At 69.5% G+C, this 54,658-nt stretch carries 59 protein-coding genes and 2 tRNA genes; 47 read left to right on the top strand and 14 right to left on the bottom strand.

What is annotated here, in order from left to right:
• The first annotated feature begins 246 nt into the window (after positions 1 to 246).
• The gene (locus AB0I38_RS36005; RefSeq protein WP_358492105.1) at positions 247 to 462 is read left to right on the top strand and encodes a hypothetical protein; all 216 of its coding nucleotides are present in this window, start codon (positions 247 to 249) and stop codon (positions 460 to 462) included.
• Positions 463 to 509: 47 nt separating this feature from the next.
• Here the strand turns inward: AB0I38_RS36005 and AB0I38_RS36000 are convergent, their stop codons facing one another.
• Entirely contained in the window at positions 510 to 1,313 is an 804-nt protein-coding gene (locus tag AB0I38_RS36000; RefSeq protein ID WP_358492101.1) for a helix-turn-helix transcriptional regulator, read from the bottom strand.
• 110 nt (positions 1,314 to 1,423) lie between these two features.
• Between AB0I38_RS36000 and AB0I38_RS35995 the strand changes: the two genes are divergently transcribed.
• The 6 genes from AB0I38_RS35995 to AB0I38_RS35970 all read left to right on the top strand — a co-directional run bounded on the left by AB0I38_RS35995 (position 1,424) and on the right by AB0I38_RS35970 (position 6,208).
• Positions 1,424 to 2,434, top strand: a complete 1,011-nt coding sequence (locus tag AB0I38_RS35995; RefSeq protein ID WP_358492095.1) for an ABC transporter substrate-binding protein — start codon at positions 1,424 to 1,426, stop codon at positions 2,432 to 2,434.
• The gene (locus AB0I38_RS35990; RefSeq protein WP_358492089.1) at positions 2,431 to 3,261 is read left to right on the top strand and encodes a siderophore-interacting protein; all 831 of its coding nucleotides are present in this window, start codon (positions 2,431 to 2,433) and stop codon (positions 3,259 to 3,261) included. Before AB0I38_RS35995 ends, AB0I38_RS35990 begins: the two co-directional genes overlap by 4 nt.
• The gene (locus AB0I38_RS35985; RefSeq protein WP_358492086.1) at positions 3,251 to 4,240 is read left to right on the top strand and encodes a FecCD family ABC transporter permease; all 990 of its coding nucleotides are present in this window, start codon (positions 3,251 to 3,253) and stop codon (positions 4,238 to 4,240) included. The genes AB0I38_RS35990 and AB0I38_RS35985 overlap by 11 nt, the downstream gene beginning before the upstream one ends.
• Positions 4,237 to 5,256, top strand: coding sequence for a FecCD family ABC transporter permease (locus AB0I38_RS35980; RefSeq protein ID WP_358492081.1), 1,020 nt, complete (start codon positions 4,237 to 4,239; stop codon positions 5,254 to 5,256). The genes AB0I38_RS35985 and AB0I38_RS35980 overlap by 4 nt, the downstream gene beginning before the upstream one ends.
• On the top strand, positions 5,253 to 6,077 hold the full coding sequence (locus tag AB0I38_RS35975) for an ABC transporter ATP-binding protein (protein WP_358492076.1): 825 nt from the start codon (positions 5,253 to 5,255) through the stop codon (positions 6,075 to 6,077). The genes AB0I38_RS35980 and AB0I38_RS35975 overlap by 4 nt, the downstream gene beginning before the upstream one ends.
• A 54-nt stretch (positions 6,078 to 6,131) precedes the next feature.
• Positions 6,132 to 6,208: transfer RNA gene (locus AB0I38_RS35970), tRNA-Met, on the top strand.
• Between the two features lie 110 nt (positions 6,209 to 6,318).
• On the opposite strand, the gene AB0I38_RS35965 is transcribed toward AB0I38_RS35970, so the two are convergent.
• Together AB0I38_RS35965 and AB0I38_RS35960 are read right to left on the bottom strand one after the other, a co-directional pair.
• Positions 6,319 to 6,969 carry a hypothetical protein gene (locus AB0I38_RS35965; protein WP_358492073.1) on the bottom strand — a complete coding sequence of 217 codons (651 nt, stop codon included), beginning with the start codon at positions 6,967 to 6,969 and terminating at the stop codon, positions 6,319 to 6,321.
• A gap of 133 nt (positions 6,970 to 7,102) precedes the next feature.
• On the bottom strand, positions 7,103 to 7,858 hold the full coding sequence (locus tag AB0I38_RS35960) for a class I SAM-dependent methyltransferase (protein ID WP_358492068.1): 756 nt from the start codon (positions 7,856 to 7,858) through the stop codon (positions 7,103 to 7,105).
• A gap of 72 nt (positions 7,859 to 7,930) precedes the next feature.
• Here AB0I38_RS35960 and AB0I38_RS35955 point away from each other — a divergent pair, with 72 nt between their 5' ends.
• Positions 7,931 to 8,497 carry a CGNR zinc finger domain-containing protein gene (locus tag AB0I38_RS35955; RefSeq protein ID WP_358492062.1) on the top strand — a complete coding sequence of 189 codons (567 nt, stop codon included), beginning with the start codon at positions 7,931 to 7,933 and terminating at the stop codon, positions 8,495 to 8,497.
• Between the two features lie 321 nt (positions 8,498 to 8,818).
• Here the strand turns inward: AB0I38_RS35955 and AB0I38_RS35950 are convergent, their stop codons facing one another.
• Positions 8,819 to 9,178, bottom strand: coding sequence for a hypothetical protein (locus tag AB0I38_RS35950; protein WP_358492058.1), 360 nt, complete (start codon positions 9,176 to 9,178; stop codon positions 8,819 to 8,821).
• Between the two features lie 325 nt (positions 9,179 to 9,503).
• Here AB0I38_RS35950 and AB0I38_RS35945 point away from each other — a divergent pair, with 325 nt between their 5' ends.
• From AB0I38_RS35945 to AB0I38_RS35930, 4 genes are all read left to right on the top strand, one after another.
• Positions 9,504 to 11,330, top strand: coding sequence for a glycosyltransferase family 2 protein (locus tag AB0I38_RS35945; protein ID WP_358492055.1), 1,827 nt, complete (start codon positions 9,504 to 9,506; stop codon positions 11,328 to 11,330).
• 74 nt (positions 11,331 to 11,404) lie between these two features.
• The gene (locus AB0I38_RS35940) at positions 11,405 to 12,409 is read left to right on the top strand and encodes an energy-coupling factor ABC transporter permease (protein ID WP_358492049.1); all 1,005 of its coding nucleotides are present in this window, start codon (positions 11,405 to 11,407) and stop codon (positions 12,407 to 12,409) included.
• A gap of 22 nt (positions 12,410 to 12,431) precedes the next feature.
• On the top strand, positions 12,432 to 13,190 hold the full coding sequence (gene cbiQ / locus AB0I38_RS35935) for a cobalt ECF transporter T component CbiQ (RefSeq protein WP_358492041.1): 759 nt from the start codon (positions 12,432 to 12,434) through the stop codon (positions 13,188 to 13,190).
• The gene (locus tag AB0I38_RS35930; protein WP_358492037.1) at positions 13,187 to 13,930 is read left to right on the top strand and encodes an energy-coupling factor ABC transporter ATP-binding protein; all 744 of its coding nucleotides are present in this window, start codon (positions 13,187 to 13,189) and stop codon (positions 13,928 to 13,930) included. Before cbiQ ends, AB0I38_RS35930 begins: the two co-directional genes overlap by 4 nt.
• Here the strand turns inward: AB0I38_RS35930 and AB0I38_RS35925 are convergent.
• Positions 13,905 to 14,924, bottom strand: coding sequence for a potassium channel family protein (locus AB0I38_RS35925; protein ID WP_358492032.1), 1,020 nt, complete (start codon positions 14,922 to 14,924; stop codon positions 13,905 to 13,907). The genes AB0I38_RS35930 and AB0I38_RS35925 overlap by 26 nt on opposite strands.
• Positions 14,925 to 14,996: 72 nt before the next feature.
• Between AB0I38_RS35925 and AB0I38_RS35920 the strand changes: the two genes are divergently transcribed.
• The 4 genes from AB0I38_RS35920 to AB0I38_RS35905 all read left to right on the top strand — a co-directional run bounded on the left by AB0I38_RS35920 (position 14,997) and on the right by AB0I38_RS35905 (position 17,659).
• Entirely contained in the window at positions 14,997 to 15,335 is a 339-nt protein-coding gene (locus AB0I38_RS35920; RefSeq protein WP_090946873.1) for an STAS domain-containing protein, read from the top strand.
• A gap of 48 nt (positions 15,336 to 15,383) precedes the next feature.
• Entirely contained in the window at positions 15,384 to 16,157 is a 774-nt protein-coding gene (locus AB0I38_RS35915) for an SDR family NAD(P)-dependent oxidoreductase (RefSeq protein ID WP_358492025.1), read from the top strand.
• Positions 16,158 to 16,163: 6 nt separating this feature from the next.
• Positions 16,164 to 16,928, top strand: a complete 765-nt coding sequence (locus AB0I38_RS35910; protein WP_358492022.1) for a crotonase/enoyl-CoA hydratase family protein — start codon at positions 16,164 to 16,166, stop codon at positions 16,926 to 16,928.
• A 101-nt stretch (positions 16,929 to 17,029) separates the two neighbouring features.
• Positions 17,030 to 17,659 carry a rhomboid family intramembrane serine protease gene (locus AB0I38_RS35905; RefSeq protein ID WP_358492019.1) on the top strand — a complete coding sequence of 210 codons (630 nt, stop codon included), beginning with the start codon at positions 17,030 to 17,032 and terminating at the stop codon, positions 17,657 to 17,659.
• A gap of 171 nt (positions 17,660 to 17,830) precedes the next feature.
• Here AB0I38_RS35905 and serC read toward each other — a convergent pair whose 3' ends face one another.
• Positions 17,831 to 18,940, bottom strand: a complete 1,110-nt coding sequence (serC, locus tag AB0I38_RS35900) for a phosphoserine transaminase (RefSeq protein ID WP_358492013.1) — start codon at positions 18,938 to 18,940, stop codon at positions 17,831 to 17,833.
• 195 nt (positions 18,941 to 19,135) lie between these two features.
• Positions 19,136 to 20,242, bottom strand: a complete 1,107-nt coding sequence (locus AB0I38_RS35895; RefSeq protein WP_358492008.1) for a citrate synthase 2 — start codon at positions 20,240 to 20,242, stop codon at positions 19,136 to 19,138.
• Between the two features lie 176 nt (positions 20,243 to 20,418).
• On the opposite strand from AB0I38_RS35895, the gene pdxH reads away from it, so the two are divergent.
• From pdxH to AB0I38_RS35870, 5 genes are all read left to right on the top strand, one after another.
• Positions 20,419 to 21,072, top strand: a complete 654-nt coding sequence (pdxH, locus tag AB0I38_RS35890; RefSeq protein WP_358492004.1) for a pyridoxamine 5'-phosphate oxidase — start codon at positions 20,419 to 20,421, stop codon at positions 21,070 to 21,072.
• Between the two features lie 9 nt (positions 21,073 to 21,081).
• Positions 21,082 to 22,317: an MFS transporter gene (locus AB0I38_RS35885; protein ID WP_358491999.1), complete on the top strand. Its 1,236-nt coding sequence runs from the start codon at positions 21,082 to 21,084 to the stop codon at positions 22,315 to 22,317.
• Positions 22,318 to 22,471: 154 nt separating this feature from the next.
• Positions 22,472 to 23,176 carry a metal-dependent transcriptional regulator gene (locus AB0I38_RS35880; RefSeq protein ID WP_358491992.1) on the top strand — a complete coding sequence of 235 codons (705 nt, stop codon included), beginning with the start codon at positions 22,472 to 22,474 and terminating at the stop codon, positions 23,174 to 23,176.
• Between the two features lie 123 nt (positions 23,177 to 23,299).
• A complete protein-coding gene (locus tag AB0I38_RS35875) occupies positions 23,300 to 25,522 on the top strand; it encodes an ATP-binding SpoIIE family protein phosphatase (protein ID WP_358491989.1) in 2,223 nt (740 codons plus the stop codon).
• A 16-nt stretch (positions 25,523 to 25,538) separates the two neighbouring features.
• The gene (locus AB0I38_RS35870) at positions 25,539 to 26,315 is read left to right on the top strand and encodes an alpha/beta fold hydrolase (protein WP_358491985.1); all 777 of its coding nucleotides are present in this window, start codon (positions 25,539 to 25,541) and stop codon (positions 26,313 to 26,315) included.
• Positions 26,316 to 26,327: 12 nt separating this feature from the next.
• On the opposite strand, the gene AB0I38_RS35865 is transcribed toward AB0I38_RS35870, so the two are convergent.
• Both AB0I38_RS35865 and AB0I38_RS35860 read right to left on the bottom strand, forming a co-directional pair.
• Positions 26,328 to 26,489, bottom strand: coding sequence for a hypothetical protein (locus AB0I38_RS35865; protein ID WP_358491981.1), 162 nt, complete (start codon positions 26,487 to 26,489; stop codon positions 26,328 to 26,330).
• Between the two features lie 39 nt (positions 26,490 to 26,528).
• A complete protein-coding gene (locus tag AB0I38_RS35860; protein ID WP_358491977.1) occupies positions 26,529 to 27,674 on the bottom strand; it encodes an acyl-CoA dehydrogenase family protein in 1,146 nt (381 codons plus the stop codon).
• A gap of 184 nt (positions 27,675 to 27,858) precedes the next feature.
• Here AB0I38_RS35860 and AB0I38_RS35855 point away from each other — a divergent pair, with 184 nt between their 5' ends.
• Complete coding sequence (locus AB0I38_RS35855) at positions 27,859 to 29,238, top strand: hypothetical protein (RefSeq protein WP_358491972.1); 1,380 nt, start codon at positions 27,859 to 27,861, stop codon at positions 29,236 to 29,238.
• Positions 29,235 to 30,023, top strand: coding sequence for a class F sortase (locus AB0I38_RS35850; protein WP_358491968.1), 789 nt, complete (start codon positions 29,235 to 29,237; stop codon positions 30,021 to 30,023). The genes AB0I38_RS35855 and AB0I38_RS35850 overlap by 4 nt, the downstream gene beginning before the upstream one ends.
• 259 nt (positions 30,024 to 30,282) lie before the next feature.
• Here the strand turns inward: AB0I38_RS35850 and AB0I38_RS35845 are convergent, their stop codons facing one another.
• Positions 30,283 to 30,936 carry a hypothetical protein gene (locus AB0I38_RS35845; protein WP_358491963.1) on the bottom strand — a complete coding sequence of 218 codons (654 nt, stop codon included), beginning with the start codon at positions 30,934 to 30,936 and terminating at the stop codon, positions 30,283 to 30,285.
• A 151-nt stretch (positions 30,937 to 31,087) separates the two neighbouring features.
• On the opposite strand from AB0I38_RS35845, the gene AB0I38_RS35840 reads away from it, so the two are divergent.
• The 3 genes from AB0I38_RS35840 (at position 31,088) to AB0I38_RS35830 (ending at position 33,749) form a co-directional block, all read left to right on the top strand.
• A complete protein-coding gene (locus AB0I38_RS35840; protein WP_358492219.1) occupies positions 31,088 to 31,831 on the top strand; it encodes a class F sortase in 744 nt (247 codons plus the stop codon).
• A 28-nt stretch (positions 31,832 to 31,859) separates the two neighbouring features.
• Positions 31,860 to 32,531, top strand: a complete 672-nt coding sequence (locus tag AB0I38_RS35835) for a hypothetical protein (RefSeq protein ID WP_358491960.1) — start codon at positions 31,860 to 31,862, stop codon at positions 32,529 to 32,531.
• A 72-nt stretch (positions 32,532 to 32,603) separates the two neighbouring features.
• A complete protein-coding gene (locus tag AB0I38_RS35830) occupies positions 32,604 to 33,749 on the top strand; it encodes an acetyl-CoA C-acetyltransferase (protein ID WP_358491956.1) in 1,146 nt (381 codons plus the stop codon).
• A gap of 283 nt (positions 33,750 to 34,032) precedes the next feature.
• Here AB0I38_RS35830 and AB0I38_RS35825 read toward each other — a convergent pair whose 3' ends face one another.
• A complete protein-coding gene (locus tag AB0I38_RS35825) occupies positions 34,033 to 34,173 on the bottom strand; it encodes a hypothetical protein (protein WP_358491951.1) in 141 nt (46 codons plus the stop codon).
• Positions 34,174 to 34,431: 258 nt separating this feature from the next.
• On the opposite strand from AB0I38_RS35825, the gene AB0I38_RS35820 reads away from it, so the two are divergent.
• From AB0I38_RS35820 to AB0I38_RS35805, 4 genes are all read left to right on the top strand, one after another.
• A complete protein-coding gene (locus AB0I38_RS35820) occupies positions 34,432 to 36,294 on the top strand; it encodes an acyl-CoA dehydrogenase family protein (protein WP_358491948.1) in 1,863 nt (620 codons plus the stop codon).
• 209 nt (positions 36,295 to 36,503) lie between these two features.
• On the top strand, positions 36,504 to 37,772 hold the full coding sequence (locus tag AB0I38_RS35815) for an extracellular solute-binding protein (RefSeq protein WP_358491944.1): 1,269 nt from the start codon (positions 36,504 to 36,506) through the stop codon (positions 37,770 to 37,772).
• Between the two features lie 73 nt (positions 37,773 to 37,845).
• Positions 37,846 to 38,730 carry a carbohydrate ABC transporter permease gene (locus tag AB0I38_RS35810; protein ID WP_358491939.1) on the top strand — a complete coding sequence of 295 codons (885 nt, stop codon included), beginning with the start codon at positions 37,846 to 37,848 and terminating at the stop codon, positions 38,728 to 38,730.
• Complete coding sequence (locus tag AB0I38_RS35805) at positions 38,730 to 39,617, top strand: carbohydrate ABC transporter permease (RefSeq protein WP_358491935.1); 888 nt, start codon at positions 38,730 to 38,732, stop codon at positions 39,615 to 39,617. The genes AB0I38_RS35810 and AB0I38_RS35805 overlap by 1 nt, the downstream gene beginning before the upstream one ends.
• Before the next feature lie 18 nt (positions 39,618 to 39,635).
• Here AB0I38_RS35805 and AB0I38_RS35800 read toward each other — a convergent pair whose 3' ends face one another.
• Positions 39,636 to 40,370: a class I SAM-dependent methyltransferase gene (locus AB0I38_RS35800; RefSeq protein ID WP_189124294.1), complete on the bottom strand. Its 735-nt coding sequence runs from the start codon at positions 40,368 to 40,370 to the stop codon at positions 39,636 to 39,638.
• Positions 40,371 to 40,494: 124 nt separating this feature from the next.
• Between AB0I38_RS35800 and AB0I38_RS35795 the strand changes: the two genes are divergently transcribed.
• Together AB0I38_RS35795 and AB0I38_RS35790 are read left to right on the top strand one after the other, a co-directional pair.
• A complete protein-coding gene (locus tag AB0I38_RS35795) occupies positions 40,495 to 41,034 on the top strand; it encodes an RNA polymerase sigma factor (RefSeq protein ID WP_358491931.1) in 540 nt (179 codons plus the stop codon).
• Positions 41,021 to 41,875, top strand: coding sequence for a hypothetical protein (locus tag AB0I38_RS35790; protein WP_358491927.1), 855 nt, complete (start codon positions 41,021 to 41,023; stop codon positions 41,873 to 41,875). Before AB0I38_RS35795 ends, AB0I38_RS35790 begins: the two co-directional genes overlap by 14 nt.
• On the opposite strand, the gene AB0I38_RS35785 is transcribed toward AB0I38_RS35790, so the two are convergent.
• Entirely contained in the window at positions 41,864 to 42,913 is a 1,050-nt protein-coding gene (locus AB0I38_RS35785) for an adenosine deaminase (protein ID WP_358491923.1), read from the bottom strand. The two genes, AB0I38_RS35790 and AB0I38_RS35785, sit on opposite strands and share 12 nt — an antisense overlap.
• Positions 42,914 to 42,982: 69 nt before the next feature.
• On the opposite strand from AB0I38_RS35785, the gene AB0I38_RS35780 reads away from it, so the two are divergent.
• Genes AB0I38_RS35780 through AB0I38_RS35765 form a run of 4 tightly spaced genes read left to right on the top strand, consistent with a single transcriptional unit; the run spans position 42,983 to position 45,580 of the window.
• Positions 42,983 to 43,483, top strand: a complete 501-nt coding sequence (locus AB0I38_RS35780; RefSeq protein ID WP_358491920.1) for a SigE family RNA polymerase sigma factor — start codon at positions 42,983 to 42,985, stop codon at positions 43,481 to 43,483.
• The gene (locus AB0I38_RS35775; RefSeq protein WP_358491916.1) at positions 43,480 to 44,373 is read left to right on the top strand and encodes a PASTA domain-containing protein; all 894 of its coding nucleotides are present in this window, start codon (positions 43,480 to 43,482) and stop codon (positions 44,371 to 44,373) included. The genes AB0I38_RS35780 and AB0I38_RS35775 overlap by 4 nt, the downstream gene beginning before the upstream one ends.
• A 40-nt stretch (positions 44,374 to 44,413) precedes the next feature.
• On the top strand, positions 44,414 to 45,037 hold the full coding sequence (locus tag AB0I38_RS35770) for a hypothetical protein (protein ID WP_358491912.1): 624 nt from the start codon (positions 44,414 to 44,416) through the stop codon (positions 45,035 to 45,037).
• Between the two features lie 42 nt (positions 45,038 to 45,079).
• On the top strand, positions 45,080 to 45,580 hold the full coding sequence (locus tag AB0I38_RS35765; protein WP_358491909.1) for a hypothetical protein: 501 nt from the start codon (positions 45,080 to 45,082) through the stop codon (positions 45,578 to 45,580).
• 6 nt (positions 45,581 to 45,586) lie between these two features.
• Here AB0I38_RS35765 and AB0I38_RS35760 read toward each other — a convergent pair whose 3' ends face one another.
• Positions 45,587 to 46,795: a pyridoxal phosphate-dependent aminotransferase gene (locus AB0I38_RS35760; RefSeq protein WP_358491906.1), complete on the bottom strand. Its 1,209-nt coding sequence runs from the start codon at positions 46,793 to 46,795 to the stop codon at positions 45,587 to 45,589.
• Between the two features lie 170 nt (positions 46,796 to 46,965).
• Here AB0I38_RS35760 and AB0I38_RS35755 point away from each other — a divergent pair.
• The 11 genes from AB0I38_RS35755 (at position 46,966) to AB0I38_RS35705 (ending at position 54,116) form a co-directional block, all read left to right on the top strand.
• Positions 46,966 to 47,038, top strand: a tRNA-Trp gene (locus AB0I38_RS35755).
• Between the two features lie 77 nt (positions 47,039 to 47,115).
• Positions 47,116 to 47,361, top strand: a complete 246-nt coding sequence (gene secE / locus AB0I38_RS35750) for a preprotein translocase subunit SecE (RefSeq protein WP_358491902.1) — start codon at positions 47,116 to 47,118, stop codon at positions 47,359 to 47,361.
• Between the two features lie 64 nt (positions 47,362 to 47,425).
• Positions 47,426 to 48,184, top strand: coding sequence for a transcription termination/antitermination protein NusG (gene nusG / locus AB0I38_RS35745; protein ID WP_358491896.1), 759 nt, complete (start codon positions 47,426 to 47,428; stop codon positions 48,182 to 48,184).
• A gap of 136 nt (positions 48,185 to 48,320) precedes the next feature.
• On the top strand, positions 48,321 to 48,752 hold the full coding sequence (gene rplK, locus AB0I38_RS35740) for a 50S ribosomal protein L11 (protein ID WP_113703663.1): 432 nt from the start codon (positions 48,321 to 48,323) through the stop codon (positions 48,750 to 48,752).
• 56 nt (positions 48,753 to 48,808) lie between these two features.
• Positions 48,809 to 49,528 (top strand): 50S ribosomal protein L1, encoded by a 720-nt coding sequence (rplA, locus tag AB0I38_RS35735; protein WP_189124282.1) that lies wholly within the window; start codon positions 48,809 to 48,811, stop codon positions 49,526 to 49,528.
• Between the two features lie 157 nt (positions 49,529 to 49,685).
• Positions 49,686 to 50,513: a DUF1396 domain-containing protein gene (locus AB0I38_RS35730; protein WP_358491888.1), complete on the top strand. Its 828-nt coding sequence runs from the start codon at positions 49,686 to 49,688 to the stop codon at positions 50,511 to 50,513.
• A 239-nt stretch (positions 50,514 to 50,752) separates the two neighbouring features.
• On the top strand, positions 50,753 to 51,277 hold the full coding sequence (gene rplJ / locus AB0I38_RS35725; RefSeq protein ID WP_358491885.1) for a 50S ribosomal protein L10: 525 nt from the start codon (positions 50,753 to 50,755) through the stop codon (positions 51,275 to 51,277).
• Between the two features lie 69 nt (positions 51,278 to 51,346).
• Complete coding sequence (gene rplL, locus AB0I38_RS35720) at positions 51,347 to 51,733, top strand: 50S ribosomal protein L7/L12 (protein WP_358491880.1); 387 nt, start codon at positions 51,347 to 51,349, stop codon at positions 51,731 to 51,733.
• 297 nt (positions 51,734 to 52,030) lie between these two features.
• Positions 52,031 to 53,032 (top strand): ABC transporter ATP-binding protein, encoded by a 1,002-nt coding sequence (locus tag AB0I38_RS35715; RefSeq protein WP_358491877.1) that lies wholly within the window; start codon positions 52,031 to 52,033, stop codon positions 53,030 to 53,032.
• A 92-nt stretch (positions 53,033 to 53,124) separates the two neighbouring features.
• Complete coding sequence (locus tag AB0I38_RS35710; protein ID WP_358491874.1) at positions 53,125 to 53,625, top strand: hypothetical protein; 501 nt, start codon at positions 53,125 to 53,127, stop codon at positions 53,623 to 53,625.
• Positions 53,622 to 54,116, top strand: coding sequence for a hypothetical protein (locus AB0I38_RS35705; protein WP_358491870.1), 495 nt, complete (start codon positions 53,622 to 53,624; stop codon positions 54,114 to 54,116). Before AB0I38_RS35710 ends, AB0I38_RS35705 begins: the two co-directional genes overlap by 4 nt.
• Positions 54,117 to 54,658: the final 542 nt, after the last annotated feature.

The raw sequence follows: 54,658 nt of genomic DNA, 5'->3' as shown, positions 1-54,658 counted from the left end.
GTGTATAGCGTGCTTCCCAGACTCGCTCACAAGCGGGGGTTTGCGAAGTTTGCGGTGCTCTACTACGCGAAGATCAACCCAGCTATTCTCGCCACTGCAGGTTGACCCTGTCTCCACCAGGCCCTACGGACGCAATCTCGTATCGGAGCAGAGATGAACGATCGTCGCCCGACCGAAGCAGGCCACTCGGGAAGGCAGAGCCTTCCCTCTTGGAGTGAGCCCGCGCCTTCGTTGTCCGGTCGCGGGATGTCGGAAGACGAGAGTGTCCAGGTCACGATCGGCTCGAACGGGCTGGTCGAGCGCATCAAGATGGATCCCCGTGTGATGCGCGGAGGACCGGAAGAGGTCGCCGGGCTCGCCCGTGACGCGATGCGAAACGCCCAGCAGGACTGGTTCCGCCAGCTCGCCCAGGTGAAGGCCGCGCACGCGTCGGAGGCGCGGAAGGTCGAGGAGCGCCTGTAGAAGACCGGACGGGACCGCGCGAGATCCGAGCAAGGGTCCGTGATCGGTCAGGCGCGGCCGGCCTCGCGGAGGGTGTACTGGCCGGGGGTGCAGCCGTACTTCTTGGCGAAGGCGCTGATGAAGGCCGACGGCGTGGCGTACCCGACACGATGCGCGACCTCGGTCACCGGCTGGGTCTCCAGCAGCACGCAGGACGTGCGCAACCGGAGTTCGGTACGCCACCGTGAATACGGCATGCCGAACTCGCGGACGAAGTCGCGCTGCAGCGTCTTGACGCTGACATGCAGGCGTTCGGCCCATTCGTCGAGGCGGACCTGGGCGCCAGGGTCGTGCGACAGCGCGCGGGCGACCGTCATGGCGAAGCCGATGCCGGTGGCGTGGTGGCGCACGTAGTCGCGGGTGGAGGCGCCGAGCCCGGTCAGGATGCGTTCGCGGGCGGCGAGCGCGTCCTGCTCGTCGTATCCCGGAGCGGTGATCGCCTGGACGAGCCGCGCCGCCTCGTCGTCGATGGACACCGCGCCCGCGCGCAGCCCGCCGAGGGCCGGCGGCACCTGGCGCAGGCAGATCCGGTAGACGGTCTGCCAGTCGGCGGCGCGCACGTCGTGGCTCACGGCGCGCTGCGCCCAGAAGGCCTCGCCCGGCCCGACGAACCGCGCGTCGGCTCCGTGCCTGGTCGAAAGGACGCCGTCGGGCGACCAGTAGAGCTGGTGCAGGAAGTCCTGCCGGGGCTGGCCGAACTCGAGCACGGCGGCCGAGCGGTACTTGAGCACCAGGATGCCGTCGAGCCGGCCGAGGCCGTAGCCGTACTCCTCACAGCTCAGCGGGTCCGTGTAGTGACTTCCCGTCGACATTGGCTGACCTCCCAGCGACATCACCAGAAACTTAGGGAAGGGTAACCTAAGTACGTCTCGCTGATGAGATCAGCCCCCTCCTGACCTGCGACTCCCCTGAAGGAACCACCATGTCCTCACGACAGCCCAGACGCCTGGCCGCCCTGGCACTCATGTTCGCCCTGGTGACCGGTTGCGGTTCCACCGGCTCCGGTGAGGAATCCGGTGGCAAGGCCGAGGCCGGCGTCGCCGAGACCCGCGTCTTCACCGCCGACAACGGCGACGTCACGATCCCCGCCAAGCCGGAGCGCGTCGTGGCGACCGGTTACGCGGTTCCGGTGCTCATCGAGGTCAAGGCCCCGCTGGTCGGCATCTCCAGTTGGAAGCGCGGTCTCACGATGATGACCGACGAGGATCGCGCGACGTACGACTCCCTCACCAAGATCGCCGGGGAGACGGCCGCCGATACCAACTACGAGGCCGTCGCCCAGGCCAAGCCGGACCTGATCATCATCGGCGTGCCCAAGCCGGCGCTCGCCGACATCGACATGGACCGCCTCAAGTCCATCGCCCCCGTCGTCGCCATCGGGCCGAGCACCCCGGACGCGTGGCGCGAGCTGTCGCGACGCCAGTCCGACGCGGCGGGCGCGCTCGGCTCCTTCGAGACCGCCAAGACCGAGTACGAGAAGAAGGCGGCCGAGCTCGCCGCGAAGTACAAGACGGCCCTGGACGGCCTGAAGTTCGGCCACGTGGGCGCCTACGGCGAGGTCGCCAAGGGAACGTTCCACCGGGAGTTCGCCAGGTCGTGGGGCACCAACATCGCCGGGGACGTCGGCGTCACCTACTACGGCGAGGTCAAGGAGAAGGGCGGCAACGCCAGCGACATGTCGGAGTACCCGTCGATCGAGGAGCTGCCCGCGAGCCTCGGCGAGGCCGACGCCATCACCTACACGGTGGAGCCGGACGGCTCGGTCGGCGAGCCGGTGCAGTACGTGCTCGACTCCAAGCTGTGGAAGAACCTGCCCGCGGTCAAGGCCGGCAAGGCCTTCCCGCTGCGCTACACCGAGGCGGCGACGTACGCCTCGGCGCTCAAGACGCTGGACGCGATCGACGAGGCGCTCGCGCCGGTGCTCGCGAAATGAGCAGCGCGAGAACGAGCATCGACCGGCATGACCCGCGTGAACGGGTGGCGGCCCATCACCGCGAAGGCAAGGGCACCGTACGGATCGGCTACCCCATCGGAGTCCGCGAGCTCTCCGTCCTCGCGCGGGAGTACGTGACATCGCGCATGCTGCGCCTGACGCTCGGCGGGCCGGAGCTCGACGGGTTCCACACCTACCAGGCCGACGACCACATCAAGCTCGTGTTCCCCGACCCCGACGGCACCCGCCGGGTCCCGGTGCCCAACGACGAGCTGTCCCTCGACTGGCCCACGCCGTCGCCCGCCTCGCGCAAGTACACCGTGCGGCGCTTCGACCCCGACGCCGGCGAGCTCGACCTGGACTTCGTGCTCCACGACGGCGGACTCGCCTCGACCTGGGCGACCTCCGCCGAGGTGGGCGACCGGATCGTGATCGCCGGCCCGCCCGGGGCCAAGGCCTTCCCGCACACCTACGGCCACTACGTCTTCGCGGTCGACGCCACCGCGCTCCCCGCGCTCGCCCGCTGGCTGGAGGAGTCTCCGGCCGACGTGTCGGCCGACGTCGTGATCGAGACCGACGACGCCGACGAGCACGGCTACCCGCTGGCGTCGCGCGGCGGGGTGCGGGTCACCTGGCTCGTCCGCGAGGGCACGCGCAGCTCGCTCGCGGAGACCGTACAGGGACTGAGCCTGCCCGAGCGGCGGACCTTCCTGTTCGCGGCCGGGGAGGCGGGTGACATCAAACCGCTGCGCTCATGGAGCAAGGGCCGGCTCGACTCGCTGTTCACCGGCTACTGGAAGCGTGGAGTAGCCGGACTTGAGGACTGACGCGCCGACGCAGGCCGCGATCCTCGCCGGGTCCGCCGTGCTGCTCGTCGCCGTGGCGGGTGCCAGCGTGAGCGTCGGCGCGCACGCGGTCCCGCCGGCGGAGATCTGGCGAGCGTTCGCCGACTTCGCCGGCACCGACGACCACCTGATCGTCCGCGACGTGCGCGTGCCGCGGACGATCCTCGGCATCTGCGTGGGCGCCGCTCTCGGCGCCTCGGGCACCCTGATTCAGACGCTGACACGCAACCCGCTGGCCGAGCCCGGCGTCCTCGGCGTGACCGCGGGCGCCGGCTTCGCGATCACCCTGGGCGGCGTGCTCGGGCTCGCCGGGTCGCAGCCCGCCCAGTTGCTGCTCGCGGCCCTCGGCTCGGCGCTCGCCGCGCTCGTGGTCTACGCCGTCGGCCGGACCTCTCCGCTGCGGCTGGTCCTGGCCGGCGTCGCCCTCAGCTCCGTGCTCGCCGGCCTCTCGCTCGGCCTGCGGCTCATGCTGCCCGACGTGTTCGACACGTTCAGGTTCTGGTCCGTCGGGTCGCTGGCCGGCCGCGAGCAGGTCTCCCTCACTCTCCCGCTGGCCGCGATCGCCGTCGCGCTGGTCGCCGCACTGCTGGTGACCCGGCCACTGAACGCCATGGTGCTGGGGGAGCAGGTCGCCCACGCGCTCGGCGGTCACACCGTACGGACTCGGGTCGGCGTGCTGGTGATCGTCACCCTGCTCGCCGGGGCCGCCACGGCCGTGGCCGGGCCGATCGCCTTCGTCGGCCTCATGGTCCCGCACCTGGCCCGGCGGCTGTCCGCCGGATCGATCCCCTGGCTCATGGCCCACACGGTGGTGCTCGGCCCCGTCATGCTGCTGGTGTCGGACATCGCCTCGCGGGTCCTGCTGCCGACGGGTGAGGTGCCGGTCGCCATCGTCACCGCCTTCCTCGGCGGCCCGGTGCTCATTTGGGTCGTCCGGCGCTACGGGGCGGTATCTCTGTGAACACCATCGTGCTGCGCGTGGGCCGGTACTCCGTCCTGGTCGAACGGCGGACCGTCCTGGTGTCGCTCGCGCTCGCCGGCGCCGGGCTGGCCCTCGCTCTCGTCGGGCTCTGCCACGGCGCCTCCTGGGCCACGCCGTCGGAGGTGCTCTCGGCGCTCGCCGGCCGCGGCGACTCGGTGGTGGTGATCCGCGACTGGCGGCTGCCCCGCGTGGCCGCCGCGCTGGTCTTCGGCGCCTCGCTGGGGCTGGCCGGCGCGATCTTCCAGAACCTCACCCGCAACGCGCTCGGCAGCCCGGACGTCATCGGCCTCGACGCCGGGGCCTACACCGGCGCGCTGTTCGCGATCACCGTGCTGAGCGGGACCGCCGCGCAGCTCGCCATCGGCTCGGTGATCGGCGGGCTGCTGACCGCGCTGCTCATCTACGTCCTGTCGCTGAAGTCCGGGCTCAGCGGGCTGCGGTTGATCGTCATCGGCATCGCCGTGAACGCCATCCTGACCGCGGTCAACTCCTGGATCGAGCTGCGCGCGGAGCTGGACGTGGCCATCGCCGCGACCGGATGGAGCGCCGGTTCGCTGAACGGCATCGACTGGGATGAGGTCTACCTGCCGTTCCTCATCATCGGCGGGCTCATGCTGGTGCTCGTCACGCTGTCGCACGCCATGCACCAGGCCGCGCTCGGCGACGAACTCGCCGTCACCTCGGGCGTGAGCCTGAACCGGCTCCGGCTGCTGATCGTCCTGGTCGGCGTCGGCTGCACCGCCACGGTGACCGCGATCGCCGGGCCGATCGTGTTCATCGCGCTCGCCGCGCCCCAGATCGGCCGCCGCCTGGCCGGCGCGGCCGGCGTGACCCTGGTGCCCGCCGCGTTGACCGGCGCGGCGCTGCTCATGGCCGCCGACCTCGTCGCCCAACTGCTGCTGGCGCCGATGGCGCTGCCGGTCGGCGTGGTGACGACCGCGATCGGCGGGTGCTATCTCATCTGGCTGCTCTTCAGGGAAGTGAAGCGACCGTGACCACACGCCCGACCACACGCCCATCCACACGTCCGGCCGCGCCTTCGGCCACGCGGCTCGCCGCCCGGGACGTCACCCTCGCGTACGGCGAGCGGGTGGTCTCGGCGAACGTCGACCTCGACATCATGGACGGCGCGTTCACCGCCATCATCGGCCCCAACGCCTGCGGAAAGTCGACCATGCTCCGGTCCTTCGTGCGGCTGCTCAAGCCCACGACCGGCACGATCTCCTTCGACGGCCGCGACATCTCCGGCTACAAGCCCAAGTCCATCGCCCGGGAGGTCGGATTCCTGCCCCAGCAGCTCGCCGCCCCGGAGAACATCGCCGTCAAACGGCTCGTCGCCCGTGGCCGCTACCCGCACCAGTCGCTGCTGTCCACCTGGTCGGCGGAGGACGAGCGGGCCGTGACCGGGGCTCTCGCCGCGGCCGGCGTCGAGGAGCTGGCCGAGCGGCTGGTGGAGGAGCTGTCCGGCGGCCAGCGCCAGCGGGTGTGGGTCGCGATGGTGCTGGCCCAGGAGACGCCCTACCTCCTGCTCGACGAGCCCACGACGTTTCTCGACATCACGCACCAGTACGAGTTGCTCGCCCTGTTCGCCCGGCTGCGTGACGAGGGACGCACGGTCATCGCCGTGCTGCACGACATCAACCAGGCCTGCCGGTTCGCCGACCACCTCGTGGCCATGAAGGACGGGCGGGTCGTCGCCCAGGGCGCACCGGCCGACATCGTGGACGCGGCCCTCATCCAGGAGGTGTTCGACCTGCCGTGCATCGTGGTGCCCGACCCCGCCGTCGGCACCCCCATGATCGTGCCCACCCCCTGAAGTCTCCGAGCCTGGCGCGAGCGGTCCAGAAGTCGGGTAGTCTTATCTCAGCGACGCGGGGTGGAGCAGTTCGGTAGCTCGCTGGGCTCATAACCCAGAGGTCGTAGGTTCAAATCCTGCCCCCGCTACCAATCGAAACGCCCTCCGGGAGATCCTCCCGGAGGGCGTTTCGCATGTCAGCCTGGCCGATGGGTGCACGGCCCGGAGAGCCGGGCCGCGCCGGTGGGTGTGGTCAGCCGGTTCAGACGCCGGGGAACTGCGCGTCCGGGCAGCACTTCAGCTGGAAGTCCTTGAACCGCTTCACCGTCGCCTGCCGGGCGGCTTTCTTCTGCTCCGGCGTCATCTGGCTCCAGGGGGTCCCTTGGGTCTTCGCGCCGCCGTGGGCCATCGTGAAGGACTGGTAGCGCTTGTAGCAGTCACGTCCCTGCGCGGTCCTGTCCTGCCTGAAGGCGCGGACGCAGGTACGCTCCGCCGCCTGCCAGGCGGCGATCTTCTTGGAGTCGGGGCCCGAACGGTCGTGATCGTGGTCCCGGTCCCGGTTCTGGTCCCGGCCACGGTCGTGGTCCCAGTCACGGCCCCGGTCCTGGTCGTGGTCATGGTCACGATCCTGGTTCGGGCCACGGCCCTGGTCCCGGCCATGGTCGTGGTCATGGCCATGGTCCTGGTTCGGGCCACGGTCATGGTCGTGGTCACGGCCCCGGTCCTGGTTCGGGCCACGGCCACGGTCACGGTCACGGTCGTGGTCATGGTCGGACACGGAGGACGCCGGCTGCGGCGCCGCGCCCGCGCACACGGGGCCCTGCGTCTGGGCGTAGGCGGCGCCGGATCCGAAGCCGGGGACGGCGCAGGAGGTGAGCACGATGGCGCCGACCACCCGGGTAAGCGCGGGCATGAGATTTTTGTTGTTCATGCACCTTGCTTGTAGTGACCCTGGTGGCCGGCCTCACCTCGGGCGCGCGTGCCGGGGCCGATTCTTGGCGGCGGCTTGGGGAGCGTGTGAGGGTGGGGCGGGGTAAACGTCCCGATCAGTCGCGGATGGCGCACAGCAGGCGGTTGTTACCGCGCTGCCACAGGGTGCCGGTTTCGCGGAACCCCGACTCGCGGAGGGCGTCGACGTGGGTGGACAGCAGGCGCGACTCGGAGCCGTGGTGATCGGCGCCCGCGGTGGCGCGCTCGGCGTGGAGGCCGGCGAAGGCGGGGTCGGCGGCGATCGCGTCCCACCACTGGCGCCAGTCCTCGGGGCGGTCACCGGCGAACCTGCGCTCGGTCTCCCGGTCGTGTACGGCGAGTTCGAGGCGGGCGATGGCCGGGGTGGTGTCGTCGGTGTCGAGGTGGTCGCCGTTGAGCAGCAGACCGCCGGGGCGTAGGACACCGGCCAGTTCGGCGTACATCGGCCGGAGGTCCTGCTCGGAGATCCAGTGCAGCGCCGTGGTGCTCACCGCGGCGTCGGCGGGCCGGTCCAGGCCGAGCGACCGTGACCAGCCGGGGCTGCGCAGGTCGGCGGAGACGAACGTGAGCCGAGGGTAGGCGGCCCGCCCGAGCCCGAGCAGCAGCGGGTCGGCGTCGACCGAGATGACGGTGGCCTTGGGCAGCCGGTCGAGCAGTCGGGCGGAGAGCGATCCGGGGCCGCAGCCGAGGTCGATGACCAGCGGATCGGGGCGGTCAAGGGCCTCGACCGCGTCGATCAGCGCGGTGAAGCGCTCCTCGCGGTCGGGCAGGTAACCCTCCTGCTGGCGGTCCCAGCGCGCGATCCAGTCGAGTGCGGCATCGTGGGTGAGCACAATCGTCTCCTTGTAACTGTCGTTTAAGCTTGCAACAGTCACAAGCTAGAACACAAAGGTGTAACCGGTCAATTGAACTTCAACAGTCACACGGATCTGGTCGTGCGGGTGGCGGTGGAGCTGGTCAACGCGCTGACCCCAGGCGAGGGGCATGGCCGGGCCGTCCCACCGAGCGGCGAGCGCGCCGCGGTCGCCAACAGCGCCCTGCGCGCCGTCTACCCGAGCCATCGCGAAGTCACCGAGGCGGAGGCCGGCGAGCTCGCCGCGACCGCGGCCCGGCTCCGCGCCGTCTTCGAGGCGGTCGCGCGGGGCGACCTCGACGCGGCCGCTCAGCAGGTCAACGACCTGCTGGAGGAGACCCATGCCCGGCCCATGCTCGAACGGCACGACGGCGAGCCCTGGCATCTGCACTTCCACGGGCCCGGCGGCACCATGGCCGGCGACTGGGCGGCGAGCTGTGCCACCGGGCTCGCGATGGTGCTGGGCAGTGAGTTCGGCGACCGCCTCGGCGTGTGCACGGCGCCACACTGCGACCGCGTGTACGTGGACGTCTCACGCAACGGCACCCGCCGGTTCTGCTCCACGACCTGCCAGAACCGGGTCAAGACGGCGGCCTTCCGGGCCAGGGGCAGAGCGTGACCGGGGCCGGTCCCCCTGCTCCAGCTCCCCGGAGTGCGGCCGGGGAGCTGGAGCCCGTTTCATTCAGCGGCGAGCCGCTCCGCCTCTTCGTGCAGGGCCACGATCAGGACCAGCTCCAGCTGGATCGCTTCGAGATCGGACACCGCGAGGCCGTCTAGGACGCGCATGGTGGGCCTCCCTGGTCATAGGACGCCCCATGAGTCACATCGGTTTACCGTCGCTGGAGGAGTTCATTACCTGAAGCGTTCCCAGGCCGACTGGCGCGTCATGCCGAGGGAGGCGCCGATGCGCTCCCAGCTGACGTCGCGGGTGCGCAGAACGTCAGGCCACGCCTGACAAGCGAGTGACCCGCTCGCGTTCCATCTGGGCCTGGATGATCTCCTGCCGTTCCTCGTTGATCTTGCGGCAGATCGTCACGTAGGCGTTGAGCACCTTGCGGTACGCCTGGCGTGCCTCGTCGAGCTGGGAGGTGAGCATGAGGATCCGTACGGGATCGCCCTCCTGCTCGGCCTCGGCGAGCAGTGCCCGCGCCTCGTCCACGATCTCCTCCGCCCGCACCCTTGTACGGCGAAGCAGCGCCGAGCACTCGTGGAGCTCTCCCAGCCGCGCTGAGGAGACGATGAACTCGGCAGTGTGCACGGCCGAGCCGGACGCCATCCGGCTACGCAGATCAGGTCCCAATTCCGCCACCTCCCCGGTCAAGGTTGCCTAAGCGTAGACGCGCCGGGGCCCCCAATGGATCACCTGCGATCCCGGAGGGTAAGGCACCCCTCCCGGTGGAGAAAGTTCTCCACTCCGGGTGGGAAAACACCGTCCCCGCAGGTGATTCGCTGGTCACTAATTGTGGTATTTGGCGGATTTACCTGCGCTGATCTGTGCTTCACGGCGAATCGTCCGGGACGGGAAATGCGGAGGACGAAGACCGGCGATCGACCCCCCGAGAACCGGCGTTGGTCACATACTGAAACGAGTCGGAAGCGAATCGTAACGGCTGAGGGGCACGGCTGTGACAGTGACGACATCGGGCAACGGCGAAGGGGCGGTGGATGTCAGCGTCGTCATCCCGGCTCGCAACGCCCGCCCCTACCTGGACCGATGCCTTACCTCGGCGCTCGTCCAGCGGGTGCGCAAGGAGATCGTGGTCGTCGACGACGGGTCCACGGACGGCACCGCCGAGCTGCTGGAGCTCTATGCCTCCTATCACCGCGAGGCCGTCAAGGTGGTCCACCTCGACGGCCTCGCGGGCAGAGGCGCCGGACGGCCGCGCAACGTCGGCCTCCAGCACGCCACCGGGCGCTACGTCTTCTTCTGCGACGCCGACGACTACCTCGGCGCCGAAGCCCTGGAGCGGATGGTCGCCATGGCCGACCGCAACGGCTCCGACATCGTGCTCGGCCGGATCGCCGGCCACGGCCGCCGGGCCCCGGTCTCGATGTTCACGCGCGACACCGAGCGGGCCGGCTTAGCCGACAGCGCCGTCTACAACAGCCTGTGCTGCTTCAAGCTCTACCGCCGCGACCTGCTCGAACGGCATCGCATCAGGTTCGCCGAGGGCATGCTCGTCGGCGAGGACCTCCACTTCACCGTGCACGCCTACTGTCACGCCGGCGTCATCTCCGTCGTCGCCGACTACGACTGCTATCACCTGGTCGACCGGCCCGACGGCAGCAGCATCATGCAGCAGCCCGCCAGCAGGGACCCGGTCGACTGGCTGGCGATGATCAGGGGCCCGATCCGGCTGATGACCGAGCACATCGCGCCCGGGCCGCTGCGCGACCACCTGCTCGTCCGGCACTTCCGGCTCGACGCGCTGGCCCAGCTCGGCGCCCCGTTCCTGGCGGCCGACGAGGTGCGGCGCAAGGACATCGCCGAAGGCGTGGCCGTGCTCTGCGACGAGTGGCTGACCCCGGGTGTCTACGAGCGGCTGGGCCGCACCGACCGGGAGCGGCTGGCGGCCCTCGGCGATGTCGACCGGCTGGCGCGGCTGGCCCGCATCGAGAACGCCGCCGTGCGCCGCCGCCTCACCGGGCTGCGCTGGGAGGCCGACCGGCTGGTGGTCTCCGGCACGGCCGCGCTCGACGGCATGCGCGTGCACCACGGCATCTCCGTGGTGCTGCGGGCCCGGCGCGAGCCGGCGGCCGAGGTGGTGGTGCCCGCCGGCTACGACGGCGACGAGTTCACCGCCCTGGTCGACGTGGGCGCGCTCGACTCCGGGATCTGGGACCTGCGGGTCGCGATCGAGCTGGAGGGCGTCGTCAGGTCCGGCCGGCTGGGCGCCGACCGTGACGACGACGTGGTCCGGCCCGCGCCCCGGCTCATCGACGGACTCATCACCATGCCGTACTTCACCAGGGACAACGGCAACCTCAGCATCGACGTCGGCGGGCACCTGCGGGCGGTGCCCGGCAACGCGCGGCTGACCAGGACCAGGTGGTCGCTCGGCCACCGGCTGGCGATGGACGGCGAGGTCACGGTCGCCGGGGCGGCTCCCGAGGCGGCGGCCGTGCGCCGGGTGGTCTGGCGCGAGCGGCACACGGGCAGCGAGCACGCCGAGCCGGTGGTGGCCCTGCCGGGCGGCGGTTTCGCGGCCCGGCCCGCGGTGGGCAGGTTAGCGCCCGGCACCTGGGACGCCTATCTGGAGCTGGAGCTGGGCGGGCCGCCGGCGAGGTTCAGGATCGCGGCCGACGCGGAGACGGTCACCGGTCCGTGCCGGTTGCGGACGGCGGCCCTGCTCAGGAGCGTGCGGCCGTACGTCACCCAGGGCAAGGGGAGATTGAGTGCCGTTGTGCGGAAGATCACGGCTCGTGCCCTGGTGAGAAGGTTCCTTCGCTAATTGCCATCTATGTGCAACTGCAAGGCGATGTCCTAAAGTAGGCCCTGTTCTTCTCGCCTCTTTCGGAGGATGTCGTGCACGTACCCGATGGCTTCTTCAACGCGGCCGTGTCCATCTCGGCCGGAGCGGTCGCGGCCGCCGGTGTCGCGGTGTGCCTGCGCGGCGCCAAGCGCGAGCTCGACGACCGCACCGCGCCCATGGCGGGTCTCGTCGCCGCGTTCATCTTCGCCGTCCAGATGCTCAACTTCCCGGTCGCCGCGGGCACCAGCGGCCACCTGCTCGGAGGCGCGCTGGCCGCGATACTCGTCGGGCCATACACAGGTGTCCTGTGCATGGCCGTGGTCCTGCTCGTGCAGGGCGTGTTCTTCGCCGACGGCGGGCTGACGGCGCTGGGCGTCAATGTCACGATCATGGGCGTCGTCACCGTGCTGGTCGGCTGGGGCGTCTTCCTGCTCGTCAGTCGCGTGGCCAGAGGCAAGGGCGCCATCACGGTGGCCGCGTTCCTCGCCGCGCTGGTCTCGGTGCCCGCCTCCGCGCTGGCGTTCACGCTGCTGTTCTGGATCGGCGGCACCGCGCCGATCGAGGTGTCCGCGGTGGCCGCCGCGATGGGCGGGGTGCACGTGCTGATCGGCGTCGGCGAGGCCGTGATCACCGCGCTCACCGTGGGCGCGGTGCTGGCCGTCCGGCCCGACCTGGTGTACGGCGCGCGCGGGCTGGCCGCACCGCTGGTGCTGCGGGGCGCCGAGGGCACCACGACGGTGCAGCCCGAGCAGCCGGTGGCCACGGGCGGCGGGATCAGGCCGTTCCTGCTGGGTGGCCTCGGCGTGACGGCGGTGCTGGCCGGTGTGGTGTCCTTCTTCGCCTCCTCCAGCCCCGACGGGCTCGAATCGGTCGCCGAGGAGAAGGGCTTCCTCGGCCAGGCCACCGACCACCTGTTCGGGTCATGGGCGCTGGCCGACTACGGTGACGTGGGCGGCATCCCGGTGGGCGTCGCGGGGATCCTCGGCGTGGGCCTGGTGCTGCTCATCGCCGGAGCCGTGGTTTACGCCGCGCGCGGCCGCGACAGGGTCAAGGTCTGAGCACGTGAACGAGAGACGGTGAATGGTGGGCGCGGGGCATCGGCATCAGCTCTATCTGCCGGGTGATTCGGCCGTGCACCGGCTGCCGCCGCAGTGCAAGCTGCTCGCCGTCTTCTCCTTCGCCCTCGTGGTCGTCGCCACGCCGAGGGAGCGGTTCTGGGCGTTCGCGGTCTACGCCGTGATGCTGGTGGCGGTCGCGCTGCTCGCCAGGGTGCCCCTGCCCTACGTCCTGCGGCGGATGGTGATCGAGCTGCCCTTCGTGCTGTTCGCCTTCCTCATCCCCGTCATCGGGATGGGGGAGCGCACCACGGTGCTCGGGCTCTCGCTGAGCGTCGAAGGGCTCTGGGCGGCGTGGAACATCCTGGCCAAGGCGACCCTCGGCGTGGTCGCCTCCATCCTGCTGGCCGCCACGACCGAGCCGCGCGTCATTCTGCTCGGCGCCCAGCGGCTCCGGCTGCCGAGCCTGCTGGTGCAGATCGCCATGTTCATGCTCCGCTATCTGGACGTGATCCTGGACGAGATGCGGCGGATGAAGGTGGCCCGGGAGTCCCGGGGGTTCGAAGCACGAAATTTCCGGCACATCCCGGTGATCGCCCGGTCGGCCGGTGCCCTGTTCATCCGCTCGTACGAGCGGGGTGAGAGGGTGCATCTGGCGATGCTGAGCCGCGGCTATTCGGGCCAGATGCCGATAATCGGCGAAATTTCGGCATCTGCTAAGCAGTGGGGAGCCGCGCTCGCCCTGCCGATCCTCGCTCTAGCGGTGTTGGGACTGTCGCTGTGAACTCTCTCGAAGTAAGCCGGCTCGCCTACGCCTACCCCGACGGGACCCAGGCCCTGTTCGGCGTCGACTTCACGATCGGCAGGGGAGAGCGGGTCGCGCTGCTCGGCCCCAACGGCGCCGGCAAGACCACGCTGGTCATGCACCTCAACGGCATCCTCTCCGCCGGGCACGGCACGGTCGCCGTGGCCGGCACTCCCGTGCGCAAGGACACGCTCAAGGAGATCAGGCAGCGCGTCGGCCTGGTCTTCCAGGATCCCGACGACCAGCTCTTCATGCCCACGGTCAGGGACGACGTCGCCTTCGGCCCGGCCAACTCGGGCCTCGCCGGCGAGGAGCTGGAACGCGTCGTCAAGGAGGCTCTCGACCGGGTCGGCATGCTCGACGCCATCGACCGGCCGCCCCACCACCTGTCGTACGGCCAGCGCCGCAGGGTGGCCGTGGCGACCGTGCTGGCGATGGCGCCCGAGATCCTGGTGCTGGACGAGCCGTCGTCCAACCTCGACCCGGCCGCCCGCCGGGAGCTGGCCGAGATCCTGCGCTCGCTCGACGTCACCGTGCTCATGGTCACCCACGACCTGCCGTACGCGCTGGAGCTCTGCGACCGCTCGCTCATCCTGTCGGACGGTGTGATCGCCGCCGACGGGCCCACCCGCGACCTGCTGGCCGACGCCGAGCTGCTCGCCGCCCACCGCCTGGAGCTGCCGTACGGCTTCGCTATTCCGGCGGCGGAACGTGGATGACCACGAGCCGGTCGCCGGCCAGGAGCGTTGAGACGCGCGGGTCGGCGTAGGTCATGACCTCGCGGCCCCTGACCACGGCCACCACGATCTCGTCGCACGCGGTCGGCGACTTGCCGACCTCCTCGGGCGCCACCGCGCGCTCGAGCAGGTCGAGCCCCTTGCCGTAGGCGAGGAAGTCCTCGATCAGGGTGCTGACCGCCGGGCTCTGGGTGGCCACGCCGAGCATCCGGCCCGCGGCCTCGGACGAGGTGATCACCACGTCGGCGCCGCTCTGCCGTACCAGCGGGTCGTTCTCGGCCTCCCGGACGGCGGCCACGATCGTCGCGGTGGGGTTGAGGCTGCGGGCCGTGAGCGTCACCAGCGCCGAGGTGTCGTCGCGCTGGGTGGCGACGATGACCTCCCTGGCGGTGCCGATCCGGGCGCGGTTGAGCACGTGACTGCGGGTGCCGTCGCCGACGACCCCGACGAACCCGTCGGCCGTGGCCTCGTCGATCATCGCCGGCTGGGGGTCGACCACCACGATCGAGTCGGGGGTCCGCTCGTTCTCCAGCAGCGTGCGGATCGCCGCACGGCCCTTGGTGCCGTAGCCGATGATCACCGTGTGATCGTGCAACCTGGCCCTCCAGCGTTCGATCCTGATGGCGTCACGGGTGCGCCTGGTGAGAACCTCAAGGGTGGTGCCCACGAGGACGACGAGGAACGCGATGCGCAACGGGGTGACGGCCACGATGTTGACGATCCTGGCCTCGGCGCTGACCGGGGTGATGTCACCGTAACCCGTGGTGGAGATCGACACCGTGACGTAGTAGAGCGCGTCGAGCAGCGACACCTTGCCGTCGGCGGTGTCGCGGTAGCCGTCCAGATCCATCGCCACCAGCGCGAACATGGCGGCCACGATCGCCGCCGCGATCGCCATCCGGCGCAACACCGCTCGCAGCGGGCTCAACGGGATGGACGGAAGGCGCACTCCCGTATCCGACTCGTCCTCCCGCATGCGACTGATCGTAGTTGTGCATGCCCGGTATCCGGGGATGTCGAAGTACAGTGGCTCATCGAGGAGGGGCCAATGAAGCTGCGGCTTGCGCGACATGCCCTGGGTGACGCCGTGGTGGTGGCCGTTGAGGGCGAGCTCGATCTGTTCACCGCCCCGTTCCTCCGCGACGAGGTCCGAGACGCCATCAAGCAGGACGGCGCCCGGCTCGTCCTCGACCTCCAGCAACTGTCGTTCATGGATTCCAGCGGCCTGTCCGTGCTGATCGAGGCCTGGCGGCTGGCCACCGGCGAGGGCGGCGGGGTCTCGCTGGCCGCTCCGCAGGCGCCCGTGGCCCGCATCCTGCGCACGACGGGGCTCGATCGGCGGATAAAGGTCTACTCCGATGTCGACAGCGCCGTGGGTGAGATTTAACCGCCCCCGAGTAGAACTTCATTCGGTACGCGGGTTAGGGTCCCGGTTATGGACGTGAACGGATCTGCAGCAATAATCTCCGGCGGTGCCAGCGGCCTTGGTGAGGCCACCGCCCGTGAGCTCGCGCGACAGGGCGCGACAGTGGTCATCGCCGATCTCAACGAGGAGCGCGGCAAGGCCGTCGCCGACGAGCTCGGCGGGGTCTTCGCCAAGACCGACGTGTCGGACGACGAGCAGGTGCAGGCGGCCGTGGACGCCGCCGTCGCCACCGGCAAGCCGCTGCGCGTGGTCGTCAACAGCGCGGGCATCGGCTGGGCCGAGCGCACGGTCAACCGTGACGGTTCCCCGCACAACCCGGCCTCCTACCGCAAGGTCATCGAGGTCAACCTGATCGGCACGTTCAACCTCATGCGCATCGGCGCGGCCGCGATCTCCAAGACCGAGCCGGTCGACGCCGACGGGCAGCGGGGCGTGGTCGTCAACACCGCCTCCGTGGCCGCCCTCGAAGGGCAGACGGGCCAGCTGGCCTACTCCGCCTCCAAGGGCGGCATCGTGGGCATGACGCTGCCCGCTGCCCGCGACCTGGCGGCGATCGGCGTGCGGGTCAACACGATCTGCCCCGGCATCATCGACACGCCTATCTACGGCTTCTCGGCCAACGCCGACGACTTCAAGGCCAAGCTGGTGGCGCCCGTGGTGTTCCCCAAGCGCATGGGCCGGGCCGACGAGTTCGCGCACCTGGTGCGCTCCCTGGTGGAGAACGACTACATGAACGGCGAAGTCATCCGCTTCGACGGTGGCATCCGCTTCCAGCCCAAGTGAGGTTTCGTGTCTGACGAAGTGCTCGTCGAAGAGTCCGATGGCGTCGCCGTCATCACGATCAACCGTCCCAAGGCGCGCAACGCCGTCAACGGGGCGGTGGCGCGAGGCATCGCCGAAGCGGTCGACGCGCTCGACGCCCGCCCCGAGGTCTCCGCCTACGTCCTGACCGGCGCGGGCGGCACGTTCTGCGCGGGCATGGACCTCAAGGGGTTCCTGACCGGTGACGTGCCCATCGTCGAAGGGCGCGGCTTCGGCGGCCTGACCGAGGCGCCGGCCAAGAAACCGCTGGTGGCGGCCATCGAGGGCTACGCCCTGGCGGGCGGGTTCGAGCTGGCTCTGGCCTGCGACGTCATCGTGGCGTCGTCGGAGTCCAGGTTCGGCCTGCCCGAGCCCAAGCGGGGCCTGGTGGCCGGCGCGGGCGGCATCATGCGCCTGCCGCGCCGCATCCCCTACCACGTCGCCATGGAGATCGCCCTGACCGGCGACCACTACTCGGCCGCCCGGCTGTACGAGCTGGGCCTGGTCAACCGGATCACCGAGCCGGGCGCGGCGCTGGACGGAGCGGTCGAGCTGGCCCGCAAGATCGCGGCCAACGCGCCGCTGGCGGTCGCCGCCACCAAGAAGGTGATCATCGAGTCCCAGGACTGGTCCCTGGAGGAGATGTTCAGCAAGCAGGGCGCCATCGTCAACCCGGTGTTCGGGACGAAGGACGCCATGGAGGGCGCGGCGGCCTTCGCCGAAAAGCGCGCCCCCCAATGGAAGGGCGAGTAGCCCTGCCACGCCCCCTCCCTGCCGGGGAGGGGGATTCTTTTACGCATGCATGACTTGCGGCCCGTACGGTAAAAGAGAGGACGGTCTAGCAGGAGGAGCGCATGAGCGACTATTCGAGGTCCGCGTTCGAGTCGGCCAAGCGCGGCGCGGGCACCCTCCTGACGGGAGCCGCGAGCGCGCTCGTCATCATGATCGGCGTGCTGGGCGTCATGTGGGGCGTCGAGATCGTCGACTACCTGCTCAACGGCACCCTCGACCACCAGTTCGGCATCGTCGGCTGGGACCCTGACGGGCTCGTCGGCATCGTCTTCGCGCCGTTCCTGCACGTCGGCTTCGGCCACCTGATGGCCAACTCGCTGCCGCTGCTCATCCTCGGCTTCCTGGCCGCGCTCCGCGGCGTCGGCAAGTTCCTGGCGGCCAGCGCGGTCATCATCGTCATCGGCGGCTTCGGCACCTGGTTCACCAGCCCCGGTGTGATCACGGTCGGGGCCAGCGGGCTGGTGTTCGGCTACTTCGGCTTCGTCGTGGCCCGTGGCCTGTTCGACCGTCGCGTCCTCGACATCGTGCTCGCCATCGGGGTGGCGATCGCCTACTACTCGATCCTGTGGGGCCTGTTGCCCAACCAGCAGGGCATCTCGTGGCAGGGCCACCTGTTCGGGCTGATCGGCGGGGTCATCGCCGCCTGGTTCCTGCGGCGCAAGCGGCCCGAAAGCCCCTATTCCGCCTACTGAGCCACCAGCGGTGCGAGGCGCCGCACACCGGCCCCGCTGCCGTGGTGGGCGCGGCCCTGGTGCTGGAGGCGCCGTACGCCGCCCCTGGCGGGCTGCCAGGGGCCTTCCTCGCGCGGCGCGTCGAGGAAGACGACGCGGCACCCTCCTCGACAAGCTGTCACGCGGGACGCGTCAGAGGCGCTCGACCACGTAGTCGACGCACACCGTCAGCGCCTCGACGTCGGCCGGGTCGATCGCCGGGAACATCGCGATGCGCAGCTGGTTGCGGCCGAGCTTGCGGTAGGGCTCGGTGTCGACGATGCCGTTGGCGCGCAGCACCTTGGCCACGGCCGCCGCGTCGACCTCGTCCGCGAAGTCGATCGTGCCGACCACCTGGGACCGGAACTCGGGCGCCGCGAACGGCGTGGTGTAGGACGTCTTGTCGGCCCAGGTGTAGAGGCGCTGGGCGGAGTCGGCGGTGCGGGCGGTGGTCCAGGCCAGGCCGCCGTTGCCGTTCATCCAGTCGAGCTGGTCGGCCAGCAGGAACAGCGTCGCCACGGCCGGGGTGTTGTAGGTCTGGTCCTTGGCGGAGTTGTCGACCGCGACCGGCAGGCTGAAGAACTCGGGCACGTAGCGGCCCGACGCGGCGATCTCCTCGACCCTGGCCAGGGCGCGCGGCGACATGAGCGCGATCCACAGGCCGCCGTCGGAGGCGAAGCTCTTCTGCGGCGCGAAGTAGTAGACGTCGGTCTCCGCCACGGAGACGGGCAGGCCGCCCGCTCCGGAGGTGGCGTCGACGAGCACCAGCGCGTCGTCGGAGCCCACCCGCGTGATCGGCATCGCGACGCCGGTCGAGGTCTCGTTGTGGGTGAGCGCGTAGACGTCGACGCCGTCCTCGGCCACCGCGGTGGGGTGGGTGCCGACCTCGGAGGCGATCACCGTGGGCTCGCCCAGCCACGGCGCCTTCTTGGCGACGGTGGCGAACTTCGAGGAGAACTCCCCGAAGGACAGGTGCTGCGACCTGTCGCGGATGAGCCCGAAGGCGGCGATGTCCCAGAACGCGGTCGTGCCGCCGTTGCCCAGGACGACCTGATAGCCCTCAGGCAGCGAGAACAGGTCGGCGAGCCCGGAACGCACCCGGCCGACCAGGTTCTTGACCGGCTTCTGGCGGTGGGAGGTGCCCATGAGGCTCGCGCCGGAGGCGGCGAGCGCGGCCAGTTGCTCGGGACGGACCTTCGAGGGCCCGCAGCCGAAGCGGCCGTCGGCGGGCTTGATGTCAGCGGGAATCACGATGTCAGCCACCTGACCAGGGTACTGACGTGCCGCTGATGCCTTGGACCAAGTCCGGATTGTGAGACGCGTGGCGTGAAACTTTCCTGATTTCGCTCCGGATGGAAGAGCCCGTTACCGGCCCAACGTCCCGCTACCGCCCCAACGTAACGAAACGGCCCGCCGGTGGTCGGCGGGCCGTTCGCGGGGTCGAAGTCAGGCGGGGATTCAGACGGTGCCGGCGACCTCGGCGGCGCCGGGCACGTCGGACAGCGGCCGCGAGGCCGGGCCGATGTAGTCGGCGCTGGGACGGACGAGCCGGCCAGTGCGCTTCTGCTCCAGGATGTGCGCGGCCCAACCGGCCGTGCGGGCGCAGGTGAACATCGAGGTGAACATGTGCGAGGGCACCTCGGCGAAGTCCAGGACCACGGCGGCCCAGTACTCGACGTTGGTGGCCAGCACGCGGTCGGGCTTGCGCGCGGACAGCTCCTCGAGCGCCGCCTGCTCCAGTGCCGCCGCCACCTCGTAGCGAGGCGCGTCGAGCTCCTTGGCGGTGCGGCGGAGCACCCGGGCACGCGGGTCCTCGGCACGGTAGACGCGGTGGCCGAAGCCCATCAGGCGCTGGCCCTTGTCGAGCTCGCTCCGCACGTACTTCTTGGCGTCGCCCATCTGCTCGACGCCCTCGATCATGTGCAGGACGCGGGCCGGGGCGCCGCCGTGCAGCGGGCCGGACATGGCGCCGACCGCGCCCGAGAGCGCCGCGGCCACGTCGGCGCCGGTGGAGGCGATGACGCGGGCGGTGAACGTCGAGGCGTTCATGCCGTGCTCGGCGGCGGAGGTCCAGTAGGCGTCGATGGCCTTGACGTGCTTGGGATCAGGCTCACCGCGCCAGCGGATCATGAAACGCTCGACGATGGTGCTGGCCTCGTCGACGCGGCTCTGGGGCACCATCGGCAGGCCGAGGCCACGTGCCGACTGCGCCACGAACGACAGCGCCATCACCGAGGCGCGCGCGAGCTGGTCGCGGGCCTCCTCGTCGGTGATGTCGTGCAGCGCCTGGAAGCCGTAGGCCGGAGCCAGCATGGCGAGCGCGCTCTGCACGTCTACCCGGATGTCACCGGAGTGGACAGGAATGGGGTACGGCTCTGCCGGGGGGAGGCCCGGCTGGAACTTGTTGTCGACCAGCAAGCCCCACACGTGCCCGAAGGGGACGCGACCGACCAGCTCCTCGATGTCGACGCCCCGGTACCGCAGGGCGCCCCCTTCCTTGTCCGGTTCCGCGATCTCGGTCTCGAAAGCCACAACACCTTCGAGGCCGGGTTTGAAGTCGGACATGTCTGGCCGCCTCCCTTTCTTGCCATGTTCCGGCAATGCCTTGATGTCGAGATACCGGCGGGTCAATTTAACCCCCTGCCAGTTCGTGCTCGGTCTCCGGACCCGGTCGAACGGCATAACCGCTGGTAGGAGGCGTTGCGTGGGATCTGCCACTAAGCGCGACACAATACCCTCTCGTGGATACATCCTCTCGGCCGCCCTCCCTGGCAGGGCTGCGCCGCACCTACGAAGGTCAGCCTCTGCTCGAGTCCGGCATGGCGACCGACCCCATCACGCAGTTCACCGTGTGGTTCGAGGAGGCCCTGTCCGCCGGGCTGACGGAGCCCAACGCCATGGTGCTGGCCACCGCCTCGGCGCAGGGACGCCCCAGCGCGAGGACCGTCCTGCTCAAGGGCTACGACGAGCGCGGCTTCGTCTTCTACACGAACTACGCCTCGCGCAAGGGCCGCGACCTGACCGCGAACCCGTACGCCTCGCTGTTGTTCCCGTGGCATCCGATCCGCCGCCAGGTGCGCGTCGAGGGCTCGGTGGAGGCGCTCGCGCGCGAGGAGTCGGCCGACTACTACCACTCCAGGCCGTACGGATCGCGGATCGGGGCCTGGGCGTCGCGCCAGTCCGAGGTGGTGAGCTCGCGCGAGGAGCTCGACGCCCGCTACGAGGAACTGGCCGCCCGCTGGCCGGAGGAGCCGCCGATGCCCGACTTCTGGGGAGGGTTCCGGGTCGTGCCGTCCGAGCTGGAGTTCTGGCAGGGACAGCTCGACCGGATGCACGACCGGCTCCGCTACCGGCGGCTGAACTCCGGTTGGGCCCTGGAGAGACTCGCCCCCTAATCTGCCTAGGTGCATTTAGCGGAACTGGTCAAACGGCACCTTGTAGACACCCGGCCCTTGGCCGTCCCCGCCTACCGCCGGCTCTGGTTCGGCCAGGCCGTCTCGCACGCCGGCCTGGCCGTGACCGTCATCGCCGTCAGCCAGCAGGTCTGGGAGCTCACCCACTCCTCCCTCTGGGTCGGCATGCTGGGCCTGGCCAACCTGATCCCGCTGGTCGTGTTCGGGCTGTGGGGTGGCGCGATCGCCGACGCGGTCGACCGCCGCCGGCTGCTGATCGTCGGCTCGCTCATCGCCTGGGCGAGCACCCTGTTCATCCTGGTGCAGGCCCTGCTCGGCCTGAACAACGTGTACGTGCTGCTCGGCGCGGTCGCGCTGGGCGCCACCGGCTTCGCGATCACCTCGCCCACCCGGGGCGCGATCATCCCCAGGCTGCTGAGCCAGGAGCTGGTGCCGGCCGCCAACGCCCTCAACTCGCTGGTCTTCAGCATGGGCGCGGTCGTCGGCCCGATGATCGGCGGCGTCGTGCTGGCCGTCGCCGGCTTCGCGGCGGCCTACGCGGTCGACGCCCTGCTCTTCAGCGCCAGCCTGTACGCCGCGCTGCGGCTGCCCGCCCTGCCGCCGCTCGGCGAGGTCACCAGGCCGGGCGCCAGGGCGGTGTTCGACGGCCTGAGGTTCATCCTGGGCAGCCCGGTGCTGCTGATGTCGTTCGTCGTCGACATCATCGCGATGGTGCTCGCCATGCCCAGGGCCCTGTTCCCCGAGCTGGCCGACGAGCGCTTCGGCGGCTCCCCGATCGCGCTCGGCTGGCTGAACTCCGCCATGGCGATCGGCTCGGTCGCCGGCGCGGTGTTCTCCGGCTGGGTCGGCCGGGTCAGACGGCAGGGGCTCGCGCTGGTCGTCGTCATCGCCGTCTGGGGGCTCGCGGTGGCGGCGGCGGGGCTCGCCCACGCGTTGTGGCTGGTGGTGGCGTTCATGGCGGTGGGCGGCGCGGCCGACGTGGTGTCCTCGGTGTGGCGGCAGTCCATCCTGCAGCTGTACGCGCCCGACGAGATGCGCGGGCGGCTGCAGGGCGCCTTCATGGTGGTCGTGGCCGGCGGCCCGCGGCTGGGCGACCTGCGGGCCGGCGCCTCGGCCGTGGCGTTCGGCGTGACCGGGGCCTGGGTCGGCGGCGGTCTCGCGTGCGCGGCGGTCGTGCTGGCCGTGGGGTTGTCCGTCACCCGGTTCAGGGATTATCGGTCGGGCTGAGCCGTACCGGCAGGGGGCTCAGGCGAGCGCGTTGTTCCCGTCCGGTGCCATCGTGGGTCCTTCTCACAAGTAGGGTCTCGGGTGACCCCTGTGCCCGAGGCGGACGGGCTCAGTCCTTGCCACCAGCGGCGTAGCATTTGAGTTGGGAGGAGCCTTGACCGCACACGGCCTGATCGACACGACGGAGATGTACCTCCGTACGATTTACGAGCTCGAGGAGGAGGGCATCATCCCTCTTCGCGCGCGCATCGCCGAGCGGCTTCAGCAGAGCGGCCCCACCGTGAGCCAGACTGTGGCCCGCATGGAGCGCGACGGCCTGGTCCGGGTCGAAGGTGATCGGCACCTGTCGATGACCGACCTCGGACGCACCCTCGCCACCCGCGTCATGCGCAAGCATCGGCTCGCGGAGTGCCTGCTGATCGACGTCGTCGGATTGCCCTGGGAGGAGGTGCACATCGAGGCCTGCCGGTGGGAGCACGTGATGTCGGAGTCCGTGGAGGCGAGGCTGGTGATGTTGCTCAACAACCCCACGGTCTGCCCGCACGGCAACCCCATTCCCGGGCTGGCCGAGCTGGGCGTGGCGGAGGCGGGTGAGGGTGGCACCGGCGTGCTGATGTCCATGTCCGACCTTGCCGGGCCCCGTGACATCCCTGTGGTGGTGCGACGAATTAGCGAACAAGTGCAAAGCGACCCCGCCGTGATGCTTAAACTCAAGCAAGTTGGGATACAACCCGGACGCGAGGTCACGCTCGCGGCGAGCGACGACGGTGTGCGGGTGACAGGTGACGGAGACGCAAAGGACACTCCTGCGGAGCTTCCGCGGGATGTCGCCGCGCACGTTTTCGTCTCCAAGCGGTGACGCCCGCACTGCTGCTTGGTTGAATCCCTCCAGGGAGACCCCCAACTCCCCGCCGGTCAAGACTGTTGCAGGAGCGCCCGTGGTTCGCTTTGCGCACATGCCTCCCCTAGGAGTGGTCTCCGGATGAAGCGCTGGGGGGATCTGTCACAGGACGCGGCTGATCATCTGACCGCCGCCTCCGTGCTTGATCATGCGGAGATGGCCGTCGTCGTGACGGACCGCTTCAGCAACCTGCTCTATTGGAATCCTTTCGCGGAGAAGCTGTTCGGTCGTGCCGGCAAGACGCCGTCCCGGGAGACGACGGTGCTGTCTCTCGGGATCATGGAGAAGGACCACCCGCTCGCCGTCGAGTTGGCCAAGCACGTGCTGAAGGGCGGTGTCTGGGAGGGCACCTTCGACGTGCGCCGCGGCGACGGCACCATCGTCTACGTGCGCGCCCAGGCCGTGCCGCTGCGCCACCCCTCCGGCTCGGTGACCGGCATCGTCATCACCGCCCGCGAGGCGCTGCGCAGCAACGAGCGCGAGAAGGACCGCTTCGGCCTGCTCGAACGCATCGGCGAGCGGCTCGCCGGCTCCCTCTACGTCGAGGAGACGCTCAAGCGCGTCGCCGAGATGCTCGTCCCGCAGTTCGCCGACCACTGCTTCATCGAGTTGATGGAGGGCGACCGGCTGGTCCGGCGGGTGTCGCAGCACGTACAAGGCTGGGCGCCTCCGCCCGGCACGTGGAAGCCGGTCGGCGCGGAGATCCGCTACCCGCCCGCCCACTACGCCAACACCGCGATGCGCCGCCAGGAGACGATCCTGGTCGAGGACTTCGCCACCAGCAACTACCCCAGCCCCTCCGAGAGCGGCGCCAAGCTGTGCGGCGAGGTCGGCATGACCTCGGCCATCGTGGCCCCGCTCTGCGTGCGAGGCGAGACGCTCGGCCAGATGTACCTCGGGCTGTCCAACCTCACCGACCGGCGCAGCCCTCACTACGACGCGTTCGACCGCGACTTCGTCGGCGCCATCGCCACCCGGGTCGCGCTCGCCATCGACAACGCGCTGCTGTTCGAGGAGGAGCGGCACACCGCCGAGTCGTTTCAGAAGCACCTGCTGCCCCGGGCGTTGCCGCAGCTCGACGGCCTCGACATCGCGGTCCGCTACTACCCGGCGGCGCCGCTCGCCTCCCACGGTCAGGGCATCCAGACCCAGGTCGGCGGCGACTGGTACGACGTGATCCCGCTCTCGGCCGGCCGGGTCGGCATCGTCATCGGCGACGTCGAGGGCAGAGGCGCCAAGGCCGCGGCCATCATGGGCCAGCTCCGGGCCGCGCTGCGGGCCTTCGCCCAGGACGACAAGTCACCCGCCGACATCCTGGCCAGGCTCGACGAGTGGACCCGCATCATCGCCATTCCCGAGAAGGACGACAGCGGCGCCGACGTCAGCATCCCGCCCATCGTGACCTGCCAGTACCTCGTCTACGACGCCTGGTCGCGGCAGCTGTCCTTCGCCAACGCCGGTCACGCCCCGCCGCTGCTGCTGGTCGACGGCAAGTGCGTGGAGCTGGAGATCGAGGAGGTCGGCCAGCCGCTCGGCGTGCGGGCCAAGGGCCTGCACGCCGATCTGGTCTACAAGGAGGAGACACGGACCCTCCCGCCGGGCGCGGCGCTGCTCCTCTACACCGACGGCCTGGTCGACCGGCGTCCCAGCCGCGACGGCCGGATGCCCAGCGACGCCGAGACGCTCGCGGTGCTGCGCGAGAAGCTGGCCAAGGTGGCCGACGCCGAGGTCGAGCGGGTGGCCGAAGCCGCCACGGTCGCGGTGCCCGGCGAGATCGACGACGACATGGCGATCCTGGTGGTCCGCTCCACCCAGGCCGACCTCGACGTCGAGGAGCGCACCTTCCCCGCCCAGCCGATCATGGTCGGTGAGGCCCGCCGGATGGCGTCCGAGGCCTTCTCCAGCTGGAATGTGCCCGAGGAGCGGGCCGAGCTGGCCTGTCTGCTCGTCTCCGAGGTCGTCACCAACGTGGTGCTGCACGCCGCGAGCGCGAGCGTGCCGCGCAGGGAGCTGGTCGTCGGAGGGCCGCCGCTGCCGTTCGAGGAGTCCTGGGACGTGCCCGGCTTCGAGGACGAGGTGGTGGGCGACAAGGAGTTCACGCTGAGGCTGCGCAGGGGCGAGGAGTCGGTCTGGGTCGAGGTGTTCGACCAGGACCTCCGCCTGCCGCGCATCCGCAGCGCGGGCGAGAACGACGAGGGGGGCCGCGGCCTCTACCTGGTCGATCAGCTCGCCCGGCGCTGGGGCTCGCGACCCACCAGGGAAGGCAAAGCCGTCTGGTTCGAGATTCCCACGCGCAGTCGTTAGTGATTCACTCGTCGCCATGGACCTGGCCTTTGAACGGCGTGGCGCCGGCGCGCCGCTGATCCTCATCCACGGCATCGGGCATCACTGGCAGGCGTGGCTCCCGGTCCTCGACCGGCTCGCCGCCTCGCGGACGGTGATCGCCCTTGATCTGCCCGGTTTCGGCGTCTCGCCGGGGTTGCCGCACGGCACCCCCTACACCGCGGAGACCCTGGCCGACGCGGTCGAGTCGTTCTGCGCGCTGCTCGGGGTGCGCGAGCCGCATGTGGCGGGCAACTCACTCGGCGGCTACATCGCGCTGGAGCTGGCCTCGCGCGGGGTCGTCCGCACCGCCACCGCGCTGTCGCCCGCGGGTTTCTGGTCGCGTCCGGAGCTGCTCTACTGCCAGACGGTGCTGCGCGGGGTGCGCGCCTCCGCCACGTCGATGCCGCCCGAGCAGGCCATCAAGGTCGCCGAGAACCCGATCGGCCGGGCGCTGTCCTCCGCGCTGCTGGTCGCCCACCCGTCCCGGCTCCCGCCGACCGCGCTGGTGGCGGCCACGCAGGCGCTCGGCGCCTCAGCGGGGTTCGACGAGACGCTGGAGTCGTTCGCCGGCATGATGCCGCCCGCGCCGCCGAAGGCGCCCATCACGATCGCCTGGGGAGAGCGCGACCGGCTGCTCCTGCGCCGTCAGGCCGTACGGGCCGCCAAGTGGTCGGGGCAGCGGGTCAAGCTGCTCAAGGGCTGCGGCCACGTGCCGATGAGCGACGACCCCGAGCTGGTCGCGAAGGTGCTGCTGGAGGCCAGCGCCGGTTAGCCGGTCTGGGGGCTAGGCGTACTGCTGGCCATAGATGAGCAGCATCACGATGACGAAGACGATCACCACCCCGGCGTAACCCACGGGCCCCAGTCGTAGCGCACGGCGCACGCGATTGAGGCCCCAGGCGAACAACAAGGCCAGGAAAACAAGGAGAATCAGGCCGCCGTCCATCTGACCAGTATGCGTCGCCAGGTCGCGGCCCGCGCGCTCTCAGAAGCCGAAGGACCGGCCGATGATCTCCTTCATGATCTCGGTGGTGCCGCCGTAGATCGTCTGGACGCGGCTGTCGATCCAGGCCTTGGCGACCGGATACTCCATCATGTAGCCATAGCCGCCGTGCAGTTGGAGGCAGCGGTCGATGACCTTGGTCTGCAGCTCGGTGGTCCACCACTTGGCCTTGGCCGCGTCGACCACGGTCAGCGTGCCGGCGTTGAGCGCCCGGATGCACTTGTCCACGTAGTGGCGGGCGATCTCGGTCTCGGTGGCCAGCTCCGCGAGGACGAACCGGGTGTTCTGGAAGGATCCGATGCTGCGTCCGAACGCCTGGCGGGTCCTGCAGTATTCGATGGTCTGCTCCAGCACGGTCTCGGCCGCGGCCACCGCCGCCACCGCGATCGTCAGGCGTTCCTGGGGCAGGTTGCGCATCAGCTGGAAGAAGCCTTCGCCGTCGTTCGGGCCGAGCCGGTTGGCCACCGGCACCCGGACGTTCTGGAAGAACAGCTCGGCCGTGTCCTGTGCCTTCATCCCGATCTTGTCGAGGTTGCGGCCTCGGCCGAACCCCTCCATCCCGCGCTCGACGACCAGCAGCGTGGTGCCCCGTGCCCCGGCGTCCGGGTCGGTCTTGGCCACCACCACGACCAGGTCGGCGTTGATGCCGTTGGTGATGAACGTCTTCTGCCCGTTGACCACGTAGTGGTCGCCCTCGCGGACCGCTGTGGCCCGGATGCCCTGCAGGTCGCTCCCGGCGCCCGGCTCGGTCATCGCGATCGCGGTGATGAGCTCGCCGCTGACGAACCCGGGCAGCCAGCGCTGCTTCTGCTCCTCGTCGGTCAGCTCGACGAGGTACGGGGCCATGACGTCGTTGTGCAGCGTGAAGCCGAGGCCGGAGGCGCCGTTCCGGATGATCTCCTCGGCGATCACCGCGTTGTACCTGAAGTCCGTGATGCCCGCTCCGCCGTACTCTTCGGGGACGGAGAATCCGAACATGCCGATCTCGCCGGCCTTCTTCCAGACCTCGCGGGGGACCACGCCGTCCTTCTCCCAGCCGCCGTGGTGGGGCACGACCTCACGGGCCATGAACTCGCGCACGGTCTCACGGAAGAGCAGGTGCTCCTCGTCGAAGAGGTCTCGCTCCATCGGTCGCCTCCAAGCAGGGGTGTGATGGACGACAGAATACGATTCGGTTACTGCGAGGTATACCCGGTTTCCAGTACGGGTCGCAGGGGGACACGGGTTCATCACAAGTGTCATGAGGCGCTCTGATTGCCGGACTCGCTGGCTCTAAGATCTACCTTCGGTCTAGGTGTGAGCGGAGTGTCCGGTGAAACGGTGGCGCAAGGCGTTGATCGCCGCATCGGTCGGAGCGGCGGCGTCGGCCGCTTTGGTGGCGATTCCCGCGAGAGCGGACACGTTCAGCCTCGTAGTCGACTACAGCTGCACAGGCGGCGTCGCCGGATCGGCTGAGGTCAAGCTGAGGGCCCGGGTGCAGATCCCGACCACGGTGCAGCAGGGCGGCATGCTCAAGCTGGGCTGGGCGATCGAGCACGTCAACGCGCCCAGGTTCAAGTCGCCCGACTACTACGCCGAGGGCGCCAAGGTCTCGCTGATCGGCAACGTCAAGCTCGACGGGGCGTGGAACGGCACTCTTGAGGCGCACGGCAGCGAGGACCAGGGGGCGCTCAAGCCCAACCAGCCCCTCACGTCGCCCGAGGGCATGTCCTCCGAGGCGCACATGACCGAGACCGGGGTCATCAAGCTCAGGCCGCAGGCGATGACCGTCGACTTCGTCCCGCCCGCGGGAGAGATCGTCGTCAACAACGACGACCCCCGCGTGATCTACCGCAACGCGTGGACTCACGACACGGCCACCCGCCCCGAGTACGGCGACTGGCTGCGCGACGTCCACACCACCACCACGCGCACGGACGAAGCGATCATCCGTTTCCGGGGCACCGGGTTCGAGTACATCGGGCGGGAGATGCCCGATGTGGGCCGGGTGCGGGTGATCATCGACGGGGTCGACGGCCACGACGACTCGGCCATCGTGGACCCGACGAAGGACGGCAACGGCAACCCCACCAACGCGACCAAGGGCAACATCTCCCTCTGGGAGCGCAAGGACCTGTCCTACGGGCAGCACACGCTCCGGATCAGGAGCATCGACGACGGCAAGCCGGTCCACCTGGACGCCTTCAAGCTGCACACGCGCGAGATGATCGACCCGCCGACGGAGCACAGGTCCACCTGCGTGATCACCAACAACCCGGGCGCGGTCGAGATCACCGTGGGAGGCGCGAGCTCGCCGACGCCCTCGGGCACTCCCACCGTCACTGACGACCCCACCGACGACCCCACCGACGACCCGACCAGCACTCCCAGCGGCACGCCCACGACCAGCGGGAGTGCCACGCCGACGACCTCGCAGGGCCAGCCCATCGGCGACCACGTCGGCGTGGTGATCGGGGGAGTGACGACCGTCAGCCCGTCGGCGACGCCGACGACCACGGTGACCAAGACCGTCAAGCCGCAGGTGGTCAAGACGCCCAAGGGCGGGGTGGACACGGGTGAGGCGCCCGAGAGGCCGGAGAGTGGGTCGTACGGGCTGATAGCGGGCGGGTCGCTGCTCCTGATGGGCAGTGCCACCGGCGGGCTGCTGCTACGGCGGCGGCGTGCCGCACACGCGGGAGGAGCGAACCGATGACCGAGCAGAAGTCGCCGACGAACAGGGCCATGCCGGCCCTGCTGATCGCCGGTTCGCTGGGCGGCGTGGGCGCCATCATGGTGGGGCTGCTGTCGCTGGCCCCCGCCGTCGACGACGGCTCGGGCCCCGGCCCGGCCGCGCAGCCCGCGCCGAGCACCGTCCAGATCCAGAACGCGGGCGCGTTCGTCCTCCCGCCGACGGTCGGTCCGGGCGGCAAGAACACCCCGCTGACCCCGGCCCGCCTGGACGCGCCGCCCCCGCTGGCCGCGGAGCCGCTCGTGGCCCCGATCCCGGCGCCCAAGAAGGCGGCGGGGGTCAAGGCCAAGAAGGTCACGCCGACCCGGATCAAGATCCCCAAGCTCAAGGTCAACGCGGTCATCGGGGCGGTCACGCTCGACAAGAAGGGCAATCTGACCACTCCGCCCCTGAGCAAGCCGAACCGCACGGGCTGGTACCGCTACTCGCCGCTGCCCGGTGAGCTGGGCCCGTCGGTGATCAACGGGCATGTCAGCACGCGCAAGGGCGCGGCCGTGTTCAGCCGTCTCCGCGAGCTGGCCAAGGGCGACCACATCTACGTCTACCGGTCGGACAAGAAGGTCACCCGCTTCACGGTGAGCGGGATCGAGCAGGTCAGCAAGTCGACCTTCCCGACCAGCAGGGTCTACGGCAACACCGACAGCTCGCAGATCCGGCTCATCACCTGCGGTGGCATCTACAACAAGAAGGCCCACAGCTATACCGACAACATCGTGGTGTACGCGACATTGTCCAAGAAAAAGGGCTGATGAGAAGTTAATGTAGGTTTTGCCGTTTGCAGGAGATTCACAGAGAGAGTACGTAGGATCTCAACCTAACCGTGACCAATGGCTGCGAGTCTGGTACGCCTGTTGGAACCTGCCCGCTGAAACGGAGAAGGACAGTGCTGACGTCCAAGGCGCGGTGTCGCCGCCTCGCCCTCAAGACATCTGCCCTGGCCATTGGAGTGGCTGCGACAGTCATCGGAGTACCCGCTCTGGCGCAGTCCCTGGTGCCGAAACCCGTAACCTATGTGTGCTCGGAGGGGGCCGGGACCGGCGACCCCGGCACCGAGTACAAGTTCCAGATGGACTTAGCGGGTCCTCTCTCGGCTCCGACGCCCAGCTCCACCGCTGTGGTGACGTGGAAGATAGGGCAGCCGGTCGCCTCGGAATCAGCTCTTCCTGTGCCTTCGCAGATCAGCACGACGGACCGAGTGGTTATCCAGGCGACCGTAGTGATCACCGGGACGCCGAACCCATCACCCACAGAGACGCGTGGAGCCACCGCGTCCATGACTACGTCGGCCTCCCCCCAAGCCACCATGCCCATTCCACAGGTGCTGATCTCGCTCACGCCGAGGGCCACGGGCGTGATCGCCGTTGTGCCCGACGACTTCGTTCTCCAGGTCGGCCCGACGAGCGGGACGACAGGCGCCAACTGGTACACATGCAAGGTCAAGGCCGGGTCGGAGGCCGAGGCGACTGCGGCTGCCGCCTTGATCACTGTAGGCACTGGGACGCCAAGCAACACCCCAACGAGCACCCCAACGAGCACCCCGACTAATACTCCAACGAGCACCCCGACTAGTACCCCAACGAGCACCCCGAAGCCCACGAAGACGACGACGGTCACGGTGACCGAGACGCCGAGCGGGAGCAAGACCACGACGCGGTCGTCCAAGACGCCGAAGGCCGGGGCCGACACCGGAGCCGGTGGGGAGATGGGGCCTGATGGCAGGTTGTTCGTCCTGACCGGGTCGATGCTGATCCTGGCCGCCGGGGCGGGTGGCCTGATGATGCGTCGTCGTACGATCGGCAAGGGCTGACCGGTGATGGCGCCTCAGCATCCGTACGGCGGCGGGCCCGACCCCGACAAGGGCGGCACCGCGCTCAGGTCCGTGCTGATCCTGGCGGCGGTCGCCGGAGTGGTGACGGTCATCGCCGGGATGCTGATCGTGGTGAGCTCGCCCGAGCAGTACGGCCTGGCCAGTCAGCGCGACCAGCTGACGGTCGACACGCAGCCCGGCGGGGGGCAGCCCGCGCAGGCCCTGTTCCAGGCCGCGCCCACGGTGCCGCCGCCGCTGCCGCAGATCCAGGCGGCGCCTCCGATGCAGCCCTCGACCCCGGTGCGCATCGTGATCTCGAAGCTGGGCGTCAACGCCCCCGTGAAGTCGGTCGGCCTGGCCAAGAACGGCACGATCCAGGTGCCGCCGGCCGACAATCCCAACCTCGCGGGCTGGTACCGCAACATGTCCACCCCGGGCGAGGTAGGCCCGGCGGTGATCCTGGGCCACAAGGACACCCGCACCCGCAGTGCGGTGTTCAGCCGCGTGCACGAGCTGCGCCACGGCGACACCATCGAGGTCAAGCGCCAGGACGGGACGACCGCGGTGTTCACCGTGGGCGGCGTGGAGCAGGCCAGCAAGCAGACGTTCCCCACCCAGCGCGTCTACGGCGACCAGGCCAACGCCCAGCTCCACCTCATCACCTGCGGCGGCACGTACAACCGCAACACCGGTCACTACACCGACAACGTCATCGTGTATGCGACGATGACGAGCTCCTATCGAAGCTGATCGCGGAGGCGAGGCGCGCATGGGCTGGATGGCGAAGCGGAGACTGCGGACTGGCCCCACGGCGGCGTTGCCCGCCAAGCCGAGCCAGTCGGAGCTCCTGCGGATCGTACGGCTGGCCGATCCCGACGCCCGCGCCGACGGCGACGACGTGGTGGCGGTGGACGTCCGGGTCCACGCCCCGGTTGAGGCCGAGCCCGAGCTGGTGGGCGGCGAGCTGGAGAAGGTCTGGGCGTGCCGGGTGACGGCCGAGGGCCCGATGCCGTTCGACTTCTTCGACCGCCATCTGGCCGAGGGCATCGCGTTCCGGCTCGGTGGGCTGGCGGTCTGCAGGGGCGAGGTGACCGATCCCGCCGACCGGGGCGAGGCCGACCGGGGCGGTCCTGCCGTGATCCTGCCGGTGCGTCCCGCCGCCGACGAGCTGCTGCCGCTGCTCGACGGTGAGGTCGTCGAGCAGGAGGAGGAGTTCGTCTACACGGTCGACGGCGTCCGGGTCCTGGTCGTGCCGGAGAAGGGCCGGCCGCCGGCCGTGCAGGAGTTGCTGCCGTTCGCGACCGAGCTGACCGCGATCGAGCTGCGCGGTGACGACCCGGCTCAGCTCGGCGCGCTCGCGTTGCGGCTGGCCGACGCCCTGAACGGCCTGGTCGTGGACCGGTGGCGGTTCCGGGTGGACGCGGCGGAGGATGTTCTACCGCCTGCGTGAGCGGGCACAGAGCATCGTTCTGTTGTAGTCTCTCCTTTAATAACCGAATAATGCTCGGTTTCAGGAGGCACTGTGGCAGAGGCGTACATCGTCGGGGCGGTCCGCACCCCCGTCGGCAAGAAGAAGGGCGGCCTTTCCACCGTCCATCCCACTGATCTTGCCGCTCACACACTCAAGGCGCTGATGGAGCGCACCGGCGTCGACCCGGCGGCGGTGGAAGACGTCATCATGGGCTGCGTCATGCAGTTCGGGCCCCAGAGCATGGACATCGCCCGCAACGCGTGGCTGTCCGCGGGCCTGCCGGAGACCACCGCCGGCGTCACGATCGACCGCCAGTGCGGCTCCTCGCAGCAGTCGATCCACTTCGCCGCGCAGGGCGTCATGTCCGGCACCCAGGACCTGGTCGTGGCGGCCGGGGTCGAGTCGATGAGCATCGTGCCCATGGGCGCCTCCATCACCGCCGCCCTGGAGAAGGGCATGCCGTTCCCGTTCGGCGAGGGATGGGTCGAGCGCTACGGCAAGCAGGAGATCTCGCAGTTCCGCGGCGCGGAGCTGATGTGCGAGAAGTGGGGCTTCACGCGCGACGAGCTTGAGCGGTTCGCCTACGAGTCCCACCAGCGGGCGGCCAAGGCCATCGCCAACGGCTACTTCAAGGACCAGATCGCCCCGATCAACGGGGTCTCCGACGACGAGGGGCCGCGGCCCGACTCGACGCTGGAGAAGCTGGCCGGGCTCAAGACCCTGAAGGAGGGCGGCCAGATCACCGCGGCCACCTCCTCGCAGATCTCCGACGGCTCGGGCGCGGTGCTGATCGCCTCCGAGCAGGCCGTACGCGACCACGGCCTGACGCCGCGGGCCCGCATCCACCAGCTGGCCCTGGTCGGCGACGACCCGGTGTACATGCTCACGGCGCCGATCCCGGCGACCCAGAAGGCGCTCAAGAAGGCCGGCATGTCCATCGACGAGATCGACGTGACGGAGATCAACGAGGCGTTCGCGCCGGTGCCGCTGTCCTGGATCAAGGAGCTCGGCGCCGACCCGGCCAAGGTCAACCCCAACGGCGGCGCCATCGCCCTCGGTCACCCGCTCGGCGGCACCGGGGCCATCCTGATGACCAAGCTGCTGCACGAGTTGGAGCGCACCGGCGGCAGGTACGGCCTGCAGACGATGTGCGAGGGCGGCGGCCAGGCCAACGTCACCATCATCGAGCGTCTCTGACCTCAGCGAAGGCTCGTCAGGGTGGAGCGGGCGCCCTCGCCGGGGGCTCCGGCGGGCTCCTCCGCGCCGGGCTCGCCCGGACCGCCCCTGACGTGACGGTGTCCCGGCCCTTCGGATCCGAAGGGCCGGGACACCACCTGTTTCAGCCGCCCGCGATGGCTGGTTTCCGGGGATTCTCCGAGGACGCCCCGGTTCCTCGGAGTGAGGAACCGGGGCATTAGGTGTGCGGGGGCCCGGGCGTATGGGGGCCGCGCGCCGCACTCACTACCATCCTGGTAGTGGTCTAGCGTCCCTTGGGCGGGATGCGCCTCGGCGGGGCGATCGGCCGCTGAGGCAGCTGCCGTGGCGCCGGAGGCAGGTCCCGTCCGGGAATTCCGGGGACGTTCTTCTTACCGTGCTTCTTCTCGCCTGCGCGTACTCGCATGGAGTGCTCCTTTACGTGACTCGTGACGCGGCCGGGGGCCGGTCGACAAGCTCAGCTGCCGCGTCGGGACGGACTTCGGCGGGGTGTGACACCGCCGGGCGGTTCGGCTGAGTAACCGGGCTGATCCAGGTCAGCCCCGGCGTTCTACTGGTAAAGGCGCATGTCTCAGACAGTACGGACACGGCGCGACAGGGCGCAACCGATTAATCCTGCCTACACAGGAAAGCTCGGGACGCGTAGCGTCGGCGGGAGGATGCCATGAGCGAGTACGCCAAGGCAAGAGAGCTCGGCGAGCAGGCCCGCGAACAGGAATGGACGCGGCCGAGCTTCGCGAAACAGCTGTTCCTGGGGGATTTCCGGCTGGATCTGGTCCATCCCGCGCCCACGCTGGGCGACGAGGCGACCAAGCGGGGTGAGGAGTTCGTCAGGGCGGTGCGCAGGTTCCTCGACGCGCACGTCGATCCGGCGGCGATCGAGCGGACCGCGCAGGTGCCCGACGACGTGGTGAAGGGGCTGGCCGCGCTCGGCGCGTTCGGGATCACGATCAGCGAGAAGTACGGCGGGCTGGGCCTGCCCTACCTCTACTACTGCCGGACGCTGATGCTCGTCGGTTCCTACTGCCCGGCGCTGGCGACGCTGCTGTCGGCGCACCAGTCGATCGGGGTGCCGCAGCCGCTCAAGCTGTTCGGCTCCGAGGAGCAGAAGCGTGAGTTCCTGCCCCGGTGCGCGCGCGGGGAGATCTCGGCGTTCCTGCTGACCGAGCCCGACGTCGGCTCCGACCCCGCCCGGCTGGCGACCACCGCGGTCAGGGACGGCGACGAGTACGTGATCGACGGCGTCAAGCTGTGGACCACCAACGGCGTCGTCGCCGACCTGCTCGTGGTCATGGCGCGGACGGGCAAGAAGATCAGTGCTTTCGTCGTCGAGGCCGACTCTCCCGGCATCACGGTCAAGCGGCGCAACCAGTTCATGGGCCTGCGCGGCATCGAGAACGGCGTGACCGAGTTCGCCCAGGTCAGGGTCCCGGCGCGCAACCTCATCGGCCGTGAGGGCGAAGGGCTGAAGATCGCCCTCACCACGCTGAACACCGGCCGCCTGTCCCTGCCCGCCACCTGCGCGGGCAACGCCAAGTGGGCGGTGAAGATCGCCCGCGAGTGGGGCAACGCGCGGGTGCAGTGGGGACGCAAGGTCGGCGAGCACGAGGCGGTGGCCACGAAGATCGCCTTCATCGCGGCCACGGCCTACGCGCTGGAGGCCGTCAGCGACCTGACCGGCCGGATGGCCGACGACCAGCGCAACGACATCAGGATCGAGGCCGCGCTGGCCAAGCTGTACGCCACCGAACTGTCCTACCAGGCGCTCGACGAGCTGGTCCAGATCAGGGGCGGGCGCGGCTACGAGACCGCCGAGTCGCTGGCCGCGCGCGGCGAGCGGGGCGTGCCCGTGGAGCAGATGCTGCGCGACTCCCGGATCAACCGCATCTTCGAGGGCTCCTCCGAGATCATGCGGTTGCTGATCACCCGTGAGGCGGTCGACGCGCACCTGTCGGCCGCCGGGGAGCTGATCAACCCGGAGGCGTCCCGCCAGGAACGCGCCCAGGCGCTCAGGCGGGCCGGCGGCTTCTACGCCCGCTGGCTGCCGACCCTGCTGGCGGGCGGCGGCAACCTGCCCACGGCCTACGCGTCGTTCGGGCCGCTGGCGGCCCACCTGCGCTTCGTGGAGCGGACCAGCAGGAAACTGGCCCGGTCCATCTTCTACGGCATGTCCCGCTGGCAGGGGCGGCTGGAGCATCGGCAGGCGTTCCTCGGCCGGATCGTCGACATCGGGGCGGAGCTGTTCGCGATGACGGCCGTGTGCGTCAGGGCCGACGAGGACTCGGGCGACCTCGGCCGCCGGCCGTACGAGCTGGCCGACACGTTCTGCGGGCAGGCCAGACGGCGGGTGGGCGCGCTGTTCGACCGGCTCTGGGACAACGGCGACAGCGAGGACACGCGGCTCGCGCGGTACGTGCTGGAGGGCCGCTACACCTTCGTGGAGGAGGGCATTCTCGACCCGTCCATCGAGGGTCCGTGGATCGGCGTGCCGGAGGGTGGGGAGAACCTCCGTCGTACGATCATTTGACCTGTGGTCTAGACCGGTTGCGCGGATCCGACCGCATCCTTGTTGTGGAACCGCAATCAACCGGTATAGACCGGCTGCTGAACAGAGGCTTACTCTGGCGCAAACGTGTGGAGCTATGGCTCCACACGTCCCCAGTCCCACGGGGCGGCGTCGGCAGCTGGTACGGACCAGCAGGGACGGCCCGTCCGACGAGAAGGCGGTACTTAACGGTGAACATCAAGCTTGTGGGCGGCGCCGCTCTCGGCCTGGCGACCATGCTGGTCCTGTCCAGCTGCGGCTCCGGCGACTCCGGCACGGCGACCGGTGACCAGGCCGCGGAGGGCGGCCAGGTCACGCTGAAGATGGTCGCCGCCGACTACGGCGACGGCCCCGGCAAGCCGAACTCGGGTGAGACGTTCTGGAAGGGCGTCGTGGACGAGTTCCAGGCGGCCAACCCCACCATCAAGGTGGACGTCCAGGTCATCAACTGGAACGACATCGACAAGCAGGTCGCCACCATGGTCCAGAACGGCCAGGTGCCCGACATCCTGCAGACCGGCGACTACTCCGGCTTCGTCCAGGACGGCCTGCTGCACAAGGTCGACGAGGTGCTCTCGCCGAACGTCTCCGGCGACCTGCTGCAGAAGTTCGCCGACTTCGGCAAGGTCGACAGCACCGCCTACGGCATCCCGTTCGTCTCCTCGGCCCGCGCCCTGTTCTACAACAAGGAACTGTTCACCAAGGCCGGCATCGCCGAGCCGCCGAAGACCTGGGACGAGCTCAAGGCCGCCGCCGAGAAGCTGAAGGCGGCCGGCGTGAGCCAGCCGTTCGGTCTCCCGCTCGGCCAGGAGGAGGCCCAGGGCGAGTCGTTCCTGTGGATGCTGGGCAACGGCGGCGGCTACAAGGACGCCTCCGGCAAGTGGGCGATCAACTCCCCGCAGAACGTCGAGACCTTCGGCTACCTCAAGGGCCTGGTCGACGCGGGCCTGACCACCCCCAACCCCGGCACCAAGGACCGCAAGACGGTCTGGGAGGACTTCGGCGCGGGCAAGGTCGGCATGGTCAACGGCGGCCCCATGTCGATCCCGATCTTCGACGCGGCCGGCCTCAAGGACTACGGCGTCACGGCGATCCCCGGCAAGGCCGGCCCGCTCGACACCACCCTCGGCGTCATGGACTGGATCATGGCGTTCAACAAGAACGGCCACCCCGCCGAGATCAAGAAGTTCCTCGACTTCTTCTACACCGGCTCCGCCGCGCAGAAGATCAGCGACACCTACAAGCTGCTGCCCGTCACCAACGGCGGCATCGAGAAGCTGTCGGGCGACGAGAAGCTCAAGCCGTTCCTCGACGCGCTGCCCAACGCCAGCTTCTACCCGTTCCAGGACCCGAAGTGGGCCGTGGTGAACCCGCAGATCAAGCAGATCATCGGCGGGGCCGTCAAGGACGACCCGGCCAAGGTCCTCGGTGAGCTCCAGAAGACCGCCGAGAGCAGCTGATCCATCGGGGATCCGTACGGCCGGCGCCCAGTTTCCCGGGGCCGCCGGCCGTACCGTTCATGGAAGGTTCCGCATGAGAAGGTTGCGCGCCCTGGAGCCCCTCGCCTGGGTAGGGCCGGCCATCGTGCTGATCGCGGTGGTCGTGCTCTGGCCGGTCGTCGAGATGATCAGGTCGTCGTTCCTGAAGATCAGCCGGTTCGGCGTGGTGCAGGGCTCCAACGGCCTGGCCAACTACGAGAAGCTGTTCGGCGAGAAGGACTTCGCGGACATCATGGTCCGCAGCGTGATCTGGGTGGTGGCCGTCGTCGTCCTCACCGTGCTGATCTCGCTGGCCCTCGCCCAGTTGTTCAACCAGAGTTTCCCCGGCCGCAAGTTCGCCCGCTGGGCGCTGATCGCGCCGTGGGCCGCCTCGGTGCTGATGACGGCGATCATCTTCAAGTGGATGCTCGACCCCGAGGTCGGGGTGATCAACCAGATCCGGGTCAAGCTCGGGCTCATCGACGCGCTCGGCGGGGCCTCGGCCGACCAGCTGGGCGACGCCGCGACCGCGATGCCGTGGCTGGTGTTCGTCGCGGTATTCGTGTCGGTGCCGTTCACGACGTACGCGCTGCTGGCGGGCCTGGCCACGATCCCCGCTGACGTCTACGAGGCGGCCAAGATGGACGGCGCCTCCTGGATCCGGACGTACTGGTCGATCACGCTGCCGCTGCTGCGCCCGGCGCTCACCGTGGCCGCGCTGATCAACGTGATGAACGTCTTCAACAGCTTTCCGATCATCTGGGCGATGACGCACGGCCAGCCCGGCTACTCGACGGCCACCTCGACGATCTTCATGTTCATCCTCAAGGGCTCCGACATCGGCGAGTCCGCCGCGATGTCGGTCGTGAACTTCGGCATGGTGATCGTCCTGACCGTCATCTTCCTCAAGGTGTCCCGCTGGAACAAGGAGGTGGCGTGATGGCCGTCAAGACCGCCTCCCGCCCTGCCGCGCACCACCACCACGCCAGGCTCCGGCCCGCGTCCGCCCGGCGGCTGCCCAGGATCAGGACCGTGCTCGTCGCGGGCCTGGCCTACGTCGTCGCGTTCATCTTCCTGTTCCCGTACCTGGTGATGCTGCTCACCTCGCTACGGCCACAGGACTCGCTGCGCGACGCGACGTTCTTCCCGTCGGAGTGGGAGTGGTCCAACCTCGCCAACTTCTGGAGCAGCGGCCTGGCCGGCAACCTCGTCGTCACGCTCCAGGTGGCGGCCGGGTCGACGATCCTGGTGCTGCTCGTCGCGCTGCCGGCGGCGTACTACTCGGCCCGGCACAACTTCAGGGGGCGTACGGCCTTCCTGATCCTGGTGCTGATCACCCAGATGTTCCAGCCGACGGCCATGCTGGTCGGCATCTACCGGGAGTTCTTCCAGTTCGGGCTGGTGGACTCGATCTGGTCGCTGATCCTGGTCAACGGCGGGTTCAACCTGGCGTTCGCGGTGTGGATCCTCAACGCCTACTTCTCCTCGATCCCGCGCGAACTGGAGGAGGCCGCCTTCATCGACGGCAACGGGAGGTTCGGGGCGTTGTTCCGGATCACGCTGCCGCTCGCCATGCCCGGCGTGATCACCGCGCTGATCTTCACGTTCATCGCCGCCTGGAACGAGTTCGTGGTGGCCCTGACCCTGACCACCACCCCCGCCAACCAGCCGCTGACCGTGGCGCTCAACTCGTTCATCGGGCAATACCAGGTCGACTGGCAGAACCTGTTCGCCGGCTCGGTGATCGCCACCATCCCGGTGATCATCCTCTTCGCCCTGATCGAGCGGAAGGTCGTCGGCGGCCTGACCGCCGGCTCCATCAAGTGACCGGCAGGCCCCGGGTGCTCAGGAGGGCACCCGGGCCACGCAGAAGACCGTCTGGCCGAACGGCGGGCGGATGAACCGCTCGATCAGCCGAGTCGCGGGCACCACCGTGCGGTCGTAGATCTTGACCAGGCGCGGGTCGGGGTAGCCGACCCCGCCGCGGCGTACCGCGGCCCACCAGGCGATTCCGCCGAGGAAGTTGATCGGCTTGAGCACGTCGACGTCGAGGCCCGCCCTGGCGACCGTCGCGGAGAGGGTCTTGGGGGTGTAGCGCTGGACATGGCCGACCTTGCGGTCGAAATCTCCGTAGAGCTGCATGTAGCCGGGCACCCAGATGATGATGCGCCCGCCCGGCTGGGTGACGCGGGCCAGCGAGCGCAGCGCCTCGGCGTCGTCCTCGATGTGCTCCAGGACGTTCATCATGACGACCGTGTCGACCTTGTCCTCAAGGGGGATGTCGGTCGGCAGGCCGAACTGCAGCACGTCGATGTCGTCGCGCCCGGCGAACCGCTGCCGGAGCTGTTCGACGCAGTAGGGGTCGAAGTCGGACACCACGAGCCGGTCGAGCCGCGGCAGGAACTGCTCGGCGAAGTGGCCCAGCCCCGAGCCGATCTCCAGCATCGAACGGCCGACATGCGGGGCGACCATGTCGAACTCGTACTGCCGGTAGTTCTTCGCCTCGTCCCCGCCGAGGTGGTTCTCCAGGGCCTCGTCACCGGCCGCCGGTTGCACTACGCGGTCATACCCAGAAGACATAGTCCCGTTCCTTCGAGGGCTCGTGAATCTGCCAGAGTCTAGTGCCCGGCGCGGCTCCGGGCTCACCTGATCGGCTCGACGCCCTTCCCTTGGCGCCCTGTTCTGGGATGGAATCTGACTCGCTATGGACGACGACGAGGCGATCGGCCGCTCACTCGCCGGTGACCTGACCGCCTACGAGGCGCTGGTCACCCGCTACAGCGCGCTCGCCCACCGTACGGCCGCCCTGCTGGGAGCGGGGGACGAGGCGGAGGACGTGGTGCAGGAGGCGTTCGTCAAGGCGTTCCGGCACCTGTCGTCGTTCCGCCGTGACGCGCCGTTCCGGCCGTGGCTGCTGCGCATCGTGGCCAACGAGACGCACAACCTCAACCGTTCGCGCGGGCGCAGGTCCGAGCTGACCGCGCGCCTCGGCGTCACGGCCGAGGTCGCGGCCCCCGACGACCCGGCGGGCACCGCGGTGGCCACCGACCGCCGCGCCCGCCTCCTGGAAGCGGTGCGCCGGCTGCCCGAACGGGAACGCCAGGTGCTGGTCTGCCGGTACTTCTTACAGCTGTCCGAAGCGGAGACCGCCCAGGTGCTCGACTGGCCCCTGGGCACCGTCAAGTCCAGCACCCATCGCGGTCTGGCCCGGCTCAGAGAGGGGGTGGGCGATGAGCTCGCATGAGTCCTTCGACGACCTCGAAGCCCAGCTCCTCGACCTGGGCGCCTCCCTGGACGTCCCCGCGCCGCCGCCCGCCGACGTGGCCGCCGCGGTCCGCGCCCGCCTCGCCGCCGAGCCGACCCCGGACACCGCGTCCGAGCCCGCGTCTCAGACTCCGCCGTCTGAGACCCCGCCGTCTGAGACCCCGCCGTCTGAGACCCCGCCCGAGGCCGTGCCCGAGAGCGCGCCCGAGGTGGTCCGGAAGCGGCGGCCGGCTCGACGCGCCCGGCGCAGGAGGTGGACGGTCGTCGTGGCCGTGGTGCTCGCCGTCGTCGCCGTCACGGCCGCCACCCCTCAGGGGCGGGCGGCGGTCACCGCGATCCTCAGGTACGCCGGGATCGAGCTGCGCCTCGGCGGGACCCCGACGCCGGTGATCACCCCCACCACACTGCCGGGAGAGCGCGACGTCGAGCCGGGCAGGCTGGGCTCCCTCGTCACCTTCCCCGTCAGGACCCCGGCCGCCCTGGGCCCGCCCGCCGCGGCGACGGTCGGCGACAACGGGCGGGTGGCGTCGATGTTCTGGCCGGGCGGCATCCGGCTCGACCAGTTCGACGGCACCATGGAGCCCTTCTTCTTCAAGCGGCTGGGCCCGCCCTACCCCCAGGACGTGCCGCTCGGCGCCACCACGGCCTGGTGGATCGGCGGCAGCCACCCGCTCGGCTACATCGAGCGCGAGGACGGCACGCCGGTCCCGCTGCGCCAGGCGGCCCCGACCCTCATCTGGCAGTCGGGCCCCGTCGGCTACCGCCTAGAAGGCGCCGGGACCAAGGAACGAGCCGCGGAGATCGCCGCCTCACTCCGCTGACGGCTCTGGTGAGGACTCCGGTGGGGGAGACACCAGCCAGTCGTCGATCTCCTTCACCAGCTCCTTGCGCAGCGCCTCCGGCGCGGACGACGACCTGATCGACTGCCGCGCCAGCTCGGCGATCTCGGCGTCGCGGAAGGCGTACACGTCGCGTGCCAGCTCGTACTGCCGCAACAGCCGCGAACCGAACAGCAGCGGGTCGTCGGAGCCCAGCGCGATCGGCACCCCCGCGTCGAACAGCCGCCGCACCGGCACGTCGGCGGCCCGCTCGGCCACCCCGAGCCCGACGTTGGAGGTGGGGCAGACCTCGCAGCAGATCTGCCGGTCGGCCAGCCGCTCCATCAGCCGCTGGTCCTCGGCCGCCCGGATCCCGTGGCCCACGCGGTCGGCCTCCAGGTCGTCGACGCACTGCGCGATGCTCCGCGGACCGAGCAACTCGCCCCCGTGCGGCACGGCCAGCAGCCCCGCCCTCTTGGCGATCCGGAACGCCCGGTCGAAGTCGCGAGCCTGCCCGCGCCGCTCGTCGTTGGACAGCCCGAACCCGACGACGCCCTTGCCGGCGTACTGGGCGGCCAGCCGGGCCAGCGTGTTGGCGTCGAGCGGATGCTTGGTCCGGTTGGCCGCGACGACCACCGCCATCCCGATGCCCGCCCGCTCGGCCGCCCCGGCCGCCGCGTCCAGCACGAGCTCCAGCGTGGCCGTCAGCCCACCGAACCGTTGCGCGTAGCCCGAGGGATCGACCTGGATCTCCAGCCACCTGGACCCGGCGGTCGCCTCGTCCTCGGCCGTCTCCCGGAGCAGCCGGTAGACGTGCTCGGGCTTGGACAGCACCGACCGGGCGATGTCGTACAGCCGCTGGAACCTGAACCAGCCCCGCTCGTCGGTGGCCCGCAACCGAGGCGGCCAGTCCTGTTCGAGCGCGTCGGGTAGGTGCAGCCCCTGCTCCCTGGCCAGCTCGATCAACGTCGAGTGCCGCATGGACCCGGTGAAGTGCAGGTGCAGATGTGCCTTGGGCAGCTTGTCTAGCGGACGTGGCATTTCCATATCCTGCCACTCAACCCGGGGGAGGATTCGTGCGTTGAGGAGGGCGAAGGGAGGCCCTTGCCTATGACGGACGAAGACGAAGCGGCATTCGACGAGTTCCTCGCCGCGCGGAGCACCTCGCTCCTGCGTACGGCGATCCTGGTCTGCGGTGCGACCAGGCATGATGCCGAGGACCTCGTCCAGCACGCCCTGGAGAAGGCGTACCGGCACTGGTCCCGGATCCGGCACGACAACCCCGAGGCGTACACCCGCAGGATCGTCGTGAACGCGGCCATCAGCAGGGCGCGCCGGAACCGGGTGATCCAGGAGATCACGTTCGCCCGGCCACCCGACACCGCCGCGAAATCTCCCGACCTCGACCTGCGCGACGCGCTCATCGAGGAGCTGCGCAGGCTGCCGCCGAAGATGCGGGCCGTGCTCGTGCTGCGCTATTGGGAGGACCAGTCGGAGGCGTCGACCGCCGCCCAGCTGGGCTGCTCGGTCGGCACCGTGAAGTCCCAGGCCGCGCGCGGCCTGGCCCGGATCCGCGAACGCATGCACATCACAGAAGGAGCGTTGCAATGAAGGCAGAGGAGGCGCTCGCGCAGGCCATGGCCGACCACGTCGCCGACGTGCAGGCCGCTCCCACGCTGGGCGGGGCCGTGCGCCGCGGCCACCGCGCGCACGTGGTCAGATTCCGTACGGCCGGCGCCGCGCTCGTCACCGCGGCCGCCGCCGTGGCCGTGCCGCTGGCGCTGAACACCGGACAGCCGGTCGCGGGGCCCGCCGCGTCGTACGCCACCGGCGAGGACCGGGCGGTGATCGCGACGGTGAAGGTGCCGTCAGTCGTGGGCATGGACGTCGCCGACGCGGTGAAGACGCTGCGGGACGCCGGGCTGGTGGTGAACGACCCCGAGACGGAGACCGCCAAGGGGAACGTGAGCGGACAGGAGCCCGCCGCGGACACGGAGGTGGCCAGGGGAGAGGTCGTCATGCTGACCGTCGGGTCGCCCGGCTCGATGCCTCAGGACCTGGGCGACCTGGGCGACGGGCGGACGTTCGGCGGCATCCACCTCGGCTACCTGCCCGAGGGCCTGGCCTGGAGCAGGTGGTCGGGCAAGGACGGGTTCGGGGAGAAGAGCTACACCACCTCGTTCGCCCCGGGCGGTGACGAGAAGGACGGTTACGGCATCCAGGTCGTGGTGTTCGAGGGCCAGGCGACCCGGCACGTCCGGCAGCGGCTCGCCACCTTCCCCGGCCGCGTGGACATCGGCGGCAAGAAGGGTTATCTGACCAGCGTCACCGAGGGCGGCGAGTCCATGCAGGAGGCGGCCGACGACACGACCCTCACGATCGGCTGGATCCCGCGGGCCGGGCTGGCCGTCGAGGTGTACCTGAGCCCGGGCTACGCCGGACGGGTCGACGGACCCGCCGAGCTGAGGAAGGTCGCCGAGGGGATCGAACTCCGCGAGTAAACTCCTGGGGCACCTGATGTCAAGCCGGGGTCGGTCGTCCATGATGCCTGAGGGTCCGAGGAGTGGTGAGTGGCGGCGGGCCGCCCTCGCGTTCGGCGCCTTCGGCGCCACCGCCCTGATCATCTATGGGCTGTTCTCCTCGGGGTTCGGGCGGCCGTCGCAGACGGCCGTGGCGTCGCCCACGCCCGTCCCGGCCGTCGAGCCCGCTCCGGCGGCGACCAGCGGTCCCGGCAGGGCCGCGGCGGGGCGCCCCCGCGTCGCCGCCGCCCCGAAGGCCACGCTCGCGGTGGTCGCCGGTGACTTCTGGCTCACCTATCTGCCCCCGGGTCTGCGGCGTACGGGCGGGGGAGCGATTCCGCCCGGCCCAGGCGTCGAAGGCGCCTGGGCCAGGTTCGGCTCCGCCGGCCGGTTCGTCGAGGCGCAGGTCGAGCGCGGTACGGTAGCAGCGGACTGGGAGTCCTATCGCGAGCGGGTCTCCCTGGCGGACGCCAGGGGCGCCACGATCCGTGGCAGGCCCGCCCTGGTCGGCCGGCCTCCGAGCGGTGGCCGGATGATCGTCTGGCTGGAGCGGGTCGGCACCGGGGCGTGGATCCGGGTGAGCGAATCACTTGGCAAGGAGCTTCTTCCTCTTGCCGCCTCGGTACGGGCTCCTGTAGGAGACTAAGGCTTTTCCCTGGTCATCCACTCGTATAGCCAAGGGGGGCTGATGCGGCGCCTGGCACCGGTGCTTCTCGTGCTGACACTGGCCGGATGCGGCGCACCGGCGGCCGAGCCCAGCCTCGCCCGCTCCAGCCCCGTCGCGGCGCCCGCCGCCGAGGAGGGCCCCACCCTGACCTGCGGGGCCGGGCCCTTGACGATCACCTACCTGCCCGAGGGGCTGACCCGGGGCCGGGGGTTCGCGCAGATCAGTTCGCTCACCGAACCACTCAAGGTGCGGGGAGCCTCGTGGCGCGGCGGCGGCGAGGAACTGCGCGTCGGCGTGGTGTGCGGGGTGCGCTCCGCCGAGAGGTTCGCCTCGCTGGTCACCCGCTCCGCCCTCACCGCCCACCTGGGCAAGCCCGCGCTGCGCTGGCACACGCGCGGCGATGTGCGCAACTACCTGTGGCTCGAACGGCCCGGCACCGCGGTCTACGTCTCCGTCACGCCAGGACTCGCCCGCGAGCTGGACCGCGTCGCCGCCGGGGTCGTCCCCAAGGAAGACTCCTGAGCCGGGTCAGCGCGCCTCGGCGAGCAGCTTGGCCAGCCGGCTGACGCCCTCGACCAGGTCGTCGTCGCCCAGCGCGTAGGACAGGCGGAAGTAGCCGGGAGTGCCGAACGCCTCGCCCGGGACGACCGCGACCTCGGCCTCCTCCAGGATCAGCTCGGCCAGCTCCGCCGACGACCGCGGACGCCTGCCGCGCAGCTCCTTGCCGATGAGCTCCTTGACCGACGGATAGGCGTAGAACGCGCCCTTCGGCTCGGGACAGAACACGCCCGGGATCTCGTTGAGCATGCGCACCATCGTCTGGCGGCGCCGGTCGAACGCCTCGCGCATCCGCTCCACGGCCGACAGGTCACCCGAGACGGCGGCCAGCGCGGCCATCTGGGACACGTTCGCGACGTTGGAGGTGGCGTGCGACTGCAGGTTGGTCGCCGCCTTGACGACGTCGGGCGGGCCGATCAGCCAGCCGACGCGCCAGCCCGTCATCGCGTAGGTCTTGGCCACCCCGTTGAGGATGACGACCCGGTCGCCCAGCTCGGGAACGGCCGTGGCGATGCTGGTGAACTCGGCGTCGCCGTACACGAGATGCTCGTAGATCTCGTCGGTGACGACCCAGAGGCCGTGCTCGGCCGCCCAGCGGCCGATCGCCGCGGTCTCCTCGGGGGAGTAGACGGCTCCCGTCGGGTTGGACGGCGAGACGAACAGCAGCACCTTGGTGCGCTCGGTGCGCGCCGCCTCCAACTGCTCGACGCTCGCCAGGTAACCGGTCGTCTCGTCGGTGACGACGTCGACCTGGACGCCGCCGGCCAGCTTGATCGCCTCGGGGTAGGTCGTCCAGTAGGGCGCCACGACCAGGACCTCGTCACCCGGGTCGAGCAGCGTGGCGAACGCCTCGTAGACGGCCTGCTTGCCGCCGTTGGTGATCAGCACCTGGGACGGCTCGACCCGGTAGCCGGAGTCACGCAGCGTCTTGGCGGCCACTGCCTGCTTGAGCTCGGGCAGGCCGCCGGCCGGGGTGTACTTGTGGAAGCGGGGCTCGCGCGCCGCCGCCACCGCCGCCTCGACGATGTAACCGGGCGTCGGGAAGTCGGGCTCGCCCGCGCCGAAGCCGATGACCGGACGGCCCGCCGCCTTCATGGCCTTGGCCTTGGCGTCCACGGCGAGCGTGGCGGACTCGGAAATCGCGGAGATCCGTGTGGAGACACGGGGTCGAGTGGACATGTATTCATGCTCCCACGCGGCCCCTATGAGCGGCATGACCTGCGCGATCAGGTTCTGGTTCGACGTGACGGCCTTTACCCCGATACACTTTGGCCTGGTCGTGCCGCCGCATGTCGACGTGCGGTTCGGTCCAGGCAGTGAGCCGATCAGGGTAGTGTGGTTGGCGACATAGGGCACTGGCGCAATTGGTAGCGCACCGGTCTCCAAAACCGGCGGTTGGGGGTTCGAGTCCCTCGTGCCCTGCGAGTGCGGTCCGCGCAATGAAGGCGTGTAAGCGCGCCGCAACCTGCGTTGGATACCGACAGATTCAGGTGAGGACTGTGGCGATCGACACGCGCGGCGAGACCGCAGACAAGCCTAGTGGCGAGAAGAAGACTCGCACGACTCCTGCCCTTTTCTACCGGCAGGTCGTCAACGAGCTCCGCAAGGTCATCTGGCCGACACGCAAGGATCTCATCACCTACACCACGGTCGTTCTGATATTCGTTCTGATCATGGTCGCCATTGTGTACGGACTCGACGCCGCTCTTGGGTGGGCTGTCCTCCGCATCTTCGGCGGGTCCTGACCTGACGCCGCCGGAGACACCTGACGGAGTCGCCGTTCGATTCGACGAAAGAGGAAGAGTCACCGTGTCCGAGTCTTCAGTGCCGGCGGAGGAGCCCCGCGACAAGTGGGGCGACGAGTCGGAAGAGGCCGTCGAGGCCACTGAGGAGACCGTCGACGCCGAGGTCGCGGAGAGCGACGAGGCCACCGACGAGTCTCCCGCCGTCGACGAAGACGGTGACGTCCTGCCCGACGTCGACCCAGTCGAAGAGTTCAAGCGTTCCCTGCGCGGCCAGCTCGGCGAGTGGTACGTGATCCACTCCTACGCCGGCTACGAGAACCGCGTGAAGTCCAACATCGAGAGCCGCAACGTGTCGCTCAACATGGAGGACTACATCTACCAGGTCGAGGTGCCGACGCACACCGTCCAGGAGTTCAAGAGCGGCAAGAAGGTGCCGGTCAAGGAGCGCGTGCTGCCCGGCTACGTGCTGGTGCGCATGGAGCTGACCGACGAGTCGTGGGCCGCGGTGCGCAACACGCCCGGGGTGACCGGCTTCGTGGGTCTGTCCAACAAGCCGAGCCCGCTCAGCATCGACGAGGTGGCCAAGCTGCTCGCCCCGGAGCCCTCCGAGGAGAGCAAGAAGGCCGCGGCCAAGACCGCCACCGGCCCCACGGTCGAGTTCGAGATCGGCGAGTCGGTCACGGTCATGGACGGCCCGTTCGCCACGCTGCCCGCCTCGGTGAGCGAGATCAGCCCCGAGTCGCAGAAGCTCAAGGTGCTCGTCTCGATCTTCGGCCGCGAGACCCCGGTGGAGCTGTCCTTCAACCAGGTCTCAAAGATCTAAGACGATCACATACACTAGCTAGTCGTCCTCACGCCTGTGGGGGTGAGCCGATCTCGGGCGTCGCCAACGTCCAGCTCCCGGCCTCACTCCGCGCCTGTGGGGGTTTCATGTAATCCAGGACCCGGAGAGTTCAACCATGCCTCCAAAGAAGAAAGTGGCGGCCCTGGTCAAGGTCCAGCTTCCCGCTGGCCAGGCCACGCCCGCTCCGCCTGTCGGCACCGCCCTCGGTCCGCACGGCGTCAACATCATGGACTTCGTCAAGCAGTACAACGCTGCGACGGAGGCCCAGCGGGGCAACATCATCCCCGTTGAGATCACCATCTTCGAAGACCGCAGCTTCACCTTCATCACGAAGACGCCCCCGGCGCCTGAGCTGATCAAGAAGGCTCTGGGCATCGACAAGGGCAGCGCGGTCCCGCACAAGGACAAGGTCGGCAAGCTCAGCCGCGAGCAGCTTCGCAGCATCGCCGAGACCAAGATGCCCGACCTCAACGCCAACGACGTCGAGGCCGCCGAGAAGATCATCGCCGGCACCGCCCGGTCGATGGGCATCACCGTCGCCGACTGAGACTTTTTCGACCCGTGGGAGGGCCGGCTCGGCCCGCGCACCACTAGGAGACAGACATGCAGCGCAGCAAGGCGCACAAGGACGCCGCGGCGAAGATCGACCGCGACAAGCTCTACTCACCCGCCGAGGCGGCGAAGCTCGCCAAGGAGACCTCGGCCACCAAGTTCGACGCCACCGTTGAGGTGGCGCTGCGACTGGGTGTCGACCCTCGCAAGGCCGACCAGATCGTGCGCGGCACGGTCAACCTTCCGCACGGCACCGGCAAGACCGCCCGGGTCCTGGTCTTCGCGACCGGTGACCGTGCCGAGGCGGCCCGCGAGGCGGGCGCCGACATCGTCGGCGCTGACGAGCTGATCGACGAGATCGCCAAGGGCAACCGGCTGGGCGAGTTCGACGCGGTCGTGGCCACGCCCGACCTCATGGGCAAGGTCGGCCGCCTCGGCCGGGTCCTCGGCCCCCGCGGTCTCATGCCCAACCCCAAGACCGGCACCGTGACGCCCGACGTCGCCAAGGCCGTGACCGAGATCAAGGGCGGCAAGATCGAGTTCCGCACCGACCGGCAGGCCAACCTGCACTTCATCATCGGCAAGACGTCGTTCGGTGACCGCCAGCTCATCGAGAACTACGCCGCCGCTCTCGACGAGGTGCTCCGGCTCAAGCCGTCGGCCGCCAAGGGCCGCTACGTCAAGAAGGTCACCTTCTCGACGACCATGGGCCCCGGCGTCCCGGTCGACCCCAACGCCACCCGCGGCCTCACCGCCGACCTGGAGGCGTGAGCGGGTTCACGCGCACCCCTGAACGGCCCTCGCCTGATCGTCCGGGTGGGGGCCGTTCGCGTTCCCGGCATCACGGCGGTCCGGGATGACCCTGGGTTTTCCCCGAGATCTTGCGGGAAGTCGCCATGTTCCGAGCGCCTACACGTAGGGTCAAAACATGCTGAAGCGCAGGATCAATCTCGCCACCGCCGCGGCCGGTGCCGCACTGGTCGCGGTTGCCGTAGCCGGTTGCGGGTCGAACGCGCAACCCATCCAGGTCAACCTGGCCGCCTCCGAGGTGCTCGCGCAGGCCGCGCAGAAGACCGCGGAGGTCACCAGCTACACCGTCGACGCCGTCGTCGAAACGGCGCACCCCCAGGAGAGCAAGGGCAAGGTCCAGGGCCGGATGCTCTACCAGAGCAAGCCGCAGCTCGCCGCCGACCTCACCCTCGACACCGTCGACATGGGCGGCAAGGGCCTGCCCGGCGGCGTGCGCGCCGTCCTCCAGGGCGACGTCGTCTACGTCAAGGTCGAGGCGCTCAAGGAGCTCGTCGGCGCGACCAAGCCGTGGATCAAGGTGTCGCTCTCCGAGATGGGTGGCTCCGGTGAGGTGAAGCAGTACCTCGACCAGATCCAGCAGTTCGACCTGGCCAGCGTCACCAAGATGGTCACGGCGTCCAAGGACGTGAAGTCCGTCGGCACCGAGAGCGTCGACGGCGCCGACACCACCCACTACAGCGGCTCGTTCCCCGTGGACGTGGCGGTCCAGCAGCTCCCCGCCGACCAGCGGGAGCAGGCGAGCCGCAACCTGGCGGAGCTCAAGGACGTCAAGTTCGACATCTGGGTCGACAGTGACGGCCTGCCCCGCAAGCTCGCGCTGAGCGGCGCCAAGGAGGGTGCCACGCTCAACGCCTCCCTGTTCTTCAAGGGCTTCAACGAGCCGGTGAAGATCGAGGCTCCGCCCGCCGACCAGGTCGGTGAGCTGCCGAAGGGCACCACCAACTGAGAACGATTTGGAAACTCGGCGGCCAGGCCGTAGTCTGGTCGATGCCAAAGACCGTCGGTCGTCGTCAGGTGCCTCATGACCTGGCGACCGAAGGATCCGCTTTCTGCGGACGGCCCACGCAGGTGTGAATACGAGTTTCCCGCATGGTGATCCATGCGTGTGAGCCCCGTGTGCGCCCTGCGCCCGGGGCTGTTCTCATTTCTCGGGACTTCGCCGGCGGCACATCTGGAAGGAGGCCCATGGCGAGGGCGGATAAGGCGACAGCGGTTGCCGAGCTCAAGAGCGAGTTCGAAGGCAGCGCTGCCGCCGTTCTGACCGAGTACCGCGGTCTCACCGTCGCCCAGCTCAAGCAGCTGCGCGTCTCTCTCGGTGAGAATGCGAAGTTCGCCGTGGCGAAGAACACCCTGACAAAGATCGCGGCCAACGAGGCGGGAGTGTCGAGTCTCGACGACCTGCTCACCGGTCCCACCGCGATCGCCTTCGTCAACGGCGACGTTGTCGAGGCGGCCAAGGGTCTGCGTGACTTCGCCAAGGCCAATCCCCTTCTGGTGATCAAGGGCGGCGTCCTCGACGGCAAGAAGCTGGACGCAGCCGAGATCACCAAGCTCGCCGACCTCGAGTCCCGCGAGGTTCTCCTCGCGAAGCTTGCTGGCGCGATCAAGGCGAAGCAGAGCGCTGCTGCCGCGATGTTCGCCGCATTGCCCACCAACATGGCTCAGCTGGCCGACGCCCTTCGCGCCAAGCGCGAAGAGGCGGGCGAGTAACACGGGGATTGCCGCAAAACCCGCGGTCCCGTTCCTAAATTTCGCAAGTCCCATACGGAGGAAATCATCATGGCGAAGCTCAGCACCGACGAGCTGCTCGACGCGTTCAAGGAGATGACCCTCCTTGAGCTCTCCGAGTTCGTGAAGCAGTTCGAGGAGGTCTTCGACGTCAAGGCCGCCGCCCCCGTCGCGGTTGCCGCCGCCGCCCCGGCCGCCGCCGAGGCCGTCGCCGCCGAGGAGCAGGACGAGTTCGACGTCATCCTCGAGGCCGCCGGCGACAAGAAGATCCAGGTCATCAAGGAGATCCGCGCCCTCACGTCCCTCGGCCTCAAGGAGGCCAAGGACCTGGTGGACGGCGCTCCGAAGAACGTCTTCGACGGCAAGGTCAACAAGGAGCAGGCGGAGAAGGCCAAGGCCGCCCTTGAGGGCGCCGGCGCGTCCGTCACCGTCAAGTAACACCTCTCGCGGCGCCGTTTCCCGGCGCTCACCGAGATCGTTTCATCCAGGAGGGGCGGTCACACCCAGGTGCCGGGTGTGACCGCCCCTTTTGCATGCCCGGACTTTGTAGCCGCCCGGACTTTCATCGCCGACGTGGCCGGCGCGGTGGCGGCATGGGCGGCTCGGGCTCCGTGCGCTCACTGACGGAGATGTCCCATAACCACCCCGCAACAAGTTATTAGAATAGGTTCCAATTCCCCCGAACGTCGCTAGCGTGATGGCAACCTGTATCCCCCTGCGACGGGAAGGTGACCGGTGGGCGTCGAAGTAGTGGTCGACGGGCTGACCAAGTCGTTCGGACGGCAGGTCATCTGGGAGGACGTCTCGCTCACCCTGCCCGCGGGTGAGATCTCGGTGTTGCTGGGCCCCTCCGGCACGGGCAAGTCGGTCTTCCTGAAGACGCTGGTCGGGCTGCTGAGGCCGGACCGCGGGCACATCTGGATCGACGGCCACGACCTGGCCAACTGCAACGAGAACAAGCTCTACGAGCTGCGCCGGCTGTTCGGCGTGCTGTTCCAGGACGGCGCCCTGTTCGGCTCGCTGAGCCTGTACGACAACGTCGCCTTCCCGCTGCGCGAGCACACCAGGAGATCCGAGTCCCAGATCCGCCAGATCGTGATGGAGAAGATGGAGCTCGTCGGCCTGGTCGGGGCCGAGGGCAAGCTGCCCGGCGAGATCTCCGGCGGGATGCGCAAGCGGGCCGGCCTGGCCAGGGCACTGGTGCTCGACCCGGAGATCATCCTGTTCGACGAGCCCGACTCCGGCCTCGATCCGGTGCGCACCGCGTACCTGAACCAGCTCATCGTCGACCTCAACGCCGAGATCGAGGCGACGTTCCTGATCGTCACGCACGACATCAACACCGCGCGCACGGTCCCCGACGACATCGGGCTGCTGTTCAGGCGTGAGCTGATCATGTTCGGGCCGCGCGAGATGCTGCTGTCCAGCGACGAGCCGGTGGTGCGGCAGTTCCTCAACGCCCGCAAGCACGGTCCCATCGGCATGTCGGAGGAGAAGGACATCTCCGAGCTGGAGGCGGAGGCGCAGCAGGGCCACGACCCGGGTACGCTGCCGCCGATCCCGCCGCAGCTGATGCCGAGCGGCAACCGGCTGCGCCGCACCCAGCGTCCGCCGGGCACCTGGCTGGCCGCCAACGGCGTGATCCCGCCGCAGGGCTCGTTCGTGGACGACCGCGGCCGCAACTGGCTGGAGGAGTATCCCCGCCTGATCAACGCTCATCTCAACGGCGTCAGGTAGCCGCCGCCTTTCCAACCGCCTCGGCAGAATGCCGGTCTGGCGGTGGCTCGCGCGTTATGATCCCGGCGACCGGCTGGAAGGGGTGAGCAAACGTGGCAGGCGTCCCCGTTCGGCCGGCTCCGGTGCTCGTCGCGGTGCTGGCCGTGCTCGCGGTGCTGCTGGTGGGGGCGGGTGTGTGGATCGGCGCGCAGGCGCGCGATGAGCAGGCGAGGGCGGACGACCGGCGGGCCGTCCTCGACGCGGCGGGCACCCACGCGGTCAACCTGCTCTCCTTGCACTACAAGACCATCGACACCGATGTACGGCGCATTCTGGCCACCTCGACCGGCGGAGCCCGCGAGGAGTACGAGAGCAACCTCCAGCGGCTGAAGAGCACCACGGTCGCCAACAAGGTGAAGCAGGAAGGCGTGCTGCGCGCCACCGGCCTGGTCTCGCTGTCGGAGGGCAGCGCCAGCGTGCTGGTCGTGGCTGACGTGGACATCCGGTGGGAGGGGTCCAAGACGCCCCCGCAGGACCGGTTCTACCGATGGTCGATGGAGCTGACCAAGGTCGGGAGCGTCTGGCTGGTGTCGAAGGCGGTGCAGGTGCCGTGAGGACGGTCACGATCGGGCTGATGGCCGTCGTCACGGTTCTGGGCGTGGTGGTCGGGATGATGTGGTTCGACCTGAAGGCCATGCGCGACGCCGACGCCGCGGGGGTGGAGGCGATGGCCGCGGCCCGCTCGATGGCGCCCGACCTGCTCTCGTACGACTACCAGACGGTCGAGCAGGACCTGGCCCGGGCGGCCGGGCACACCACGGGCGCGCTGACCACCCAGTACAGAGAGCTCGCCGCGACTCTGGTGAGCAAGGCCAGGGCACAGAAGACGGTGCAGACGGCGGTCGTCGTCGCGGCGGCCGTGGGGCGGGCCGAAGCCGACCGGGTGGAGGTTCTGCTCTTCGTGAACACGGCTACGGTCAAGGAGGTCCCCGGCAAGGCGGAGCCCCAGCGGCAGATCAGCCAGAACCGAGCCAGGTTCGTCGTGGTCCGGCAGGAGGCCCGCTGGCTCGTGGCCGACCTGTCGACGCTGATCGGCACCGCTTGAGTGCTTTGGGCGCGGCGCGTCCTTCAATTGTTACCAAAAAACGAGTTTGGTGAACGCCATGCCAGGGGTACCTGAGTCACAACCACACCGGTTGTCGGCATGGGTTCGACCCTCGGTGTGACGGAGCGTTAGCCGTCCCCGTTCGCGGGTATCGTCTTGGGCCTGACGGTGGGCGCCCGGTCACACAGGGGAGAAAACCCAGCGTCCGGGCCCATAGTCGGCGAAAAGTACGGCTAGCGGGCTTGACGTATCCGCTCGAACGGGCGATGCTGCGACCAACGTGAAGCATGCAGCGAGAGCGAAGTGGACAGGCGTGTGCCGTTCGGCTACACTGCCCCTTTGCGCTGCCCTTTGACGACCCGCTCCGCTTGCTCACGTTGCGAGGTTGTCTGGCGTGCGTGTAGTCAGTCCGCCGCGAGCCCTCGGAAGGACATCTGTTGGCAGCCTCGCGCAACGCCTCCGCCGTACCCGCCGGTCCCCGTCGCGTCTCTTTTTCGCGCATCCAGGAGCCCCTCGAAGTTCCTGACCTTCTCGCCCTGCAG

It is taken from the genome of Nonomuraea cavernae (assembly GCF_040655715.1).
Lineage (GTDB): Bacteria > Actinomycetota > Actinomycetes > Streptosporangiales > Streptosporangiaceae > Nonomuraea > Nonomuraea cavernae_A.
Note: the sequence above shows the minus strand (reverse complement) of the source record. Positions and strands in the feature narration are given on the sequence as shown.

Bases quoted from the DNA above. Each gene is read 5' to 3' on its own strand.
- AB0I38_RS36005 (WP_358492105.1), top strand. From the start codon at position 247: ATGTCGGAAGACGAGAGTGTCCAGGTCACGATCGGCTCGAACGGGCTG.
- AB0I38_RS36000 (WP_358492101.1), bottom strand. From the start codon at position 1,313: ATGTCGACGGGAAGTCACTACACGGACCCGCTGAGCTGTGAGGAGTAC.
- AB0I38_RS35995 (WP_358492095.1), top strand. From the start codon at position 1,424: ATGTCCTCACGACAGCCCAGACGCCTGGCCGCCCTGGCACTCATGTTC.
- AB0I38_RS35990 (WP_358492089.1), top strand. From the start codon at position 2,431: ATGAGCAGCGCGAGAACGAGCATCGACCGGCATGACCCGCGTGAACGG.
- AB0I38_RS35965 (WP_358492073.1), bottom strand. From the start codon at position 6,969: ATGCCCGCGCTTACCCGGGTGGTCGGCGCCATCGTGCTCACCTCCTGC.
- cbiQ (WP_358492041.1), top strand. From the start codon at position 12,432: ATGGTGGGCGCGGGGCATCGGCATCAGCTCTATCTGCCGGGTGATTCG.
- AB0I38_RS35925 (WP_358492032.1), bottom strand. From the start codon at position 14,924: ATGCGGGAGGACGAGTCGGATACGGGAGTGCGCCTTCCGTCCATCCCG.
- AB0I38_RS35920 (WP_090946873.1), top strand. From the start codon at position 14,997: ATGAAGCTGCGGCTTGCGCGACATGCCCTGGGTGACGCCGTGGTGGTG.
- AB0I38_RS35915 (WP_358492025.1), top strand. From the start codon at position 15,384: ATGGACGTGAACGGATCTGCAGCAATAATCTCCGGCGGTGCCAGCGGC.
- AB0I38_RS35905 (WP_358492019.1), top strand. From the start codon at position 17,030: ATGAGCGACTATTCGAGGTCCGCGTTCGAGTCGGCCAAGCGCGGCGCG.
- AB0I38_RS35895 (WP_358492008.1), bottom strand. From the start codon at position 20,242: ATGTCCGACTTCAAACCCGGCCTCGAAGGTGTTGTGGCTTTCGAGACC.
- AB0I38_RS35875 (WP_358491989.1), top strand. From the start codon at position 23,300: ATGAAGCGCTGGGGGGATCTGTCACAGGACGCGGCTGATCATCTGACC.
- AB0I38_RS35870 (WP_358491985.1), top strand. From the start codon at position 25,539: ATGGACCTGGCCTTTGAACGGCGTGGCGCCGGCGCGCCGCTGATCCTC.
- AB0I38_RS35865 (WP_358491981.1), bottom strand. From the start codon at position 26,489: ATGGACGGCGGCCTGATTCTCCTTGTTTTCCTGGCCTTGTTGTTCGCC.
- AB0I38_RS35860 (WP_358491977.1), bottom strand. From the start codon at position 27,674: ATGGAGCGAGACCTCTTCGACGAGGAGCACCTGCTCTTCCGTGAGACC.
- AB0I38_RS35850 (WP_358491968.1), top strand. From the start codon at position 29,235: ATGACCGAGCAGAAGTCGCCGACGAACAGGGCCATGCCGGCCCTGCTG.
- AB0I38_RS35840 (WP_358492219.1), top strand. From the start codon at position 31,088: ATGGCGCCTCAGCATCCGTACGGCGGCGGGCCCGACCCCGACAAGGGC.
- AB0I38_RS35835 (WP_358491960.1), top strand. From the start codon at position 31,860: ATGGCGAAGCGGAGACTGCGGACTGGCCCCACGGCGGCGTTGCCCGCC.
- AB0I38_RS35825 (WP_358491951.1), bottom strand. From the start codon at position 34,173: ATGCGAGTACGCGCAGGCGAGAAGAAGCACGGTAAGAAGAACGTCCCC.
- AB0I38_RS35820 (WP_358491948.1), top strand. From the start codon at position 34,432: ATGAGCGAGTACGCCAAGGCAAGAGAGCTCGGCGAGCAGGCCCGCGAA.
- AB0I38_RS35810 (WP_358491939.1), top strand. From the start codon at position 37,846: ATGAGAAGGTTGCGCGCCCTGGAGCCCCTCGCCTGGGTAGGGCCGGCC.
- AB0I38_RS35805 (WP_358491935.1), top strand. From the start codon at position 38,730: ATGGCCGTCAAGACCGCCTCCCGCCCTGCCGCGCACCACCACCACGCC.
- AB0I38_RS35800 (WP_189124294.1), bottom strand. From the start codon at position 40,370: ATGTCTTCTGGGTATGACCGCGTAGTGCAACCGGCGGCCGGTGACGAG.
- AB0I38_RS35795 (WP_358491931.1), top strand. From the start codon at position 40,495: ATGGACGACGACGAGGCGATCGGCCGCTCACTCGCCGGTGACCTGACC.
- AB0I38_RS35790 (WP_358491927.1), top strand. From the start codon at position 41,021: ATGAGCTCGCATGAGTCCTTCGACGACCTCGAAGCCCAGCTCCTCGAC.
- AB0I38_RS35785 (WP_358491923.1), bottom strand. From the start codon at position 42,913: ATGCCACGTCCGCTAGACAAGCTGCCCAAGGCACATCTGCACCTGCAC.
- AB0I38_RS35780 (WP_358491920.1), top strand. From the start codon at position 42,983: ATGACGGACGAAGACGAAGCGGCATTCGACGAGTTCCTCGCCGCGCGG.
- AB0I38_RS35775 (WP_358491916.1), top strand. From the start codon at position 43,480: ATGAAGGCAGAGGAGGCGCTCGCGCAGGCCATGGCCGACCACGTCGCC.
- AB0I38_RS35770 (WP_358491912.1), top strand. From the start codon at position 44,414: ATGATGCCTGAGGGTCCGAGGAGTGGTGAGTGGCGGCGGGCCGCCCTC.
- AB0I38_RS35765 (WP_358491909.1), top strand. From the start codon at position 45,080: ATGCGGCGCCTGGCACCGGTGCTTCTCGTGCTGACACTGGCCGGATGC.
- AB0I38_RS35760 (WP_358491906.1), bottom strand. From the start codon at position 46,795: ATGTCCACTCGACCCCGTGTCTCCACACGGATCTCCGCGATTTCCGAG.
- rplK (WP_113703663.1), top strand. From the start codon at position 48,321: ATGCCTCCAAAGAAGAAAGTGGCGGCCCTGGTCAAGGTCCAGCTTCCC.
- rplA (WP_189124282.1), top strand. From the start codon at position 48,809: ATGCAGCGCAGCAAGGCGCACAAGGACGCCGCGGCGAAGATCGACCGC.
- AB0I38_RS35730 (WP_358491888.1), top strand. From the start codon at position 49,686: ATGCTGAAGCGCAGGATCAATCTCGCCACCGCCGCGGCCGGTGCCGCA.
- rplJ (WP_358491885.1), top strand. From the start codon at position 50,753: ATGGCGAGGGCGGATAAGGCGACAGCGGTTGCCGAGCTCAAGAGCGAG.
- rplL (WP_358491880.1), top strand. From the start codon at position 51,347: ATGGCGAAGCTCAGCACCGACGAGCTGCTCGACGCGTTCAAGGAGATG.